The organism is Escherichia sp. WS1450, assembly GCF_046487395.1.
GTDB classification, from domain to species: Bacteria; Pseudomonadota; Gammaproteobacteria; order Enterobacterales; family Enterobacteriaceae; genus Escherichia; species Escherichia coli.
The window spans coordinates 57672-115342 of record NZ_JBJQJO010000011.1 but is presented as its reverse complement, the minus strand read 5'-3'; the positions used below and the strand labels follow the sequence as shown (position 1 = coordinate 115342).

General features: G+C 50.7%; 54 protein-coding genes (2 of these 54 cut by a window edge). 22 read left to right on the top strand and 32 right to left on the bottom strand.

The features are described from left to right. From ACJHYR_RS15195 to cof, 3 genes are all read right to left on the bottom strand, one after another. On the bottom strand, positions 1-232 hold the 5' end (the start) of the coding sequence (locus ACJHYR_RS15195) for a SmdA family multidrug ABC transporter permease/ATP-binding protein (RefSeq protein ID WP_001577870.1). The gene continues 1541 nt to the left of window position 1, outside the view; only the first 232 of its 1773 coding nucleotides appear in the window; the start codon lies at positions 230-232; its stop codon lies off the left edge, out of view. A 29-nt stretch (positions 233-261) separates the two neighbouring features. After that, positions 262-720: a DNA-binding transcriptional regulator DecR gene (decR, locus tag ACJHYR_RS15190; protein ID WP_000884589.1), complete on the bottom strand. Its 459-nt coding sequence runs from the start codon at positions 718-720 to the stop codon at positions 262-264. A 152-nt stretch (positions 721-872) separates the two neighbouring features. Beyond that, positions 873-1691: an HMP-PP phosphatase gene (gene cof, locus ACJHYR_RS15185; protein ID WP_001445675.1), complete on the bottom strand. Its 819-nt coding sequence runs from the start codon at positions 1689-1691 to the stop codon at positions 873-875. A gap of 99 nt (positions 1692-1790) precedes the next feature. Between cof and ACJHYR_RS15180 the strand changes: the two genes are divergently transcribed. Next, positions 1791-3491: an SgrR family transcriptional regulator gene (locus tag ACJHYR_RS15180; protein WP_410233116.1), complete on the top strand. Its 1701-nt coding sequence runs from the start codon at positions 1791-1793 to the stop codon at positions 3489-3491. A 64-nt stretch (positions 3492-3555) separates the two neighbouring features. Next, a complete protein-coding gene (gene queC / locus ACJHYR_RS15175; protein ID WP_001577868.1) occupies positions 3556-4251 on the top strand; it encodes a 7-cyano-7-deazaguanine synthase QueC in 696 nt (231 codons plus the stop codon). 51 nt (positions 4252-4302) lie between these two features. Here queC and fadM read toward each other — a convergent pair whose 3' ends face one another. From fadM to bolA, 9 genes are all read right to left on the bottom strand, one after another. Further along, the gene (gene fadM, locus ACJHYR_RS15170; protein WP_001194534.1) at positions 4303-4701 is read right to left on the bottom strand and encodes a long-chain acyl-CoA thioesterase FadM; all 399 of its coding nucleotides are present in this window, start codon (positions 4699-4701) and stop codon (positions 4303-4305) included. A 105-nt stretch (positions 4702-4806) separates the two neighbouring features. Beyond that, positions 4807-5178 carry a helix-hairpin-helix domain-containing protein gene (locus ACJHYR_RS15165; RefSeq protein ID WP_000680294.1) on the bottom strand — a complete coding sequence of 124 codons (372 nt, stop codon included), beginning with the start codon at positions 5176-5178 and terminating at the stop codon, positions 4807-4809. 150 nt (positions 5179-5328) lie between these two features. Further along, complete coding sequence (gene ppiD / locus ACJHYR_RS15160; protein ID WP_000969372.1) at positions 5329-7200, bottom strand: peptidylprolyl isomerase; 1872 nt, start codon at positions 7198-7200, stop codon at positions 5329-5331. A gap of 191 nt (positions 7201-7391) precedes the next feature. Further along, positions 7392-7682 carry a nucleoid-associated protein HU-beta gene (gene hupB / locus ACJHYR_RS15155; protein WP_254892905.1) on the bottom strand — a complete coding sequence of 97 codons (291 nt, stop codon included), beginning with the start codon at positions 7680-7682 and terminating at the stop codon, positions 7392-7394. A gap of 190 nt (positions 7683-7872) precedes the next feature. Continuing rightward, positions 7873-10227: an endopeptidase La gene (gene lon, locus ACJHYR_RS15150; protein WP_001295325.1), complete on the bottom strand. Its 2355-nt coding sequence runs from the start codon at positions 10225-10227 to the stop codon at positions 7873-7875. Positions 10228-10414: 187 nt separating this feature from the next. Then, the gene (gene clpX / locus ACJHYR_RS15145; protein WP_000130305.1) at positions 10415-11689 is read right to left on the bottom strand and encodes an ATP-dependent protease ATP-binding subunit ClpX; all 1275 of its coding nucleotides are present in this window, start codon (positions 11687-11689) and stop codon (positions 10415-10417) included. 125 nt (positions 11690-11814) lie between these two features. Further along, entirely contained in the window at positions 11815-12438 is a 624-nt protein-coding gene (gene clpP, locus ACJHYR_RS15140) for an ATP-dependent Clp endopeptidase proteolytic subunit ClpP (RefSeq protein ID WP_000122253.1), read from the bottom strand. 246 nt (positions 12439-12684) lie between these two features. Continuing rightward, a complete protein-coding gene (gene tig / locus ACJHYR_RS15135; RefSeq protein ID WP_001198386.1) occupies positions 12685-13983 on the bottom strand; it encodes a trigger factor in 1299 nt (432 codons plus the stop codon). Positions 13984-14326: 343 nt separating this feature from the next. Continuing rightward, positions 14327-14644, bottom strand: coding sequence for a transcriptional regulator BolA (gene bolA / locus ACJHYR_RS15130; RefSeq protein WP_000973448.1), 318 nt, complete (start codon positions 14642-14644; stop codon positions 14327-14329). Positions 14645-14948: 304 nt separating this feature from the next. Between bolA and ACJHYR_RS15125 the strand changes: the two genes are divergently transcribed. The 8 genes from ACJHYR_RS15125 (at position 14949) to ACJHYR_RS15090 (ending at position 23814) form a co-directional block, all read left to right on the top strand. Continuing rightward, the gene (locus ACJHYR_RS15125; RefSeq protein WP_000473501.1) at positions 14949-15527 is read left to right on the top strand and encodes a lipoprotein; all 579 of its coding nucleotides are present in this window, start codon (positions 14949-14951) and stop codon (positions 15525-15527) included. Between the two features lie 43 nt (positions 15528-15570). Next, entirely contained in the window at positions 15571-17046 is a 1476-nt protein-coding gene (gene ampG / locus ACJHYR_RS15120; RefSeq protein WP_000098423.1) for a muropeptide MFS transporter AmpG, read from the top strand. Between the two features lie 459 nt (positions 17047-17505). Beyond that, positions 17506-18453, top strand: a complete 948-nt coding sequence (gene cyoA, locus ACJHYR_RS15115; protein WP_001239436.1) for a cytochrome o ubiquinol oxidase subunit II — start codon at positions 17506-17508, stop codon at positions 18451-18453. A gap of 21 nt (positions 18454-18474) precedes the next feature. After that, positions 18475-20466: a cytochrome o ubiquinol oxidase subunit I gene (gene cyoB / locus ACJHYR_RS15110; protein ID WP_000467180.1), complete on the top strand. Its 1992-nt coding sequence runs from the start codon at positions 18475-18477 to the stop codon at positions 20464-20466. Continuing rightward, complete coding sequence (locus ACJHYR_RS15105; RefSeq protein WP_000179819.1) at positions 20456-21070, top strand: cytochrome o ubiquinol oxidase subunit III; 615 nt, start codon at positions 20456-20458, stop codon at positions 21068-21070. Before cyoB ends, ACJHYR_RS15105 begins: the two co-directional genes overlap by 11 nt. Beyond that, entirely contained in the window at positions 21070-21399 is a 330-nt protein-coding gene (locus tag ACJHYR_RS15100) for a cytochrome o ubiquinol oxidase subunit IV (protein WP_000019869.1), read from the top strand. Before ACJHYR_RS15105 ends, ACJHYR_RS15100 begins: the two co-directional genes overlap by 1 nt. A gap of 11 nt (positions 21400-21410) precedes the next feature. Next, positions 21411-22301 carry a heme o synthase gene (gene cyoE, locus ACJHYR_RS15095; RefSeq protein WP_000971326.1) on the top strand — a complete coding sequence of 297 codons (891 nt, stop codon included), beginning with the start codon at positions 21411-21413 and terminating at the stop codon, positions 22299-22301. Between the two features lie 148 nt (positions 22302-22449). Then, positions 22450-23814, top strand: a complete 1365-nt coding sequence (locus ACJHYR_RS15090) for an MFS transporter (protein ID WP_072837329.1) — start codon at positions 22450-22452, stop codon at positions 23812-23814. Between the two features lie 127 nt (positions 23815-23941). On the opposite strand, the gene yajQ is transcribed toward ACJHYR_RS15090, so the two are convergent. Then, positions 23942-24433 carry a nucleotide binding protein YajQ gene (yajQ, locus tag ACJHYR_RS15085; RefSeq protein ID WP_001138904.1) on the bottom strand — a complete coding sequence of 164 codons (492 nt, stop codon included), beginning with the start codon at positions 24431-24433 and terminating at the stop codon, positions 23942-23944. Positions 24434-24600: 167 nt separating this feature from the next. Here yajQ and panE point away from each other — a divergent pair, with 167 nt between their 5' ends. Further along, the gene (gene panE, locus ACJHYR_RS15080) at positions 24601-25512 is read left to right on the top strand and encodes a 2-dehydropantoate 2-reductase (protein ID WP_001589804.1); all 912 of its coding nucleotides are present in this window, start codon (positions 24601-24603) and stop codon (positions 25510-25512) included. Then, positions 25475-26065 (top strand): protein deglycase YajL, encoded by a 591-nt coding sequence (gene yajL, locus ACJHYR_RS15075; protein WP_001550730.1) that lies wholly within the window; start codon positions 25475-25477, stop codon positions 26063-26065. Before panE ends, yajL begins: the two co-directional genes overlap by 38 nt. 53 nt (positions 26066-26118) lie before the next feature. On the opposite strand, the gene ACJHYR_RS15070 is transcribed toward yajL, so the two are convergent. Next, positions 26119-27567, bottom strand: coding sequence for a tRNA 4-thiouridine(8) synthase ThiI (locus tag ACJHYR_RS15070; protein WP_000668662.1), 1449 nt, complete (start codon positions 27565-27567; stop codon positions 26119-26121). A 205-nt stretch (positions 27568-27772) separates the two neighbouring features. Between ACJHYR_RS15070 and xseB the strand changes: the two genes are divergently transcribed. The 5 genes from xseB (at position 27773) to ACJHYR_RS15045 (ending at position 33835) form a co-directional block, all read left to right on the top strand. Next, the gene (gene xseB / locus ACJHYR_RS15065; protein ID WP_001124935.1) at positions 27773-28015 is read left to right on the top strand and encodes an exodeoxyribonuclease VII small subunit; all 243 of its coding nucleotides are present in this window, start codon (positions 27773-27775) and stop codon (positions 28013-28015) included. Then, positions 28015-28914 carry a (2E,6E)-farnesyl diphosphate synthase gene (ispA, locus tag ACJHYR_RS15060; protein ID WP_000347217.1) on the top strand — a complete coding sequence of 300 codons (900 nt, stop codon included), beginning with the start codon at positions 28015-28017 and terminating at the stop codon, positions 28912-28914. Before xseB ends, ispA begins: the two co-directional genes overlap by 1 nt. Positions 28915-28938: 24 nt before the next feature. After that, positions 28939-30801 carry a 1-deoxy-D-xylulose-5-phosphate synthase gene (gene dxs / locus ACJHYR_RS15055; protein WP_000006815.1) on the top strand — a complete coding sequence of 621 codons (1863 nt, stop codon included), beginning with the start codon at positions 28939-28941 and terminating at the stop codon, positions 30799-30801. Positions 30802-31058: 257 nt separating this feature from the next. Then, entirely contained in the window at positions 31059-32033 is a 975-nt protein-coding gene (yajO, locus tag ACJHYR_RS15050; RefSeq protein ID WP_001199800.1) for a 1-deoxyxylulose-5-phosphate synthase YajO, read from the top strand. Positions 32034-32263: 230 nt separating this feature from the next. Further along, a complete protein-coding gene (locus ACJHYR_RS15045) occupies positions 32264-33835 on the top strand; it encodes a pentapeptide repeat-containing protein (protein WP_001586736.1) in 1572 nt (523 codons plus the stop codon). Between the two features lie 176 nt (positions 33836-34011). Here the strand turns inward: ACJHYR_RS15045 and pgpA are convergent, their stop codons facing one another. The 6 genes from pgpA to nrdR all read right to left on the bottom strand — a co-directional run bounded on the left by pgpA (position 34012) and on the right by nrdR (position 38114). Continuing rightward, positions 34012-34527: a phosphatidylglycerophosphatase A gene (gene pgpA / locus ACJHYR_RS15040; RefSeq protein ID WP_000154043.1), complete on the bottom strand. Its 516-nt coding sequence runs from the start codon at positions 34525-34527 to the stop codon at positions 34012-34014. Continuing rightward, complete coding sequence (gene thiL / locus ACJHYR_RS15035) at positions 34505-35482, bottom strand: thiamine-phosphate kinase (RefSeq protein WP_000742109.1); 978 nt, start codon at positions 35480-35482, stop codon at positions 34505-34507. The genes pgpA and thiL overlap by 23 nt, the downstream gene beginning before the upstream one ends. Positions 35483-35559: 77 nt before the next feature. Then, a complete protein-coding gene (nusB, locus tag ACJHYR_RS15030) occupies positions 35560-35979 on the bottom strand; it encodes a transcription antitermination factor NusB (protein ID WP_000801125.1) in 420 nt (139 codons plus the stop codon). A 19-nt stretch (positions 35980-35998) separates the two neighbouring features. Then, the gene (gene ribE / locus ACJHYR_RS15025; protein WP_001021161.1) at positions 35999-36469 is read right to left on the bottom strand and encodes a 6,7-dimethyl-8-ribityllumazine synthase; all 471 of its coding nucleotides are present in this window, start codon (positions 36467-36469) and stop codon (positions 35999-36001) included. A gap of 88 nt (positions 36470-36557) precedes the next feature. Then, positions 36558-37661, bottom strand: a complete 1104-nt coding sequence (gene ribD / locus ACJHYR_RS15020) for a bifunctional diaminohydroxyphosphoribosylaminopyrimidine deaminase/5-amino-6-(5-phosphoribosylamino)uracil reductase RibD (RefSeq protein ID WP_001150478.1) — start codon at positions 37659-37661, stop codon at positions 36558-36560. 3 nt (positions 37662-37664) lie between these two features. Further along, positions 37665-38114, bottom strand: a complete 450-nt coding sequence (nrdR, locus tag ACJHYR_RS15015; protein ID WP_000543535.1) for a transcriptional regulator NrdR — start codon at positions 38112-38114, stop codon at positions 37665-37667. Between the two features lie 150 nt (positions 38115-38264). Here nrdR and ACJHYR_RS15010 point away from each other — a divergent pair, with 150 nt between their 5' ends. Both ACJHYR_RS15010 and tsx read left to right on the top strand, forming a co-directional pair. After that, positions 38265-38804, top strand: coding sequence for a DUF3251 domain-containing protein (locus ACJHYR_RS15010; RefSeq protein ID WP_001314529.1), 540 nt, complete (start codon positions 38265-38267; stop codon positions 38802-38804). A gap of 298 nt (positions 38805-39102) precedes the next feature. Continuing rightward, positions 39103-39987, top strand: a complete 885-nt coding sequence (gene tsx / locus ACJHYR_RS15005) for a nucleoside-specific channel-forming protein Tsx (RefSeq protein WP_001295328.1) — start codon at positions 39103-39105, stop codon at positions 39985-39987. A 176-nt stretch (positions 39988-40163) separates the two neighbouring features. Here tsx and yajD read toward each other — a convergent pair whose 3' ends face one another. The 6 genes from yajD to queA all read right to left on the bottom strand — a co-directional run bounded on the left by yajD (position 40164) and on the right by queA (position 46105). Next, the gene (gene yajD, locus ACJHYR_RS15000; RefSeq protein ID WP_059327720.1) at positions 40164-40511 is read right to left on the bottom strand and encodes an HNH nuclease YajD; all 348 of its coding nucleotides are present in this window, start codon (positions 40509-40511) and stop codon (positions 40164-40166) included. 128 nt (positions 40512-40639) lie between these two features. Further along, the gene (gene secF, locus ACJHYR_RS14995) at positions 40640-41611 is read right to left on the bottom strand and encodes a protein translocase subunit SecF (protein WP_000046637.1); all 972 of its coding nucleotides are present in this window, start codon (positions 41609-41611) and stop codon (positions 40640-40642) included. A 10-nt stretch (positions 41612-41621) separates the two neighbouring features. After that, the gene (secD, locus tag ACJHYR_RS14990) at positions 41622-43469 is read right to left on the bottom strand and encodes a protein translocase subunit SecD (protein WP_000934818.1); all 1848 of its coding nucleotides are present in this window, start codon (positions 43467-43469) and stop codon (positions 41622-41624) included. A 27-nt stretch (positions 43470-43496) separates the two neighbouring features. Then, entirely contained in the window at positions 43497-43829 is a 333-nt protein-coding gene (gene yajC / locus ACJHYR_RS14985; protein ID WP_000007629.1) for a preprotein translocase subunit YajC, read from the bottom strand. Between the two features lie 22 nt (positions 43830-43851). After that, positions 43852-44979 (bottom strand): tRNA guanosine(34) transglycosylase Tgt, encoded by a 1128-nt coding sequence (gene tgt / locus ACJHYR_RS14980; RefSeq protein ID WP_000667319.1) that lies wholly within the window; start codon positions 44977-44979, stop codon positions 43852-43854. Between the two features lie 55 nt (positions 44980-45034). Beyond that, on the bottom strand, positions 45035-46105 hold the full coding sequence (gene queA / locus ACJHYR_RS14975) for a tRNA preQ1(34) S-adenosylmethionine ribosyltransferase-isomerase QueA (RefSeq protein WP_001586734.1): 1071 nt from the start codon (positions 46103-46105) through the stop codon (positions 45035-45037). A gap of 218 nt (positions 46106-46323) precedes the next feature. On the opposite strand from queA, the gene acpH reads away from it, so the two are divergent. Beyond that, a complete protein-coding gene (gene acpH, locus ACJHYR_RS14970) occupies positions 46324-46905 on the top strand; it encodes an ACP phosphodiesterase (RefSeq protein ID WP_001009885.1) in 582 nt (193 codons plus the stop codon). 20 nt (positions 46906-46925) lie between these two features. Here the strand turns inward: acpH and ACJHYR_RS14965 are convergent, their stop codons facing one another. From ACJHYR_RS14965 to phoB, 6 genes are all read right to left on the bottom strand, one after another. After that, complete coding sequence (locus ACJHYR_RS14965; RefSeq protein ID WP_001586733.1) at positions 46926-48383, bottom strand: hypothetical protein; 1458 nt, start codon at positions 48381-48383, stop codon at positions 46926-46928. Positions 48384-48570: 187 nt separating this feature from the next. After that, on the bottom strand, positions 48571-50388 hold the full coding sequence (gene malZ, locus ACJHYR_RS14960; protein ID WP_001586732.1) for a maltodextrin glucosidase: 1818 nt from the start codon (positions 50386-50388) through the stop codon (positions 48571-48573). Positions 50389-50543: 155 nt separating this feature from the next. Further along, positions 50544-51917 carry a proline-specific permease ProY gene (proY, locus tag ACJHYR_RS14955; protein WP_001521998.1) on the bottom strand — a complete coding sequence of 458 codons (1374 nt, stop codon included), beginning with the start codon at positions 51915-51917 and terminating at the stop codon, positions 50544-50546. 75 nt (positions 51918-51992) lie between these two features. Then, the gene (brnQ, locus tag ACJHYR_RS14950) at positions 51993-53312 is read right to left on the bottom strand and encodes a branched-chain amino acid transporter carrier protein BrnQ (protein ID WP_000149639.1); all 1320 of its coding nucleotides are present in this window, start codon (positions 53310-53312) and stop codon (positions 51993-51995) included. Positions 53313-53718: 406 nt separating this feature from the next. Further along, complete coding sequence (phoR, locus tag ACJHYR_RS14945) at positions 53719-55014, bottom strand: phosphate regulon sensor histidine kinase PhoR (protein WP_001586731.1); 1296 nt, start codon at positions 55012-55014, stop codon at positions 53719-53721. 57 nt (positions 55015-55071) lie between these two features. Next, positions 55072-55761: a phosphate response regulator transcription factor PhoB gene (gene phoB / locus ACJHYR_RS14940; protein WP_000113933.1), complete on the bottom strand. Its 690-nt coding sequence runs from the start codon at positions 55759-55761 to the stop codon at positions 55072-55074. Positions 55762-55950: 189 nt separating this feature from the next. On the opposite strand from phoB, the gene sbcD reads away from it, so the two are divergent. Together sbcD and sbcC are read left to right on the top strand one after the other, a co-directional pair. Then, positions 55951-57153, top strand: coding sequence for an exonuclease subunit SbcD (gene sbcD, locus ACJHYR_RS14935; RefSeq protein WP_001221326.1), 1203 nt, complete (start codon positions 55951-55953; stop codon positions 57151-57153). Continuing rightward, positions 57150-57671, top strand: the start of a protein-coding gene (sbcC, locus tag ACJHYR_RS14930; protein ID WP_072837330.1) for an exonuclease subunit SbcC. Its footprint extends 2622 nt past the window's final position; 522 of the gene's 3144 nt are visible here — the first part of the coding sequence; its start codon is at positions 57150-57152; its stop codon lies off the right edge, out of view. The genes sbcD and sbcC overlap by 4 nt, the downstream gene beginning before the upstream one ends.

Genomic DNA, 57671 nt, shown 5'->3' with positions numbered 1-57671 from the left:
GCCAGACGTAACGCAGGAGATAAACCACAACGGCAATCAGCACCATGGTGGCGATCCACACCAGGATCTGCCCGGTAGTAAAGTGTTGTTCTGTCACGCCATCGACAACAATACCAACCACTTTTGGCGGAACCAGTTGCAGCATCGCGATAATGACAAGCAAGGCGACAGCCCCGAGATAGCGACGCCATTCCCGACGGAAATACCAGCTTAATTGAGCAAATAATCGCACGCGTTGTGTCCTGACCTGATTCTGGATATTTATTCGATGGGTAAAGAAGTGGTGTATTTAATCTGTTCCATCGCGAAGCTGGAAGTGACGTCCGACAGCCCCGGCACGCTGTTTACCAGACGCTTATAAAACTCGTCGTAGCGTTTCATGTCGGCAACCTGGACGCGCATCAGATAATCGTATTCACCAGCCATGCGCCAGAACCCCAGCACTTCTGGCATTTCGGTAACCACCGTGACAAAGCGGCAATACCATTCGCTGCTGTGATGTTGCGTTTTTATCAGCACAAAGGCGGTCAGGCCGAGGCCTATTTTTTCCGGATCCAGCAGGGCGACTTTGCCGATAAGAATACCGTCGTCCTCCAGCCGTTTCAGACGCTTCCAGCAGGGGGTAGTTGTCAGATTAACGGCTTCAGCCAGTGCCTGCAAAGAGAGGGTGCAATCCTGCTGTAGTAAGGCCAGCAGCTTACGGTCAATTTTATCTAACATAGCCCTTCCACGGAGAATTTTTTTCTCTTTTAATTCTATTTTAAAGGTGAAATCGCGACAATTTATTCTGTGCGGTTTAAACACCACGGCACAAAATGACAAATTCAACGCAAAAAAAACCGGGCAATTGCCCGGTGCTGGAAGGGATCTCGTTATTCGGGGGAATAAGGTAGATGTGGATAGTCCAGCCAGTGCGTCAAATAGTGAGAGACAGCCTGATTTCGGCAATGTCCAATCACCGGTAAATGCGGGAGCTCCGCGCGCAATTGCGGCATCGCATTGCCCATAATAAATCCGCTACCGACGCTGCCTAACATTTCGCGATCGTTCATCGCATCACCAAAGGCCATGCAATCGCGCAACGATAAACCTAAATGTTGGGTCAGCACTGTCAATGCAGCGCCTTTATTGCAGCCCACCGGCAGCACTTCGAGGCAATCCGTGGCGGAAAAACACAAATGTGCACGCTCGCCTAATGCTTCGTATAGCTGGATCTGCAAGTGTGTAAGATCGTCGTGATCGCCACAGAAGCAGATCTTGGTGACGCTGCCGAGTGGCATTTTTTTGACATCGATTATCTGATAACGAAAACCGCTATAGACAAATGCCTGCAACAACGCAGGGATCTCTTTCCCGGTAAACCAACCATCGTCATTGAAGATATGCATGCTGGCTCGGGTATCCCATTGCTGATACAGCACCAGCTCCGCGACATCCGCAGGTAAATCATCACGATGTAAAAGTTCACCTTCCAGAGAATGTACGCGCGTTCCGTTGCCAGTAATCAAATATGCATCCAGCGATAGCGCCCCGAGAATATGCTGCATCTCCAGCGCATGACGCCCCGTGGCAAAAGTGAGGGTAATGTCGCGTTCACGCAGCCGCGCCAAAGTAGAGAGGGTTTTCTCACCTAAATGATGGTCAGGCATCAATAAAGTGCCATCCATATCAAATGCTGCCAGACGAGCCATTTCTTTCTCCACTCTGTGACACGGTTAATGGTGATTGAGTATCACCTGATATATACGGAAGTAATAGTGAATAGTTAAATAATATTGTTCCGGGTTTATATGCGACTGCTCAACCGTCTTAACCAGTATCAACGTCTGTGGCAACCTTCCGCCGGAAAGCCGCAAACCGTCACCGTCAGCGAACTGGCCGAACGCTGTTTTTGCAGCGAACGCCATGTTCGTACGCTGTTGCGTCAGGCACAGGAGGCGGGATGGCTGGAGTGGCAGGCGCAGTCAGGACGCGGAAAGCGCGGACAATTACGCTTTCTGGTCACGCCAGAATCGCTACGCAATGCGATGATGGAAAAGGCACTGGAAACCGGAAAGCAGCAAGATGTGCTGGAGCTGGCGCAACTGGCCCCAGGTGAGCTGCGCACTCTGTTACAGCCGTTTATGGGCGGACAATGGCAAAACGATACACCCACGTTGCGTATTCCCTACTATCGCCCGCTCGAACCGCTACAACCGGGCTTTTTGCCCGGCCGTGCCGAGCAGCATCTCGCCGGGCAGATATTTTCCGGCCTGACCCGCTTCGATAATAATACCCAGCGCCCGATTGGCGATTTAGCGCATCACTGGGAAACCTCTACTGACGGGTTACGCTGGGACTTTTATCTTCGTTCAACCCTACACTGGCATAACGGCGATGCAGTAAAAGCCTCACACTTACACCAGCGATTATTGATGCTGTTACAACTGCCAGCACTGGATCAATTATTTATTAGCGTGAAGCGTATTGAAGTCACCCATCCGCAGTGTCTGACCTTCTTTTTACATCGCCCTGATTACTGGCTTGCGCACCGGCTGGCGAGCTATTGCAGCCATCTGGCGCATCCGCAATTCCCACTGATCGGCACGGGTCCTTTTCGCTTAACACAATTCACAGCGGAGCTGGTGCGCCTGGAGAGTCATGATTATTACCATTTACGTCATCCGCTGCTTAAAGCGGTTGAGTACTGGATAACTCCGCCGCTTTTCGAAAAAGATTTGGGAACCAGTTGTCGGCATCCCGTGCAAATCACCATCGGCAAACCGGAGGAGCTGCAACGGGTCAGTCAGGTCAGTAGTGGCATCAGTTTAGGTTTTTGCTATTTAACGTTGCGCAAAAGTCCCCGACTGTCCCTCTGGCAGGCGCGAAAAGTGATCTCCATTATTCATCAATCCGGTTTATTACAAACGTTAGAAGTCGGAGAAAACCTGATCACCGCCAGTCATGCATTACTGCCAGGCTGGACTATTCCGCAATGGCAAGTACCGGATGAGGTCAAACTACCGAAAACCTTGACACTGGTTTATCACCTACCGATAGAACTTCATACCATGGCAGTACGTCTACAGGCGACACTGGCAGCGGAAGGCTGTGAACTCACAATTATTTTTCATAACGCAAAAAACTGGGACGACACGACCCTACTGGCACACGCAGACCTCATGATGGGCGACAGATTAATTGGCGAAGCACCGGAATATACTCTGGAGCAATGGCTGCGCTGCGATCCGCTGTGGCCACATGTTTTCGACGCTCCAGCATACGCACATCTACAATCGACACTGGATGCCGTGCAAATAATGCCTGATGAAGAAAACCGATTTTATGCCCTGAAAGCGGTTTTTAGCCAGTTAATGACAGATGCGACGCTGACGCCGCTGTTCAACTATCACTATCGCATTAGTGCCCCTCCCGGCGTGAACGGTGTGCGACTGACACCGCGCGGCTGGTTTGAATTTACCGAAGCCTGGCTTCCCGCGCCGTCGCAATGAATAGCTGGTCCGGGTTAATCGCAGGCGTTACCATAACGCTTTTATTGTTCAAGCAGGATTATCTATGAAACGTGCTGTCGTTGTGTTCAGTGGAGGCCAGGATTCCACCACCTGTCTGGTGCAGGCATTACAACAATATGATGAAGTCCATTGCGTAACGTTCGATTACGGTCAGCGGCATCGCGCAGAGATCGACGTGGCACGCGAGCTGGCCCTGAAACTGGGCGCTCGTGCACATAAAGTGCTGGATGTGACACTGCTCAACGAACTGGCGGTCAGTAGCCTGACGCGTGACAGCATTCCGGTGCCTGATTATGAACCTGAAGCCGATGGCATCCCGAATACGTTTGTCCCAGGGCGTAATATTTTGTTCCTGACACTGACGGCGATATATGCGTATCAGGTAAAAGCAGAAGCCGTCATTACCGGCGTCTGCGAAACGGATTTCTCCGGCTACCCGGATTGTCGTGATGAGTTTGTGAAAGCACTGAACCATGCCGTCAGTCTGGGTATGGCGAAAGATATTCGTTTTGAAACGCCGCTGATGTGGATTGATAAAGCGGAAACCTGGGCGCTGGCTGATTATTACGGCAAACTGGATTTAGTGCGTAACGAAACGCTGACCTGTTATAACGGCTTTAAAGGTGACGGTTGCGGTCATTGCGCAGCATGTAATTTACGCGCCAATGGTTTGAATCATTATCTGGCCGACAAACCGACGGTGATGGCAGCGATGAAGCAGAAAACCGGGTTGAAGTAATTATTCCGGGTGTCGCCGGATGCAGCTTGAGCATCCGGCACCACAAAACGTTTACTTAACCATCTGCTCGAGCTTTTCGCGCAATTCCCCTTCCAGAGCTAATGCTTTCTGCGTTTTAAGATCAATACAAACAAACGTAATAAGCGCATCCGCTACCACCTGCCCTTCCGGCTCCAGTGTAATGACCTGGCTTAAGATGCCGCTTTTACCGTTTAATTGCTGCAACTGACTGGTAATGGTTAACAGGTCGCTTAATACCGCCGGGCGACGATAGTTAATATTGATATTGACCACGACGAAGGCGATGTTATGGGCCGTCATCCACTGAAAACTGTCGCTATTTTCCAACCCATCCCAGCGGGCTTCTTCGAGAAACTCAAGGTAGCGAGCGTTGTTAACGTGCTGGTAAACATCGAGATGATATCCACGAACTTTGATTTGTGTTTGCATAGCGCAATAACCTTACGTTGTTGTTATAAGAACTGTTATAAGTGCAGAGGCCATAACTGGTATGACCTCTTCAGTCTGGCAAAAAATTGCCACTATGCAAATTAATTACAGGGTTAATACCGCCAGATTACGTTCCACCAGCGAATTGCCCATCCCCGGCACCTGCTTGAGATCCTCCACCGTTTTAAACGGACCGTACTCTTCGCGATAACTGACAATCGCCTGCGCTTTCTTCAGGCCAACGCCATTCATCGCGCGGGCTAACTCTTCCGCGCTGGCATTATTAATGCTGACCCGGGTGCCTTCTTCGTCACTGGCTTTCGCCGGTACTGCTGCTTTACTTTGTGCTGCAGGAGCTTCCGCTTTGGTTTCTACCGTTGTCGGTTTCGCCGCAGGAGCTGCCGCCAGCGCGCTATGAGACATTCCGGCACAAGCCAGAGACAGGGTAATGAGCAGTGCTTTAATTCCGTGTTTCATACTGTTTTCTCCTTGTTTGTTAACAGTGGAATCACCTTAACGGCAGTGAAAACAGTAAACAAATGGCAATGTTCAGAAATGGAAAAGGCCGCGAAAGCGACCTTTTCTTGTTACAGCTGCAAAGCATTTTTTTGCGAGGCGGCTTCAGGATTATTGCTGTTCCAGCGCATCGCCAATTTTGATTTTCGCCTCTTTACGCAGGTTACTCATCAGAGCTTCAAAGACGATTTGTGCGTTGTTCTGGGTGATACCCTGCACCATCGCTTTTTTCTGATCTTCCGGCATTGAACCTTGTTTCACTTCATCCAGCGCCAGCAGAACCACATTACCTTGCATATCGGTCGCCATACCGTAGCTCGGTTTGTCTTTCGCTGGCAGTGGTAGTGCAAACGCCGCCTGGCTAATCGGGTCACGACCGGAACGGCTTAAGGTTTTCGGCTCGCCAAATTTCAGACCGGCAGCCTGCATAGCTTCTGCACCTTTGCCGGCTTTCAAATCAACCAGCAGTTTCTCAGCATCCACTTTCGCCTGTTGTTCAGCTTTGTTGTGCTGAACCAGTGCCTTAACTTGTTCCTGAACATCTGCCAACGGTTTCACCGCTTCCGGTTTGTGCTCGCTGATGCGCAGCACGAATGCGCGGTCGCCATCGACGGTGATGATGTCAGAGTTGATGCCCGGCGCGCCGTTTTCACCTACCAGACCGCCGTTAAAGATAGCGTCGGCAACCGGCTTGAAGTTCAACTCTTCCGGCAGGTTATCTTTGCTGAACCAACCCGTCTGAGTGGCTTTAACGCCGGCTGCTTGCTCTGCACCGGCCAGAGACTCGGTGTCGTTGCTTGCCGCATCGCTCACTTTCTGCTGCAGCGCATAGTACGCATCGAGGGCTTTTTCGTGTTTCACTTTCGCCGCAATGTCGTCACGTACTTCGTCTAACGATTTCACTTTCGCTGGCTGAATGTCGTCCAGACGTACAATCAGGAAACCGACCGAAGATTTGATGACACCAGACAGTTGGCCTTTTTCTTTCAGGCCAGCATTTTTTAGTTCGTCCGGGATAGTGGCATCTTCTAACCAACCCATATCGCCGCCGTTACGGGCAGAGATAATATCGGCAGATTTTTCTTTGGCTAACGCAGCAAAATCACCGCCTTTATTCAGCTCATCAAGTACCGCTTTCGCTTCATCTTCAGTTTTGGTCTGGATGATGCTGTAGCGGGTACGCTGCGGCTGGGTGAATTGATCCTGATGCTGATCGTAGTAGCTCTGGATATCCGCATCGCTAACCGGTTGCTGCATCGTTGCGGCATCCAGCTTGATGTAACTCACGCGGAATTGTTCCGGCGTCATGAAATTGTTTTTGTTTTGTTCGTAGTAGCTGGCAATTTCCTGTTCGGTCACAGGCTGCTTCGCCGCCAGCGCGTTAACATCGATAGTCGCTTCACGCACCACGCGTTGTTGAGCTACCAGTGCCGCCAGCTCGTCGGTTTCACCTTTCAGCATAAAATCGGTACCGGCAACGCCGTTAATCAGCTGTTGGGTAGTGAGCTGGTTACGCAGCGCCTGGGCGTACTGATCGGCGGTCATCCCCATCTGGTTGAGGATACCGTTATAGCGGCTGTTATCAAATTTGCCGTCAACCTGGAAGGCTGGGGTCGCGAAAATCGCCTGTTTAACCTGCTCATCGCTGATACCCAGTTTCAGCTCACGAGCGTACTGATCCAGAAGCGCCTCGTCGATCAGACGATTCAGCACCTGTTGACGCAGGGTTTTCATATAGCCTTCGTTCGCTGCAAGCTCAGAGTATTGATCGCCCAGCTGTTGCTGCATGCGATTACGCTCGCTATTGAAGGCGTTCTCGAATTGCCCACGGCTGATTTCCTGGTCATTCACTTTTGCGGCGTAGTTATTGCCTCCGCCAATCAGGTAACCACTCACGCCGGTCAATATGAACGACACGATAATGATACCGAAAATAATCTTGAGCACGAGACTGTTTGCAGCCGTGCGTAAGCTGTCCATCATGGTGTAACAACACTCCGCTGTAGATGACTGTGTACCTCACGCAACGTATCGATGCGCGCAAAGGCCTATTGTGACAAGAAACGGGGGCAATTGTCAGCCCACAAGACGCAGAAAGTCACCGAATACAAATAAAAAAGGCACATCAGTAGATGCGCCCTTGAACTTCGTCACATCCCCACTGGGGACAACGCTTAGTTTACCGCGTCTTTCAGTGCTTTACCTGCACGGAAGCTCGGTACTTTAGCGGCAGCGATGGTGATCTCTTTACCGGTCTGCGGGTTGCGGCCAGTACGGGCAGCACGCTCTTTAACGGCAAAAGTACCAAAACCTACCAGTGCTACATCATCCCCTTCTTTCAGAGATTCAGTTACGGAAGCAATAATAGCATCTAACGCACGGCCAGCCGCAGCTTTAGAGATATCAGCCCCTGCAGCAATCTTGTCGATCAATTGAGATTTATTCACTCTTCTCTTCCTCTTTATAATTTATATCGCACTTGAATCCTTCAAGGTACGAACGCGCAGCAGTTATATCAGGCCAGCCATCCCCTTACAACACCCCTTAATAAGGGCAAGCCCGATCCGCCATCTAACTTAGCGAGACAAAAAAAGGCTGGCAAGCCCGAATTAGCCTGCCAGCCCTGTTTTTATTAGTGCATTTTGCGCGAGGTCACTATTTTGCAGTCACAACCTGCATGCCAGACGGTTCATTTTGCAGCGCCAGAGTCAGAACTTCCTCAATGCGCTTCACAGGATGAATGTCCAGATCGGCAATTACGTTGTCAGGAATCTCTTCCAGATCGCGTTTATTTTCGAACGGAATTAGCACTGTTTTAATCCCGCCGCGATGCGCTGCCAGTAGTTTTTCTTTCAAACCACCGATCGGCAGTACCTGACCACGCAGAGTGATCTCACCGGTCATTGCCACATCGGCACGAACCGGGTTACCGGTCAGGCAAGAAACCAGCGCGGTGCACATAGCAATACCGGCACTCGGACCATCTTTCGGCGTCGCACCTTCCGGTACGTGGACGTGGATGTCGCGTTTTTCGTAAAAATCAGGGTTGATCCCCAGTTTTTCCGCACGCGCACGAACCACCGTTAACGCTGCCTGAATGGACTCCTGCATCACTTCGCCAAGCGATCCGGTATAGGTCAGTTTGCCTTTACCCGGAACGCACGCGGTTTCAATGGTCAGCAAGTCACCGCCCACTTCCGTCCACGCCAGACCAGTTACCTGACCGACACGGTTTTCGTTATCAGCGCGTCCATAGTCGAAACGCTGAACACCGAGGTAGTCATGCAGGTTATCACCGTTAATTTCGATATGTTTTAATGACTTATCGAGCAGTAACTGCTTAACCGCTTTGCGACACAGTTTGGAGATTTCACGCTCCAGACCACGCACGCCCGCCTCACGGGTGTAATAACGAATAATGCCGATAATGGCGCTATCGTCGACGGTCAGCTCACCTTTTTTCAGTGCATTACGTTCAATCTGCTTCGGCAACAGGTGACGTTTGGCGATGTTCAGTTTTTCATCTTCGGTATAACCGGAGAGGCGAATCACTTCCATACGATCCAGCAGCGGTGCCGGAATGTTCATGGAGTTCGACGTCGCGACAAACATCACGTCGCTGAGATCGTAATCCACTTCCAGGTAGTGGTCGCTGAACGCTACGTTCTGCTCTGGATCCAGCACTTCAAGCAGTGCGGAGGCCGGATCGCCACGCATGTCAGAAGACATTTTGTCGATCTCATCGAGCAGGAACAGCGGGTTTTTCACGCCCACTTTCGCCATTTTCTGGATCAGTTTACCCGGCATAGAACCGATGTAAGTACGGCGGTGACCACGGATTTCCGCTTCATCACGCACGCCGCCCAGCGCCATACGGACATATTTACGCCCGGTGGCTTTGGCAATGGACTGACCAAGAGAGGTTTTACCTACCCCTGGCGGCCCTACCAGGCAGAGGATCGGTCCCTTGATTTTGTTGACACGGCTTTGAACCGCAAGATACTCAAGGATGCGATCTTTCACGCGCTCCAGACCATAATGGTCGGTATCAAGGATTTCCTGCGCCTGACGCAGGTCTTTTTTGACCTTGCTGCGCGCATTCCACGGCACCTGTACCATCCAGTCGATATAACCACGCACTACGGTCGCTTCTGCCGACATCGGAGACATCATTTTCAGCTTCTGCAACTCTGCTTCCGCTTTCTCTTTTGCCTCTTTCGGCATTTTCGCCGCGTCAATTTTGCGCTTCAGGGCTTCGTTTTCGTCCGGCGCGTCGTCCATTTCACCGAGTTCTTTCTGAATAGCTTTCATTTGCTCGTTCAGATAGTACTCACGCTGGGATTTCTCCATCTGCTTTTTAACGCGGTTGCGAATGCGTTTCTCAACCTGCAGCAGATCGATTTCCGATTCCATCATTGCCATCAGATATTCCAGACGTTCGTTAACGTCGGACATCTCCAGAACGGACTGTTTGTCAGCCAGTTTCAGCGGCATATGTGCAGCAATGGTATCCGCCAGACGCGCCGGGTCGTCGATGCTATTCAGCGACGTCAGCACTTCTGGTGGGATTTTTTTGTTCAGCTTGATGTAGCCTTCGAACTGGCTGATTGCAGTACGCACCAGCACTTCCTGTTCCCGCTCATCAATGGTCGGCGACTCCAGATACTCCGCCTTCGCAGAAAAGTGTTCGCCATTGTCAGAGAGCGCAGAAATACGCGCGCGCTGTAACCCCTCGACCAGCACTTTGACGGTGCCGTCTGGCAGTTTCAGCATCTGCAATATAGAGGCCACGGTCCCGACGGTGAAAAGATCGTTTACACCCGGCTCATCCGTTGAAGCTTCTTTCTGCGCGACCAGCATAATTTTTTTATCATGGTCCATCGCCGCTTCCAGACAACGGATAGATTTTTCCCGCCCGACAAATAAGGGGATGACCATGTGCGGATAAACCACCACATCGCGCAGCGGCAATACGGGGATTTCAATGCGTTCAGAACGCTCAGGATTCATAGAGCTCTCTCTTAGTTTAATTTCCGCCAGGTAATCAGATGACACGACTGTGCTTCACGCCATCTATTAACATGTACGTCAGTATATGGGGATGTTTCCCCCACATTCAACGCCGAGAATAGAGGAAAAATTAAAGGGGAGATAAAATCCCCCCTTTTTGGTTAACTAATTGTATGGGAATGGTTAATTATTCACCAGATGCCTGTTGCGCTTCCGGCTTGCCATAAATCAGCAACGGCTTGCTTTGACCATCAATTACCGATTCGTCGATAACCACTTTTTCGACGTCTTCCATGGACGGCAGATCGTACATGGTATCGAGCAGTGCGGCTTCTACGATGGAACGCAGGCCACGGGCACCGGTTTTACGCGCCATCGCTTTCTTAGCGATAGCATCCAGCGCCTCGTCACGGAATTCCAGATCCACGCCTTCCAAATTAAACAGCGCCTGATACTGCTTGGTCAGGGCGTTTTTCGGCTCTTTGAGGATCTGAATCAGAGCTTCTTCGCTCAGTTCATTCAACGTTGCGACAACCGGCAGACGACCAATGAACTCAGGGATCAGACCAAACTTGATCAGATCTTCCGGTTCAACCTGCGCCAGCAGCTCGCCTTCGCTTGCTTTGTCGGACTTCGCTTTTACCGTCGCGCCAAAACCAATGCCGGAGCCGGTTTCTACACGATGGGAAATGACTTTATCCAGACCAGCGAACGCACCACCACAAATAAACAGGATCTTAGAGGTATCTACCTGCAAGAACTCTTGCTGCGGGTGTTTACGCCCGCCCTGCGGTGGAACGGCGGCAACCGTACCTTCAATCAGTTTCAACAGTGCCTGCTGTACGCCTTCACCGGAAACGTCTCGGGTAATGGACGGGTTGTCTGACTTACGAGAAATCTTGTCGATTTCATCGATGTAGACAATCCCGCGCTGCGCTTTCTGTACGTCGTAATCGCACTTTTGCAACAGCTTCTGAATGATGTTTTCAACGTCTTCGCCCACATAACCGGCTTCGGTCAGCGTGGTTGCGTCGGCCATGGTGAACGGGACGTCCAGCAGGCGCGCCAGCGTTTCGGCCAGCAGCGTTTTACCGGAACCGGTCGGACCGATCAGCAGAATGTTACTTTTGCCCAACTCGACACCATTGCTGGTATCGCCGTTGCGCAGACGTTTGTAGTGGTTGTATACCGCGACCGCCAGCACTTTTTTCGCCTGTTCCTGGCCGATAACGTAATCGTCCAGGTGGTTACGAATTTCATGCGGCGTCGGTAGCGCACTGCGTTCACGATGCGGTGCAACTTCTTTAATCTCTTCGCGAATGATGTCGTTACATAAATCAACACATTCGTCGCAGATATACACGGATGGACCGGCAATCAGCTTGCGCACTTCATGCTGGCTTTTGCCGCAAAAAGAGCAATACAGCAATTTGCCTGAGCCATCTTTGCGTTTATCTGTCATGGGTCAAAACCTCTTCTTTGTTCTTTGTGCCGCACACGACGACGCAAATGCCATTCTCAGGCGCAAGCCGCTTACAGCGTTGTGCCGCCCTGGATAAGTATAGCGGCACAGTTGCGCCTCTGGCATCAATTACGATGGGTCAGAATCGAATCGACCAGACCGTATTCCACCGCTTCAGGGGCGGAAAGGAAGCGATCGCGCTCGGTATCACGTTCAATCTGTTCTAATGATTGACCCGTATGAAGCGCCATAAGTTCATTCATGCGCCCTTTAACTTTCAGAATTTCACGGGCATGAATTTCGATATCGGTCGCCTGGCCCTGGTAGCCGCCCAACGGCTGGTGAATCATCACGCGCGAATTCGGCAGGCAGAAACGTTTACCCTTTGCCCCTGCAGTCAGCAAGAAAGCGCCCATCGAGGCCGCCTGGCCCATACAGATAGTGCTGACATCAGGCTTGATAAACTGCATGGTGTCATAGATAGACATCCCGGCAGTAATCACCCCGCCTGGAGAGTTAATGTACAGATAGATATCTTTTTCTGGGTTTTCTGCTTCCAGGAACAGCATCTGCGCCACAATCAGGTTAGCCATGTGGTCTTCAACCTGGCCAGTCAGAAAAATGACGCGTTCCTTAAGTAGACGAGAATAGATATCAAAAGAGCGCTCACCACGTGAGGTCTGTTCAATGACCATCGGCACCAGCGCCATATGGGGTGCAAAGTTATCTCGTTCGCCGCTGTATGACATTTCCGTCTCCTGGATAAAATTGAAAAAACCTGCTGTACCGATTGTAACCTTATGGACGGATTATCAGCTAGTCCCTGTGTTATGGGTACGGCATCACCATATTTCAAGCATAACAATCTTTTGTTGTTACGCTAACACCGAAAGAGGCTTTTCGCACGGTTCCATGCAAAATTCATGACAAAAAAAAAGCCCGCCACCTGGCGGTGACGGGCCTTTGTGCGAATTTAGCGCGTTATGCTGCGTAAATTACGCCTGCTGGTTCATCAGCTCGTTGAAAGTGGTTTCTTTTTCAGTCACTTTCGCTTTCGCCAGTACAGCCTCAACAGCCTGTTCTTCCAGAGCAACATTGCGCATGTTGTCCATCAGTTCTTTGTTTTTGCTGTAGAACTCGATAACTTCTTTCGGATCTTCGTACGCAGAAGCCATCTCTTCGATCAGGCCTTTCACGCGCTCTTCGTCAGCTTTCAGCTCGTTGGTGCGGATAACTTCGCCCAGCAGCAGGCCAACAACTACGCGACGTTTAGCCTGTTCTTCGAACAGTTCGCGCGGCAGTTCCAGAGCTTGTTTTTCGTTGCCACCGAAACGCTGTGCAGCCTGACGACGCAGAACGTCGATTTCACTGTCGATCAGCGCAGCCGGTACGTCGATGTCGTTAGCTTTTACCAGACCTTCGATCGCCTGAGACTTAACGCGGTTACGGATGGCGCTCTTCAGCTCGCGCTCCATGTTTTTACGCACTTCAGCGCGCAGACCTTCTACGGAACCATCTTCAACGCCGAAACGTTTGATGAATTCTGCAGTCAGTTCCGGCAGTTCACGCTCTTCAACTTTCTTCAGGTTGATAGCGAATTTCGCTGCTTTACCTTTCAGGTTTTCTGCGTGGTATTCTTCCGGGAAGGTCACGTCGATGGTGAACTCTTCGCCAGCTTTGTGGCCTTTGATACCGTCTTCAAAGCCCGGGATCATACGACCCTGGCCCATCGCCAGTACGAAATCAGACGCTTTACCGCCTTCAAACTCTTCGCCGTCTACAGAACCGGTGAAGTCGATGGTTACGCGGTCTTCTGCTTCAACAGCGCCGTCTTTTTCTTTCCAGGTCGCCTGCTGTTTACGCAGAGTATCCAGCATGCCGTCAACGTCAGCGTCGGTCACTTCAACGATCGGTTTTTCAACTTCGATCGCTTCCAGACCCTGCAGTTCAACTTCCGGATAAACTTCAAACTCTACAGAGTAGGTGAAGTCTTCACCCAGCTTGTATTCGCCCGGAACATAAGTCGGTGCGCCAGCCGGATTGATTTTTTCTTTAATGATGGCGTCAATGAAGTTACGGCTCATCAGGTCACCCAGAACGTCCTGGCGTACAGACGCGCCATAACGCTGAGCAACGATATTCATTGGCACTTTGCCTTTGCGGAAGCCGTCAATACGTACTTTTTTCGCAACGTTGACCAGCTCGCTTTTAACAGCGGTCTCGATGCTGTCAGCAGCGATAGTAATCGTTACACGGCGGCCAAGGCCTTGAGTGGTTTCAACTGAAACTTGCATCTTGTTACCTCAAAAAATCACAGTGCTCGGTCAACTCTTACCCCGCAAGCACAGGTTGTTGGCTTCGCGGAACCGGGATGTTCTTATAATCAATCACATTCCCTGTTACCAGAATCATCCCGAAAGCATTCAAATAGGACGCGGCATTATAGCGGCATCACTTTTATGAGTCGAGAACGGTTATTGCGCGCTGTCGCGTATTTTTTCACAATTCCCGGGCAATTTTCGTCTGAATGCTGGGCAAAAAGCGCAAAATCCAGACAAAACAAAACGGCCCGCAGGCCGTTTTTCATAAAATCTTTAGCAACATACTGGAAAAGCGCCGACAGTTGCAAATGCGTTTTTACGCGATGCTTCCTGCTCCACGACAGGGAGGAGAGGCAAAGACGGTGTCCTGCAACCCTTCCCACTCCTTAATAGTGTAAGTATGCAGAGCCAGCGCATGAACGGTAGTAGAGAGTTCCTCCGCTAAAGTACTGTAAATCATTCGATGACGATTCAGAAAACGTTCACCCGTAAAACGATCGCTGACCAGCACAACTTTAAAATGGCTTTCAGAGCCGGCTGGGACATTGTGACGATAGCTTTCATCCACTACTTCGAGGAATACGGGTTGGAACGCCGCCCTTAATTTTTCTTCTATCCGCTCACGTATCATCATGAAATATCTCCTCCGACAACGCTGAGATGTCATCCATCCCTTTAAATACTAGCCGCTTTTACCGTTTCCATTGCAGCTTAACAACAAATATTTAGGTTTCGTCCTGGTTTTTCTGTCAAGCGTATGAAGTTTACTGATTTAAAGATTGAAACACAGGCCTCGCATCAGCGTTTCTTTTACCAGGGGCGATTATTTCGTCAACATGATGAATTTACATGCCTTACCCACTTCCCCTCGCCGTTGGCAATGTTATGATGGCGGGAATTTTTACCAAACACGCTTAAGAGTCTCTGAGAGCCCGAACATGTTCAAAAAAATCCTCTTCCCGTTAGTTGCTCTGTTTATGCTTGCAGGATGCGCAAAACCGCCAACAACTATTGAAGTTTCCCCGACGATGACACTGCCACAGCAGGATCCAAGCCTGATGGGCGTCACCGTAAGCATTAATGGTGCCGATCAGCGTACCGATCAGGCGCTGGCAAAAGTCACCCGCGATAATCAAATCGTTACCCTGACCGCCTCCCGCGATCTGCGTTTCCTGCTGCAAGAAGTGCTGGAAAAACAGATGACCGCGCGTGGTTACATGGTTGGTCCGAATGGCCCGGTTAATCTGCAAATCATCGTTAGCCAACTGTATGCTGACGTGTCCCAGGGCAACGTGCGCTACAACATCGCTACTAAAGCGGATATTGCCATCATCGCTACCGCGCAGAATGGCAACAAAATGACCAAGAACTATCGTGCCAGCTACAACGTTGAAGGTGCGTTCCAGGCCTCCAACAAAAATATCGCCGATGCGGTTAACAGTGTGCTGACCGATACCATCGCTGATATGTCTCAGGACACCAGCATCCACGAATTCATCAAGCAGAACGCGCGTTAATTTCTGCCCTCTGGCCCGGTGCAAGCCGGGCCTGTAGACGCCCATGTCCAGTCAATATTTACGTATTTTTCAACAGCCGCGTTCAGCCATATTGCTGATCCTGGGTTTTGCTTCCGGGCTACCGCTCGCCCTGACATCCGGCACCTTACAGGCCTGGATGACGGTCGAGAATATCGATCTTAAAACCATTGGTTTCTTCTCTCTGGTAGGCCAGGCTTACGTTTTTAAATTCCTCTGGTCACCGCTGATGGACCGCTACACGCCCCCATTTTTCGGGCGGCGGCGCGGTTGGCTGCTCGCCACGCAAATCCTGTTATTAGTCGCCATTGCGGCGATGGGTTTTCTCGAACCAGGCACCCAGCTCCGCTGGATGGCGGCACTGGCCGTGGTGATCGCTTTTTGCTCTGCCTCCCAGGATATTGTCTTCGATGCGTGGAAAACCGATGTGCTCCCGGCAGAAGAACGTGGTGCGGGCGCGGCAATCAGCGTGCTGGGTTACCGTTTAGGGATGCTGGTTTCCGGCGGCTTAGCCCTGTGGCTGGCAGATAAATGGCTGGGCTGGCAGGGCATGTACTGGTTGATGGCGGCGCTGTTGATCCCCTGTATTATCGCGACGTTACTTGCACCAGAACCAACCGACACCATTCCAGTGCCCAAAACGCTGGAACAAGCGGTTGTTGCACCTCTGCGCGATTTCTTTGGTCGCAATAATGCCTGGCTTATTTTGCTTCTTATCGTGCTGTATAAGCTGGGCGACGCATTCGCCATGAGCCTGACAACCACGTTTTTGATTCGTGGCGTCGGGTTTGATGCGGGTGAAGTAGGCGTGGTTAACAAAACGCTTGGCTTACTGGCGACCATTGTTGGCGCATTGTACGGTGGGATTTTGATGCAGCGCCTGTCACTGTTCCGGGCACTGCTGATTTTCGGCATTTTACAAGGTGCGTCTAACGCCGGTTACTGGCTGCTGTCGATTACTGATAAGCATCTCTACAGCATGGGCGCAGCCGTCTTTTTCGAAAACCTCTGTGGCGGGATGGGTACATCAGCCTTTGTCGCGCTGTTAATGACGCTGTGTAATAAGTCATTTTCCGCTACTCAATTTGCCCTGCTCTCAGCGCTTTCTGCTGTAGGGCGAGTTTATGTCGGCCCCGTGGCGGGTTGGTTTGTTGAAGCACACGGCTGGTCGACATTCTATCTGTTCTCCGTCGCCGCTGCCGTACCAGGGCTTATTTTGCTGCTGATTTGTCGCCAGACGCTTGAATATACACGAGTAAATGATAACTTTATCTCCCGTACCGAATATCCGGCAGGTTATGCCTTTGCCATGTGGACACTGGCGGCGGGCGTCAGCCTGTTGGCCGTGTGGTTACTGCTGTTGACGATGGACGCGCTGGATTTGACGCACTTCTCTTTCCTGCCTGCTCTGCTGGAAGTCGGGGTTTTAGTCGCCCTTTCTGGCGTCGTGCTTGGTGGTTTACTGGATTATCTGGCGCTACGAAAAACGCATCTGACGTAATCTGTAAATATTATTTAGCCGTAGTAATCACTCGCCGTAATTATTACGGCTAAATAAACATCAGCATCGCTTATTAATATTTGTTCTTTTGTGCGGCTTAGCGTCTGGAAATTATTGACGCCATTTATGAATTCTATTTTTCTTACACGATTCAGCTAATGAGTCTTTATTTTCTCACTACCCAGTTGTCACCTTAATGATAATTATTTGTTAAATAATTGTTTTATTTCGCATTGGTTATACCAATTGCCCGCCCAGACTCCTTCTGCACTCCCCTTTTGTTATAACGCCCTTTTGCAACAGCTTCTTAAAATCAACCTGATATGTTTTGCAACATATGTGACCTGGAAGCCAAATCCAAGTAACAGGAATTTAATCATGTTTACAGTAATGTAACCTTCCCGTAAAATGCCCACACACTTTAAACGCCACCAGATCCCGTGGAATTGAGGTCGTTAAATGAGACTCAGGAAATACAATAAAAGTTTGGGATGGTTGTCATTATTTGCAGGCACTGTATTGCTCAGTGGCTGTAATTCTGCGCTGTTAGATCCCAAAGGACAGATTGGTCTGGAGCAACGTTCACTGATACTGACGGCATTTGGCCTGATGTTGATTGTCGTTATTCCCGCAATCTTGATGGCTGTTGGTTTCGCCTGGAAGTACCGTGCGAGCAATAAAGATGCTAAGTACAGCCCGAACTGGTCACATTCCAATAAAGTGGAAGCTGTGGTCTGGACGGTACCTATCTTAATCATCATCTTCCTTGCGGTACTGACCTGGAAAACCACTCACGCTCTTGAGCCTAGCAAGCCGCTGGCACACGACGAGAAGCCCATTACCATCGAAGTGGTTTCCATGGACTGGAAATGGTTCTTCATCTACCCGGAACAGGGCATTGCTACCGTGAATGAAATCGCTTTCCCGGCGAACACTCCGGTGTACTTCAAAGTGACCTCCAACTCCGTGATGAACTCCTTCTTCATTCCGCGTCTGGGTAGCCAGATTTATGCCATGGCCGGTATGCAGACTCGCCTGCATCTGATCGCCAACGAACCCGGTACTTATGACGGTATCTCCGCCAGCTACAGCGGCCCGGGCTTCTCAGGCATGAAGTTCAAAGCTATTGCAACACCGGATCGCGCCGCATTCGACCAGTGGGTCGCAAAAGCGAAACAGTCGCCGAACACCATGTCTGACATGGCAGCGTTCGAAAAACTGGCCGCGCCTAGCGAATACAACCAGGTGGAATATTTCTCCAACGTGAAACCAGACTTGTTTGCTGATGTGATTAACAAGTTTATGGCTCACGGTAAGAGCATGGACATGACCCAGCCAGAAGGTGAGCACAGTGCACACGAAGGTATGGAAGGCATGGACATGAGCCACGCGGAATCCGCCCATTAAAGGGGTTGAGGAAGAATAAAGATGTTCGGAAAATTATCACTTGATGCAGTCCCGTTCCATGAACCTATCGTCATGGTTACGATCGCTGGCATTATTTTGGGAGGTCTGGCGCTCGTTGGCCTGATCACTTACTTCGGTAAGTGGACCTACCTGTGGAAAGAGTGGCTGACCTCCGTCGACCATAAACGCCTCGGTATCATGTATATCATCGTGGCGATTGTGATGTTGCTGCGTGGTTTTGCTGACGCCATTATGATGCGTAGCCAGCAGGCTCTTGCCTCGGCGGGCGAAGCGGGCTTCCTGCCACCTCACCACTACGATCAGATCTTCACCGCGCACGGCGTGATTATGATCTTCTTCGTGGCGATGCCTTTCGTTATCGGTCTGATGAACCTGGTGGTTCCGCTGCAGATCGGCGCGCGTGACGTTGCGTTCCCGTTCCTCAACAACCTAAGCTTCTGGTTTACCGTTGTTGGTGTGATTCTGGTTAACGTTTCTCTCGGCGTGGGCGAATTTGCGCAGACCGGCTGGCTGGCCTATCCACCGCTATCGGGAATAGAGTACAGTCCGGGAGTCGGTGTCGATTACTGGATATGGAGTCTCCAGCTATCCGGTATAGGTACGACGCTAACCGGTATCAACTTCTTCGTTACCATTCTGAAGATGCGCGCACCGGGCATGACCATGTTCAAGATGCCAGTATTTACCTGGGCATCACTGTGCGCGAACGTTCTGATTATTGCTTCCTTCCCAATTCTGACGGTTACCGTCGCGTTGTTGACCCTGGATCGCTATCTGGGCACCCATTTCTTTACCAACGATATGGGTGGCAACATGATGATGTACATCAACCTGATTTGGGCCTGGGGCCACCCGGAAGTTTACATCCTGATCCTGCCTGTATTCGGTGTGTTCTCCGAAATTGCGGCAACCTTCTCGCGTAAACGTCTGTTTGGTTATACCTCGCTGGTATGGGCAACCGTCTGTATCACCGTGCTGTCGTTCATCGTCTGGCTGCACCACTTCTTTACGATGGGTGCGGGCGCGAACGTAAACGCCTTCTTTGGTATCACCACCATGATTATCGCCATCCCGACCGGGGTGAAGATCTTCAACTGGCTGTTCACCATGTATCAGGGCCGCATCGTGTTCCATTCTGCGATGCTGTGGACCATCGGTTTTATCGTCACCTTCTCGGTAGGCGGTATGACTGGCGTGCTGCTGGCAGTACCGGGCGCGGACTTCGTTCTGCATAACAGCCTGTTCCTGATTGCGCACTTCCATAACGTGATCATCGGCGGCGTGGTCTTCGGCTGCTTCGCAGGGATGACCTACTGGTGGCCTAAAGCGTTCGGTTTCAAACTGAACGAAACCTGGGGTAAACGCGCGTTCTGGTTCTGGATCATCGGCTTCTTCGTTGCCTTTATGCCGCTGTATGCGCTGGGCTTCATGGGCATGACCCGTCGTTTGAGCCAGCAGATTGACCCGCAGTTCCACACCATGCTGATGATTGCAGCCAGCGGTGCAGTACTGATTGCGCTGGGTATTCTCTGCCTCGTTATTCAGATGTACGTTTCTATTCGTGACCGCGACCAGAACCGTGACCTGACTGGCGACCCGTGGGGTGGCCGTACGCTGGAGTGGGCAACCTCTTCCCCGCCTCCGTTCTATAACTTTGCCGTTGTGCCGCACGTTCACGAGCGTGATGCATTCTGGGAAATGAAAGAGAAAGGCGAAGCGTACAAAAAGCCTGACCACTATGAAGAAATTCATATGCCGAAAAACAGCGGTGCAGGTATCGTCATTGCAGCTTTCTCCACCATCTTCGGTTTCGCCATGATCTGGCATATCTGGTGGCTGGCGATTGTTGGCTTCGCAGGCATGATCATCACCTGGATCGTGAAAAGCTTCGACGAGGACGTGGATTACTACGTGCCGGTGGCAGAAATCGAAAAACTGGAAAACCAGCATTTCGATGAGATTACTAAGGCAGGGCTGAAAAATGGCAACTGATACTTTGACGCACGCGACTGCCCACGCGCACGAACACGGGCACCACGATGCAGGCGGAACCAAAATCTTCGGATTTTGGATCTACCTGATGAGCGACTGCATTCTGTTCTCTATCTTGTTTGCTACCTATGCCGTTCTGGTTAACGGCACCGCAGGCGGCCCGACAGGTAAGGACATTTTCGAACTGCCGTTCGTTCTGGTTGAAACTTTCTTGCTGTTGTTCAGCTCCATCACCTACGGCATGGCGGCTATCGCCATGTACAAAAACAACAAAAGCCAGGTTATCTCCTGGCTGGCGTTGACCTGGTTGTTTGGTGCCGGATTTATCGGGATGGAAATCTATGAATTCCATCACCTGATTGTTAACGGCATGGGTCCGGATCGCAGCGGCTTCCTGTCAGCGTTCTTTGCGTTGGTCGGCACGCACGGTCTGCACGTCACTTCCGGTCTTATCTGGATGGCGGTGTTGATGGTGCAAATCGCCCGTCGCGGCCTGACCAGCACTAACCGTACCCGCATCATGTGCCTGAGCCTGTTCTGGCACTTCCTGGATGTGGTTTGGATCTGTGTGTTCACTGTTGTTTATCTGATGGGGGCGATGTAATGAGTCATTCTACCGATCACAGCGGCGCGTCCCATGGCAGCGTAAAAACCTACATGACAGGCTTTATCCTGTCGATCATTCTGACGGTGATTCCGTTCTGGATGGTGATGACAGGGGCTGCCTCTCCGGCCGTAATTCTGGGAACAATCCTGGCAATGGCAGTGGTACAGGTTCTGGTGCATCTGGTGTGCTTCCTGCACATGAATACCAAATCAGATGAAGGCTGGAACATGACGGCGTTTGTCTTCACCGTGCTAATCATCGCTATCCTGGTTGTAGGCTCCATCTGGATTATGTGGAACCTCAACTACAACATGATGATGCACTAAGAGCGGCGGTTATGATGTTTAAGCAATACCTGCAAGTAACGAAACCAGGCATCATCTTTGGCAACCTGATCTCGGTGATTGGGGGATTCCTGCTGGCCTCAAAGGGCCGCATTGATTATCCCCTGTTTATCTACACGCTGGTTGGGGTGTCACTGGTTGTGGCGTCGGGTTGTGTGTTTAACAACTACATCGACAGGGATATCGACAGAAAGATGGAAAGGACGAAGAATCGGGTGCTGGTTAAAGGCCTGATCTCTCCTGCTGTCTCGCTGGTGTACGCCACCTTGCTGGGTATTGCTGGCTTTATGCTGCTGTGGTTTGGCGCGAATCCGCTGGCCTGCTGGCTGGGGGTGATGGGCTTTGTGGTTTATGTCGGCGTTTATAGCCTGTACATGAAACGCCACTCAGTCTACGGCACATTGATTGGTTCGCTCTCCGGCGCTGCGCCGCCGGTGATCGGCTACTGTGCAGTAACCGGCGAGTTCGATAGCGGCGCAGCGATCCTGCTGGCTATCTTCAGTCTGTGGCAGATGCCTCACTCCTATGCCATCGCCATTTTCCGCTTTAAGGATTACCAGGCGGCAAACATTCCGGTACTGCCAGTGGTAAAAGGCATTTCGGTGGCGAAGAATCACATCACGCTGTATATCATCGCCTTTGCCGTTGCCACGCTGATGCTCTCTCTTGGCGGTTACGCTGGGTATAAATATCTGGTGGTCGCCGCGGCGGTTAGCGTCTGGTGGTTAGGTATGGCCCTGCGCGGTTATAAAGTTGCTGATGACAGAATCTGGGCGCGCAAGCTGTTCGGCTTCTCTATCATCGCCATCACTGCCCTCTCGGTGATGATGTCCGTTGATTTTATGGTGCCGGACTCGCATACGCTGCTGGCTGCTGTGTGGTAACAAAACCTCTCTATTAAAAAGGTGCTACGGCACCTTTTTTCTTAGCATTAGAATCATATCCCTCTCGAAATATTTACTAAAAAATCCGCATGTTTACCCCATTCGTTTGCCGCTTTACACTAGTCGCGAATTTAAAACAGAGGTGGTAATGAACGATTATAAAATGACGCCAGGTGAGCGACGCGCGACCTGGGGTTTAGGGACCGTATTCTCGTTGCGCATGCTGGGCATGTTCATGGTTCTGCCGGTTCTGACCACGTACGGCATGGCTCTGCAAGGTGCCAGCGAAGCATTAATCGGTATTGCCATTGGTATTTATGGTCTGACTCAGGCCGTTTTTCAGATTCCGTTTGGCCTGCTTTCCGACCGCATTGGTCGCAAACCATTAATTGTCGGTGGGCTGGCAGTGTTTGCCGCCGGTAGCGTTATCGCTGCGCTCTCTGACTCCATCTGGGGAATTATTCTGGGCCGGGCGCTACAAGGCTCCGGTGCGATTGCCGCTGCCGTTATGGCGCTGCTTTCCGATCTCACGCGCGAACAAAACCGCACCAAAGCAATGGCGTTTATCGGCGTGAGCTTTGGCATTACCTTTGCCATTGCGATGGTGCTTGGCCCGATCATCACTCACAAACTTGGGCTGCACGCGCTGTTTTGGATGATCGCTATTCTGGCAACAACCGGCATTGCGTTGACCATTTGGGTTGTGCCCAACAGTAGCACTCACGTACTTAATCGTGAGTCCGGAATGGTGAAAGGCAGTTTCAGTAAAGTGCTGGCGGAACCGCGGCTGCTGAAACTCAACTTTGGCATTATGTGTCTGCATATTTTGCTGATGTCGACGTTTGTTGCCTTGCCAGGGCAACTGCCTGATGCGGGGTTCCCGGCGGCTGAACACTGGAAGGTCTACCTGGCAACGATGTTAATCGCCTTTGGCTCGGTCGTGCCTTTCATTATCTACGCTGAAGTTAAGCGCAAAATGAAGCAAGTCTTTGTCTTCTGCGTTGGGTTGATCGTGGTTGCGGAAATTGTGTTGTGGAACGCACAAACGCAGTTCTGGCAACTGGTAGTCGGCGTGCAGCTTTTCTTTGTAGCGTTTAATTTGATGGAAGCCCTTCTGCCTTCACTTATCAGTAAAGAGTCGCCAGCAGGTTACAAAGGTACGGCGATGGGTGTTTACTCCACCAGCCAGTTTCTTGGCGTGGCGATTGGCGGTTCGCTGGGCGGCTGGATTGACGGCATGTTTGACGGTCAGGGAGTATTTCTCGCTGGCGCAATGCTGGCCGCAGTGTGGCTGGCAGTCGCCAGTACCATGAAAGAACCGCCGTATGTCAGCAGCTTGCGCATTGAAATCCCGGCGGACATTGCCGCAAACGAGGCGTTAAAAGTGCGTTTGCTGGAAACCGCGGGCGTCAAAGAAGTGTTGATTGCAGAAGAAGAACATTCAGCTTATGTGAAAATCGACAGCAAAGTGACGAATCGCTTTGAGGTTGAACAGGCAATTCGTCAGGCATAAAAAACGAGGCGAATTGCCTGCTGCGCTACGCTTACCAGGCCTACAAAGTTCTTGAGTTACAAATCGTTGTAGGCCGAATTAGCTGTTCATGCTGCATTCGGCATGAACAAAACGCACATTGTCGCGATTAATCGCGGAAGTTTTTGAACTGGAACGGCTGACCCAGATCGCCACCACGTACCATCGCCATGACAGCCTGCAAATCATCACGAGATTTACCCGTTACGCGGATCTCATCACCCTGAATTTGCGCCTGCACTTTCAGTTTGCTGTCTTTGATCATTTTGACGATTTTCTTCTGAGTCGCGCTCTCAATGCCCTGTTTCAGTTTCGCTTCCACAAACCAGGTTTTACCGCTATGAACGATATTTTCCGGTACATCCAGTGAACTGCCTTCAATGCCGCGCTTCAGCAGCTTGGCACGCAGAATATCCAGCAACTGATTGACCTGGAAATCGGACTCGCTCAACACTTTGATGGTTTTGCTGGCGTCGTTCAGCTCAAATGAGGCTTCAACATTACGGAAGTCAAAACGGGACTCCACTTCGCGGCTCGCGTTATCGACCGCGTTACGTGCTTCCTGAAGATCAACTTCAGAGACAATATCGAAAGATGGCATCTTTTCCTCTCCCTTCATTTTTGATGCGAAGCATAATACCTGCAAAGTTAAATAACCAACAGTCCTGCACCAGGACGTATCCCTTAATTGTGCATAGTCGCAACAGCATGCACAATTAAGGGATAGCCTTATTGAACACCCGGAGTGGTTGCGGGTGAGGAGGAACAATGAAAATTACCGTATTGGGATGCGGTGCCTTAGGGCAATTATGGCTTACAGCACTTTGTAAACAGGGTCACGAGGTTCAGGGCTGGCTGCGCGTACCACAACCTTATTGTAGTGTGAATCTGGTTGAGACAGATGGTTCGATATTTAACGAATCGCTGACCGCCAACGATCCCGATTTTCTCGCCACCTGCGATCTGCTCCTGGTGACGCTGAAAGCATGGCAGGTTTCCGATGCCGTCAAAAGCCTCGCGTCCACACTGCCTGTAACTACGCCAATACTGTTAATTCACAACGGCATGGGCACCATCGAAGAGTTGCAAAACATTCAGCAGCCATTACTGATGGGCACCACCACCCATGCCGCCCGCCGCGACGGCAATGTCATTATTCATGTGGCAAACGGAATCACGCATATTGGTCCGGCACGGCAACAGGACGGCGATTACAGTTATCTGGCGGATATTTTGCAAACCGTGTTACCTGACGTCGCGTGGCATAACAATATTCGCGCCGAGCTGTGGCGCAAGCTGGCAGTCAACTGTGTGATTAATCCACTGACCGCCATCTGGAATTGCCCGAATGGTGAATTACGTCATCATCCGCAAGAAATTATGCAGATATGCGAAGAAGTCGCGGCAGTAATCGAACGCGAAGGGCATCATACTTCAGCAGAAGATTTGCGTGATTACGTGATGCAGGTGATTGATGCCACAGCGGAAAATATCTCGTCGATGTTGCAGGATATCCGCGCGCTGCGCCACACCGAAATCGACTATATCAATGGTTTTCTCTTACGCCGCGCCCGCGCGCATGGGATTGCCGTACCGGAAAACACCCGCCTGTTTGAAATGGTAAAAAGAAAGGAGAGTGAATATGAGCGCATCGGCACTGGTTTGCCTCGCCCCTGGTAGTGAAGAGACTGAAGCCGTCACCACTATCGATCTGCTGGTTCGCGGCGGTATCAAAGTCACCACTGCCAGCGTCGCCAGCGATGGTAACCTGGCGATTACCTGCTCGCGCGGCGTGAAGCTGCTGGCGGATGCGCCGCTGGTCGAAGTAGCTGATGGCGAATATGACGTGATCGTGCTGCCTGGAGGCATTAAAGGCGCAGAGTGTTTTCGCGATAGCACCCTGCTGGTTGAAACCATTAAACAGTTCCACCGTTCCGGGCGTATCGTCGCGGCTATTTGCGCCGCACCAGCCACCGTGCTGGTCCCGCACGATATCTTCCCGATTGGCAATATGACCGGCTTCCCGACGCTGAAAGACAAAATACCCGCCGAACAATGGCAGGACAAGCGCGTCGTCTGGGATGCACGGGTAAAATTGCTGACCAGTCAGGGGCCGGGTACAGCTATCGACTTTGGTCTGAAAATTATCGACCTGCTGGTTGGGCGTGAAAAAGCCCATGAAGTGGCATCACAACTGGTGATGGCGGCAGGGATTTATAATTATTACGAGTAGTGTCGGATGCGGCAAACGTCGCATCTGACCAGATGCGACGTAAAAAACACAAATTACGGGCGATATACCTTCACATTGTTAAAGCCCTGCTCGCGCAGATAGAGCGCCTGCAGGCGGCTCATCACCCCGCGCTCACACCACAGCAGCCAGGTTTTGTTCTGGTCGAGATCGCCAAATTTGGTGCTCAGTTTATAGAACGGCAGAGAAACCACATCAATCCCTTCGACTTTCAGCGGCTTATCTTCCTGTTCATCGATAGAACGGATATCGAGGATCACGTCGTTCGGGCCGAAGCCATTGACGGTTTCCACTTCCACCACTTCCTGCTCGGTCTGCTGGGCGATTTCGCGGATATCAACGTTATTCGCTTCCTCAACCACTTTATCGAGAATGCTGAAGTCGAACTTCTCTTCTTCCGCTTCAATCTTCGATTTAACCGCTTTCACCGTCGGGCTTTTGGAGATCACACCGCAATATTCGGGCATCGTGCGGGCAAAGTCTTCAGTGCCAATCTGGCGAGCCAGGTTGATGATGTGCTCTTTGTCGTAAGAAATCAGCGGACGCAGGATCAGCGTGTCGGAGACGTTATCAATCAGGCGCAGGTTAGTCAGCGTCTGGCTGGACACCTGGCCCAGTGCTTCGCCAGTGACCAGCGCCTGTACACCGTAACGTTCAGCCACTTTAGACGCGGCACGCACCATCATACGTTTGAGGATAACACCCATCTGACCGTCGTCGATTTTCTCGAGAATTTCCCCGACGACAGGTTCGAAATTAATAGCGACAAAACGCACGCGGTGGGAGCTGCCAAAGCGGTTCCACAGATAATGCGCTACCTGACGCACGCCAATTTCATGCGCCGCGCCGCCGAGGTTAAAGAAGCAGTAATGCACGCGGCAGCCGCGACGCATCAACATATAACTGGAAACGCCGGAGTCGAAACCACCGGAAATGAGCGACAGCACATCTTCCTGGGTGCCGATCGGGAAACCGCCAATACCTTCGTAGCGGCCTTTAATCAGCAGGAGACGATCGTCTTCAACTTCCAGATGGACAGTCACATCCGGATTGGTCAGCTTCACGCGCGCGGATTCAATATGCTGATTTAAACCGCCGCCGACGTAACGTTCCACATCAATCGAGCTAAAATCATGTTTGCCACGGCGCTTCACGCGCACGCAGAAGGTTTTGCCTTCCAGCTGATCGCGATACTGAACCAACGCTTTCTCGAAAATATCGTGCATGTCGGTAAACGGCACGTCTTCGACTTCGAGAATATGGTGGATACCCGGAATACGGGTCAGGGCGTCGCGAATAGCCAGACGCTGGTTTTCATCTTTTGCGCGAACTTCGATGTTATCCCAGTGGCGGACGACAGCGAGCGTCTCATCATAGTGCTTTAAAACGTTACGAATGTTCCCGGTAAGGATTTTTATAAAGCGCAAGCGCACAGATTGGCTTTTGATGGTGATTTCCGGGAACAATTTAATGATAAACTTCATGGCGGCAATGGTTCGTTGGCAAGCCTTAAGCGACTTGTATAGGGAAAAATACAGCAGCCCACACCTGCGGCTGCATCCAGGCGCGGAAGTATACCACTAACATCGCTTTGCTGCGCACATCACCTTACCATTGCGCGTTATTTGCTATTTGCCCTGAGTCCGTTACCATGACGGGGCGAAAAATATTGAGAGTCAGACATTCATTATGCCGAAGAAAAATGAGGCGCCCGCCAGCTTTGAAAAGGCGCTGAGCGAGCTGGAACAGATTGTAACCCGTCTGGAAAGTGGCGACCTGCCGCTGGAAGAGGCGCTGAACGAGTTCGAACGCGGCGTGCAGCTGGCACGTCAGGGGCAGGCCAAATTACAACAAGCCGAACAGCGCGTACAAATTCTGCTGTCTGACAATGAAGACGCCTCTCTAACCCCTTTTACACCGGACAATGAGTAATGGACTTTCCGCAGCAACTCGAAGCCTGCGTTAAGCAGGCCAACCAGGCGCTGAGCCGTTTTATCGCCCCACTGCCCTTTCAGAACACTCCCGTGGTCGAAACCATGCAGTATGGCGCATTATTAGGTGGTAAGCGCCTGCGACCTTTCCTGGTTTATGCCACCGGTCATATGTTCGGCGTTAGCACAAACACGCTGGACGCACCCGCTGCCGCCGTAGAGTGTATCCACGCTTACTCATTAATTCATGATGATTTACCGGCGATGGATGATGACGATCTGCGTCGCGGTTTGCCGACCTGCCATGTGAAGTTTGGCGAAGCAAACGCGATTCTCGCTGGTGACGCTTTACAAACGCTGGCGTTCTCGATTTTAAGCGATGCCGATATGCCGGAAGTGTCGGACCGCGACAGAATTTCGATGATTTCAGAACTGGCGAGCGCCAGTGGTATTGCCGGAATGTGCGGTGGTCAGGCATTAGATTTAGACGCGGAAGGCAAACACGTACCTCTGGACGCGCTTGAGCGTATTCATCGTCATAAAACCGGCGCATTGATTCGCGCCGCCGTTCGCCTTGGTGCATTAAGCGCCGGAGATAAAGGACGTCGTGCTCTGCCAGTACTCGACAAGTATGCAGAGAGCATCGGCCTTGCCTTCCAGGTTCAGGATGACATCCTGGATGTGGTGGGAGATACTGCAACGTTGGGAAAACGCCAGGGTGCCGACCAGCAACTTGGTAAAAGTACCTACCCTGCACTTCTGGGTCTTGAGCAAGCCCGGAAGAAAGCCCGGGATCTGATCGACGATGCCCGCCAGTCGCTGAAACAACTGGCTGAACAATCACTCGATACCTCGGCACTGGAAGCGCTAGCGGACTACATCATCCAGCGTAATAAATAAACAATAAGTATTAATAGGCCCCTGATGAGTTTTGATATTGCCAAATACCCGACCCTGGCACTGGTCGACTCCACCCAGGAGTTACGACTGTTGCCGAAAGAGAGTTTACCGAAACTCTGCGACGAACTGCGCCGCTATTTACTCGACAGCGTGAGCCGTTCCAGCGGGCACTTCGCCTCCGGGCTGGGCACGGTCGAACTGACCGTGGCGCTGCACTATGTCTACAACACCCCGTTTGACCAATTGATTTGGGATGTGGGGCATCAGGCTTATCCGCATAAAATTTTGACCGGACGCCGCGACAAAATCGGCACCATCCGTCAGAAAGGCGGCCTGCACCCGTTCCCGTGGCGCGGCGAAAGCGAATATGACGTATTAAGCGTCGGGCATTCATCAACCTCCATCAGTGCCGGAATTGGTATTGCGGTCGCTGCCGAAAAAGAAGGCAAAAATCGCCGCACCGTTTGTGTGATTGGCGACGGTGCGATTACCGCTGGCATGGCGTTTGAAGCGATGAATCATGCGGGCGATATCCGTCCTGATATGCTGGTGGTTCTCAACGACAATGAAATGTCGATTTCCGAAAATGTTGGCGCGCTCAACAACCATCTGGCGCAGCTGCTTTCCGGTAAGCTTTACTCTTCACTGCGCGAAGGCGGGAAAAAAGTTTTCTCTGGCGTGCCCCCCATTAAAGAGCTGCTCAAACGTACCGAAGAACATATTAAAGGCATGGTAGTGCCTGGCACATTGTTTGAAGAGCTGGGCTTTAACTACATCGGCCCGGTTGACGGTCACGATGTGCTGGGGCTTATCACCACGCTTAAGAACATGCGCGACCTGAAAGGCCCGCAGTTCCTGCATATCATGACCAAAAAAGGTCGTGGTTATGAACCGGCAGAAAAAGACCCAATCACTTTCCACGCCGTGCCTAAATTTGATCCCTCCAGCGGTTGTCTGCCGAAAAGTAGCGGCGGTTTACCAAGCTATTCAAAAATCTTTGGCGACTGGTTGTGCGAAACGGCAGCGAAAGATAACAAGCTGATGGCGATTACTCCGGCGATGCGTGAAGGTTCCGGCATGGTCGAGTTTTCACGTAAATTCCCGGATCGCTACTTCGATGTGGCAATTGCCGAGCAACACGCAGTGACCTTTGCTGCGGGTCTGGCGATTGGTGGGTACAAACCCATTGTCGCGATCTACTCCACCTTCCTGCAGCGCGCCTATGATCAGGTGCTGCATGACGTGGCGATTCAAAAGCTTCCGGTCCTGTTCGCCATCGACCGCGCGGGCATTGTTGGTGCTGATGGTCAAACCCACCAGGGCGCTTTTGATCTCTCTTACCTGCGCTGTATTCCGGAAATGGTCATTATGACCCCGAGCGATGAAAACGAATGTCGCCAGATGCTCTATACCGGCTATCACTATAACGATGGCCCGTCAGCGGTACGCTACCCGCGTGGCAACGCGGTTGGCGTGGAACTGACGCCGCTGGAAAAACTGCCAATTGGCAAAGGCATTGTGAAGCGTCGTGGCGAGAAACTGGCGATCCTTAACTTTGGTACGCTGATGCCAGAAGCGGCGAAAGTCGCTGAATCGCTGAACGCTACGCTGGTCGATATGCGTTTTGTGAAACCGCTTGATGAAGCGTTAATTCTGGAAATGGCCGCCAGCCATGAAGCGCTGGTCACCGTAGAAGAAAACGCCATTATGGGCGGCGCAGGCAGCGGAGTGAACGAAGTGCTGATGGCCCATCGTAAACCAGTACCCGTGCTGAACATTGGCCTGCCTGACTTCTTTATTCCACAAGGAACGCAGGAAGAAATGCGCGCCGAACTCGGCCTCGATGCCGCCGGTATGGAAGCCAAAATCAAGGCCTGGCTGGCATAATCCCTACTCTACTCCTGCTATGCTTAACAAATTATTCATAGACTCTAAATAATTCGAGTTGCAGGAAGGCGGCAAACGAGTGAAGCCCCAGGAGCTTACATAAGTAAGTGACTGGGGTGAACGACAAATCCGCATGGAGCGGATTTGAACGCTGCTTGCAGCGGCCCTGTTAAGGGTGAGGCCCATGGATGGGCCGAATAACTCGCAGCCGCAGCACATGCAACTTGAAGTATGACGAGTATGGCAGGAGTGGCAGCATGCAATACAACCCCTTAGGAAAAACCGACCTTCGCGTTTCCCGACTTTGCCTCGGCTGTATGACCTTTGGCGAGCCAGATCGCGGTAATCACGCATGGACACTGCCGGAAGAGAGCAGCCGTCCCATCATTAAACGCGCACTGGAAGGCGGCATAAATTTCTTTGATACCGCCAATAGCTATTCCGATGGCAGCAGCGAAGAGATCGTCGGTCGCGCACTGCGGGATTTCGCCCGTCGTGAAGACGTGGTCGTTGCCACCAAAGTGTTCCATCGCGTTGGTGATTTGCCGGAAGGATTATCCCGTGCGCAAATTTTGCGCTCTATCGACGACAGCCTGCGACGTCTCGGCATGGATTATGTCGATATCCTGCAAATTCATCGCTGGGATTACAACACTCCGATCGAAGAGACGCTGGAAGCCCTGAACGACGTGGTAAAAGCCGGGAAAGCGCGTTATATCGGCGCGTCATCCATGCACGCTTCGCAGTTTGCTCAGGCACTGGAACTACAAAAACAGCACGGCTGGGCGCAGTTTGTCAGTATGCAGGATCACTACAATCTGATTTATCGAGAAGAAGAGCGCGAGATGCTGCCACTGTGTTACCAGGAGGGCGTAGCGGTGATTCCATGGAGCCCGCTGGCGCGGGGTCGTCTGACACGTCCGTGGGGAGAAACTACCGCACGACTGGTGTCTGATGAGGTGGGGAAAAATCTCTATAAAGAAAGCGATGAAAATGACGCGCAGATCGCAGAGCGGTTAACGGGCGTCAGTGAAGAACTGGGTGCAACACGAGCACAAGTTGCGCTGGCCTGGTTGTTGAGTAAACCGGGCATTGCCGCACCGATTATCGGAACTTCGCGGGAAGAACAGCTTGATGAGCTGCTGAACGCGGTGGATATCACCTTGAAGCCGGAACAGATTGCTGAACTGGAAACGCCGTATAAACCGCATCCGGTAGTAGGATTTAAGTAAATTTCGCTTTTCAGCCATTTTATCTGCTGAATTCCCCATCGTCTGCGATGATGGGGACAACGTACCTCCCATCATCTTCTGTAACCATAATCCACCTCTGCAAGAGAAATTCTTCGTGAATGAGTTTGCAGCTATTCATCATCTTCATCCCTTTGAGCGATTTTTGATAGTTTCTCCAGGTAATACTCCCTAAAACTGTCTTATTTAGTCAACGTAAGAGGATTACAATCATGATGAAAACTATCACCAAACAACCGATCCTGTTTACTGATGTACCGGTTGCAGATTTAAGAAACTCAATGAAGCACGATTTAAATCAAAATCTTATCGAAAGGCTATGGAACAAAATTCGTGATTTTTTTCTGGACAGTGATAAACAAAAGGCATTTAAATCGATTCATAAATACATCAATACATTGTCAGTTCTAAATTATAATTCAGCGTTAACTCCAGATCCCAATTTTAATATAGATGCATCGTCAGATTTAGACTCATATTTAAACCTGAAATTTGATAACCTCTCGCCCAAACAAAAGCAGACCACGCTTTGTTGTTTCTGGAATAAAATTGCATCCTCATTGCCAGAGCCATACAACAGCACCATCAAACATAACATTATTTTTTATAAAGTCGGAGAAAATCTGATGATGCGTGGAACTATCTCTATTGTTAACGAGGTAGTAAAGACTTATTCACTCCCAATAGAAAAGGATGACAATGGATATTACGATTTCAGCGGTCTATATCTAGCACACAGCAATATTTCCGGTAAAGATCCCAATAAAGATCCCGATAAAGATTTCGGTATAGATATGGGAAACTGTAACTGCTCAAATGTCAACTTCGAACATACTTATTTTGATGGCGTCAAGTTTACAAATGCGAATTGTACAAATGCTAATTTTAACAATTGTAGATTTAAGAAATGCGACCTAACAAATATGAATTGCACTGGCGCAATTCTTGATAATGCGATGATATATGGTAAAGAAAAAGAACCTGAGATGCAATATCCAGAAGCAGATCAAATAATACAAAGGATAACTTATCAGAAATCACATGGGAATGAAACGAAAGGGATGATTCTAACTAACTGCTCCTGTGTTAAAACCACTTTCAATTGGGCAGATTTATCAGAAAGTGATTGCCAAAATGTGGACTTTAGCGAGGCTAATCTTTCAAACACTATTCTTCCTGACATCGTCAGGATGAAAGACACGAAACTTTACCGTACCGACCTTTTTAATCCGATATTAAAAGCAGAAGCAGAATCAACAGAAGAAAAAGATATTAGCCCATTAGCAAAAATTATTCTTGACTATATTGAATCAGATAAAAACCCTGAGTCATTAAAATTTGATGAAAAATCAACAACCACTAAAATAATACAAGATATCGATAATTTTATTTTCTATAATCAGCATTTAAAGAGCATATTCAATCAAGCAATGAATCTTGAAGAAAAAATAAGCAGAAAAAAATACAATGAGATTTTTAACTATAAACAAGAACAAGCCAGGCAATATTTCATCGGCCAGTATAAAATAACAAAAAATGATTATTTAAAGAAAATACCTTTAACTGCACAATTAATTGCAAAATACAAAATGGATGATCAATTGGACCAACTTTTGGTTACCCGTGAAATTCAAGATGAAATAAAACAAAAGATTCAAGACAAAATAGATGAACTTTCTAAAAATTTATTCAACACTATAAACCAAACCATTAAGGATAATTTTGATGATATTTTTCGGCAACAGTCAGAATATATGAGTAATTATTATGAGTTCGTCGACTGACGATATTTCAGTGTCATTGAATTATGAGTGACAAAGTTACACCTTGAAATATCTCCGCATAATATATTCGGTGATGTCGGATTTTACTTTAACAGAGTGCCCCAAAATTGGGGCACTGTTCATTTATAAATCAAACCGGGTGGTCTGGAATCGACTACACCACCCGGTCAATGGCATCAAAGAATACCCAGCGGCCAATGATGACCGATAAAATACAGGATGCCAGCGGAGATCACCCCGGCGACAATATCATCTATCATGATCCCCATGCCGCCATGTACATTGCGGTCAAACCAGCGGATCGGCCACGGTTTCCACATATCCAGGATACGGAAAATCACAAACCCGGCGGCAACCCACTGCCAGTCATTGGTCGGCAGCGCCATGAGCGTGATCCACATACCAATAAATTCGTCCCAGACAATGCTGCCGTGATCGTGCACGCCCATGTCTTTCGCCGTTTGATGACAAAGATAGACGCCGATACAGATCCCCAGCATCACCACCAGCGAGTAGAGCTGCCAGGGCAAAAAGGTCATCAGATACCAGAAAGGGATCGCCGCCAGCGATCCCATCGTGCCAGGAACGATTGGGCTTAATCCACTTCCGAATCCAACAGCAAGCAGATGCCACGGATTACTCATCTTCAGGCGACTTTTCGCGACATCTTTATGGCGTGGCAAAATGGTCATATCCTTTCCAGTCTAACGTGACAGGTTCGCCGTCACGAATAAAACAAAGCCCTTCGATATCGGCGGTCATTTGCCCGATACAGGTAAACGGTACGCCCAGATGACCGAGAGCCACATCCAGCGCGCCACGGTTCAGTTCCGGCACCGTGAAACACAACTCGTAATCTTCACCGCCAGAGAGCGCCCAGCGCAACGCCTGTTCTGGCTCAACATGGCGAGAAAGCGCATCAGAAAACGGCAGCAATGCCAGATCAATACGTGCGCCGCAGTCGCTGGCTTTAACGATATGCCCGAGATCGGAAATCAGACCGTCAGAGAGATCGATAGCTGAATTTGCCAGGTCACGCAAAGCCTGCCCCTGTAAAATACGCGGCGACGGACGGAGATGACGTTTGATCAAGTAGTCCGCATCTTTAGCATCGGCAACCTGCAAACGGTTTTGCAAAATCGCCAGCCCGGCGGCGCTATCGCCCGGTGTACCGGTCACATAGATCCAGTCACCCGGTTTCGCCCCAGAGCGCGTTAAGGCTCGTCCCATCGGAACAAAGCCGTGGATACCCAACGTCATTGATAATGGCCCACGCGTGGTATCGCCGCCAATAAGTTGCATATCGTAATAATTGAGAAGATCAAACAAACTGTCGCTGAAGGACTCAAGCCACGCTTCGTCGACGTCCGGTAAGGTTAATGCCAGCGTCAGCCAGGCCGGATCGGCCCCCATCGCAGCCAGATCGCTTAGGTTCACCGCCAGTGCTTTATACGCCAGATCAGCAGGATCGATATCAGGGAGGAAGTGGTTGCCCGCCACCAGCGTATCAGTGCTGATCGCCAGGGTCTGTTTCTCGGGGATATTGAGAAGTGCGCAATCGTCGCCAATGCCCAGTTCGACATCAAGACGAGAACTTCTTACACGGTCAAAATAACGGGCAATCAGGGAGAACTCGCCACATGCCATACGTTATGCCTCAGCAGGTAAAAAAGAAAAGGCCGGCGATCGCGGAACGGTCTTCCGTGAATCTACCGGCCTGGATATCACTTTTTGTTAGGGCGAATCACAGGTGCTGCTTTATCGAGTACGCCGTTGACGAACTTATGGCTGTCTTCTGCGCCGAACGATTTCGCCAGTTCGATCGCTTCGTTAATGGCCACTTTGTATGGCACATCGCTACGTTTAGACAGCTCATACAGCGCAATGCGCAGTACTGCTTTTTCTACCTGGCCCAGTTCTTCCAGCAGGCGGGACAGGTATGGCTTCATCAGTCCGTCGAGGTATGCGGTGTTAGTCGCCACCCCGGCCAGCAGCTCACGGAAGTACAGGACGTCAACGTCTTTTACATCCTGTTCAGCCAGGAACTGGTATTCAACATCAGCGATGTCGTTCTGGGACAACTGCCAGGAGTAGAGCGCCTGGACGGCACACTCACGAGCGCGGCGACGAGCAGCAGGTTTCACGGATTTCCCCTTACTAATTTCAGGCCTTGATGGCTTTCAATACATTAATCATTTCAAGCGCGGTCAGTGCAGCTTCTGCACCTTTGTTGCCAGCTTTGGTGCCAGCACGTTCGATCGCTTGTTCAATGCTTTCAGTGGTCAGAACACCAAAAGCAACCGGAATTTCGCTGTCCTGGGCAACATGCGCCAGGCCGTTGCTTGCACCACCAGCGACATATTCAAAGTGGGCAGTGCCACCACGAATAACCGTACCCAGCGCAATCACCGCGTCGTATTTACCGGTTTTAGCCAGTGCACCCGCCGCCAGCGGCAGCTCATAGGCACCAGGCACCCAAACAACGGTAATGTTTTCATCTTTTACCTGACCGATACGTTTCAGTGCGTCAATTGCACCTTCCAGCAGGCTGTCATTGATAAAGTTGTTGAAACGCGCGATGGTGATGGCGACGCGAGCGTCCGGGGTAGCAACGTTAGCTTCAATAATGTTCATTTTCTTCCTTCGGGTTCGAGTATGGCCCCGCAGGGGGGCGGATTTTAGCATAATATTTCGTGCGCTGCTTCCCTTTCGAGCCGGGAGATCATGCACCCACTAAATGCAGGCAAACATCCGGGCCTACATGACGTATCTCTTTGAATTTAAATTGGGGGGCGTCGGCTAATTTCTCAAGTCCTGGCAGCGTGCATAATCCACGGGCGTCGTTGCCTAATAGTTTAGGTGCGATATAGACAATCAGCTCATCAACTAAACCCGCCTGTAGCAATGCGCCAGCGAGCGTTGGCCCCGCTTCCACCCAGATGCTGTTAATTTGCTGTTTACCCAGTTGCATCATCAGTACAACCAGATCCAGATGACCTTTATGCTCTGGAATCAGCAAGGTACGCACCGTTTCCGGCCACTCACGAGAATCTTCCTGCGTACGCGCGAACCAGGTTTCGCCGGGCTGCTGCACAATGCGATGTTCCGGCGTCACGCGATTTTGGCTATCAATCACAATACGTACCGGCTGGCGGAGATTGTGTTGCGGGTAGAGCCCCTGAGTTTGTTCATCCAGTTCAGACCAACGCACCGTTAAGGCCGGATCATCCGCCAGCACCGTGGCACTGCTGGTTAAAATGGCATGACTTTGTGCGCGCAGTCGTTGTACATCGAGTCGCGCCTGAGGCGAAGTGATCCACTGGCTTTCGCCACTCTCCATCGCCGTGCGACCATCAAGCGATGCGCCAAGTTTTAACTGAATATAAGGAAAGCCGGTGCGCATCCGCTTGAGAAAGCCTTTATTCAATTGCTCGGCTTCACTCATCATCAGGCCGTGGCTGACGTCAATACCAGCCTGTTGCAGGCGATATAGCCCTCGCCCAGCTACCTGCGGGTTAGGATCTTGCATCGAGGCAACCACGCGCGCCACGCCCGCAGCAATTAATGCATCACAACACGGTGGCGTACGACCATGATGGCTACAGGGTTCGAGTGTGACATACGCCGTTGCGCCTTTGGCTTTTTCGCCAGCCATGCGCAACGCGTGTACCTCGGCATGCGGTTCACCCGCTCGTTGGTGGTAACCTTCACCGACAATTTCGCCATCTTTGACAATGACGCACCCGACATTCGGGTTGGGATGCGTGGTAAAACGTCCTCGTTGCGCCAGCTTTAGCGCCCGCGCCATGTAATACTCGTCCTGCACGGCTTAGTCCTCCAGGCGCGCGATCTCTTCGCCAAATTCTTTGATATCTTCGAAACTGCGGTAGACAGAGGCAAAACGGATATAGGCGACTTTATCGAGCTTTTTCAATTGCTCCATCACCAGATTGCCAATCATCTTGCTCGGCACTTCGCGCTCACCGGTGGCGCGTAGCTGCGATTTAATATGATTGATTGCCATTTCGACGTCATCGGAACTCACCGGACGTTTTTCCAGCGCCCGCAGCATTCCGCTACGCAATTTCTCTTCATTAAACGGTTCACGCACGTCGTTGCTTTTTACAACACGCGGCATAACCAGCTCCGCCACTTCAAAGGTGGTGAAACGTTCATTACACACCAGACACTGCCGACGGCGGCGTACAGATGAGCCCTCGCCCACGAGACGAGAGTCAATTACCTTAGTGTCCACGGCGAAACAGAATGGGCAATGCATACGGCGTCCTGACCAGGTGGTTAACAGAAATCTATTTTACCCTGAACTGACGATACAACAAAGGCGCAACGCTTTTGAGATAAAGGATCGATGCTTTCGCTGCTTTTACCCTCTACCATTAGGCTAATTGCGACGAGAAAGGGACGACCTATGAATACTAACGTTTTTCGACTGCTCCTGCTGGGAAGCCTGTTCAGCCTTAGCGCCTGTGTGCAGCAAAGCGAAGTGCGACAGATGAAACACAGCGTCAGCACGCTGAACCAGGAGATGACGCAACTCAATAAAGAAACAGTCAAAATCACTCAGCAAAACAGGCTGAATGCAAAATCCAGCAGTGGGGTTTACCTTCTGCCTGGAGCGAAAACACCAGCAAGACTGGAAAGCCAGATCGGTACTTTACGTATGTCGCTGGTGAATATTACGCCTGATACAGATGGCACCACCCTGACGCTACGTATTCAGGGCGAGTCGAATGATCCCTTGCCCGCATTCAGCGGAACTGTTGAATATGGGCAAATTCAGGGAACAATAGACAACTTTCAGGAAATCAATGTGCAGAATCAATTGATTAACGCCCCTGCCAGCGTCCTCGCCCCCAGCGATGTTGATATTCCGTTACAGTTAAAGGGTATTTCTGTGGATCAGTTAGGCTTTGTACGTATCCACGACATTCAACCTGTTATGCAGTAAACGTATTGCGGGGCGATTTTGTGCGTCCCGCAACATCTTTTCCCGTCATTTTGTTACTCTGCTTACATCACCCAGATTGATAGTAAAAGTTTGCAACAAGGGTGAAAGTCAGTACAATCCCCGCCCGAATGTGTGTAAACGTGAACGCAATCGATTACGTAAATGATAGAACTGTGAAACGAAACATATTTTTGTGAGCAATGATTTTTATAATAGGCTCCTCTGTATACGAAATATTTAGAAACGCAATTTGCGCCTTTTTCACTCCCGCAAGGGATTTTCAAACAGTGGCATACATATGAAAAAAACATTACTGGCAGCCGGTGCGGTACTGGCGCTCTCTTCGTCTTTTACTGTCAACGCAGCTGAAAACGACAAACCGCAGTATCTTTCCGACTGGTGGCACCAGAGCGTTAACGTTGTCGGAAGCTATCACACCCGTTTCGGACCGCAGATCCGCAACGATACCTACCTTGAGTACGAAGCATTCGCTAAAAAAGACTGGTTCGACTTCTATGGTTATGCGGATGCGCCGGTATTCTTCGGCGGTAACTCCGATGCAAAAGGTATCTGGAACCACGGTTCTCCGCTGTTTATGGAAATCGAACCACGTTTCTCCATCGACAAGCTGACCAATACTGACCTTAGCTTTGGTCCGTTCAAAGAGTGGTACTTCGCGAACAACTACATTTACGACATGGGTCGTAATAAAGATGGTCGCCAGAGCACCTGGTACATGGGTCTGGGTACCGATATCGATACTGGCCTGCCGATGAGCCTGTCCATGAACGTCTATGCGAAATACCAGTGGCAGAACTATGGCGCAGCGAATGAAAACGAGTGGGACGGTTACCGTTTCAAAATTAAATACTTTGTGCCGATTACCGATCTGTGGGGCGGTCAGCTGAGCTACATCGGCTTTACCAACTTCGACTGGGGTTCCGATTTAGGGGATGACAGCGGTAATGCAATCAACGGTATTAAGACCCGTACCAATAACTCCATCGCTTCCAGCCATATTCTGGCTCTGAACTACGATCACTGGCACTACTCTGTCGTAGCTCGTTACTGGCACGACGGTGGTCAGTGGAACGACGATGCAGAACTGAACTTCGGCAACGGCAACTTCAACGTTCGCTCTACCGGCTGGGGTGGTTACCTGGTAGTAGGTTACAACTTCTGATGAATGAAATGCCGGATCTTGTATCCGGCATTTCAGTTTGTTAACAACGTGCGCTTTGTTCATGCCGGATGCGGCGTAAACGCCTTATCCGGCCTACAAAAGCACGTAAATTCAATACATTGCTGAGATTACGTTGGCCTGATAAGCGTAGCGCATCAGGCAATTTTGCGTTTTTATCACTTCTTCTTGTTCATCATCGCTTTCAGGTCAGCGAATGGGTTGTACTTCGCTTCACCGACATCTTTCTGCGCATCTTCCCCTGCGATAACGGTCGTACCATACTGATCTGCTTCGGTATATTTTGAATGCTCGTGATCGTGGCAATAAAGACACAATAACTCCCAGTTACTGCCGTCTTCCGGGTTATTGGTATGGTCGTGATCAATGTGGTGAACGGTAAATTCACGCAGGTTGGAATAAACAAACTCGCGAGAACAGCGACCGCAGACCCACGGATAGATTTTTAATGCTTTTTCGCGATAGCCGCTTTCTAACCGCGCATAGTTTTTTGGGATGATAGCCATGAAAAGTTACCTGGATGAAATGTAGGGTTACGCGCAGTTTCCCAAGATGCGGGGATTTTCGCAATCTCCATACATCAAAAAAAATCCCGATCTTCTGACCGGGATTTTCAACATCAACGGGAACTTGATTACGGCAGAATTGACGGCTGATCCGCCCCTTCTTTTTCCACTTTCTGCTGCAGCATGTGTTCGCGCTTCATACCCAGTTTCAGAGCCAGCGCCGATGCTACGTAGATGGAAGATGCAGTACCGATGGAAACACCAATCAGCATGGTCAGCGAGAAGCCTTCCAGTACCGGACCACCGAAGAGGTACAGCATCAGGATAACCATCAAGGTAGTACCGGATGTGATCAAGGTACGGTGCAGCGTCTGGGTCAAGGACACGTTAAAGATTTCGTAAGGCGTACCGCGACGGATCTTGCGGAAGTTTTCACGAATTCGGTCCGATACCACGATACTGTCGTTAAGCGAGTAACCAATAACCGACATCAACGATGCCACAATGGTCAGGTCAATCTCGATATGGAATAACGACAAAATACCCAGCGTAATGATAACGTCGTGCGCCAGCGCAATAACAACCCCTGCCGCCAGTCGCCACTCAAAGCGGAAACCTACGTACACGAGGATAGACAGCAGCGCCGCCATCAACGCCATCGCACCGGTTTGCGCAAGGTCTGCCCCCACGCTCGGACCGACGAACTCAATACGCTTCACTGCCGCATTCTGATTGGTGGATTCGTTAATCACCTTCAGAACCTGGCTGCCCAGCACCTGACCGCCGGTTTCGCCTTCAGCAGGCGGCATACGGACCATGATGTCGTGGCTGCTACCAAAGTTTTGCAGCATCGGCTCTTCAAAACCGGCTTTTTGCAATGCATCACGCATTACGTCAATTTCAGCCGGTTTTTCGAGCGTAATTTCGATAACCGTACCACCGGTGAAATCCAGCCCCCAGTTAAAGCCGCGCACGCCCATAATAACGATAGCGGCGATTAACAGCAGACCAGAGATGCCAAAAGCCCAGTAGTCCCAGCGCATAAAGTCATAGACTTTACGGCCGTGGTTTAGTTGTTCAACAGTATATTCCTGTGCCACATCGCACTCCTCAGATTGACAGCTTCTTGACGCGCTTGCCGCCATATAGCAGGTTTACGATGGCACGCGTACCGACAATCGCGGTAAACATCGACGTCGCCACACCGATACCGGTAGTAATCGCGAACCCTTTAATTGCCCCGGTACCCACTGCGTACAGGATGATGACTTTAATCAGCGTGGTGATGTTCGCATCGAAGATGGAACTGAATGCGCCACGATAACCTTCATCAATTGCCTGTTGAACAGTACGTCCGTTGCTCAACTCTTCTTTAATACGTTCGTTGATAAGTACGTTCGCATCGACCGCTACCGCAAGGGTTAAGACGATACCCGCGATACCTGGCATACTCAGCGTTGCGCCTGGCAACAGCGACATAATGCCGACAATCAAGATCAAGTTGGCAATCAGAGCACTGGTCGCAATCAGACCAAACTTCTTATAGAAGATGATCATGAACAGAATAGAAACCAGCAGACCGGCAAGGCAAGCCTCCAGCCCCTGCTCAATGTTCTGCATACCCAGGGTCGGGCCAATGGTACGTTCTTCAACAATCTGAATCGGCGCGATCAACGCACCGGCACGCAGCAGCAGTGACAGCTGACGGGCTTCGTTCGGGTTGTTGATGCCGGTGATACGGAAGCTGTTACCCAGACGAGACTGGATGTTGGCGATGTTAATCACCTCTTCCTGTTTCACCAGAACCGCACGACCATTTGCATCTTTCTTACCGCTGTCTTTGTACTCCACAAACAGGGTCGCCATCGGTTTGCCGATGTTGTCCTTGGTGAAGTTAGACATAATGTTACCACCAGCGCTATCGAGCGAGATGTTAACCTGCGGCTGGTTGTATTCGTCCTGGCTGGAAGTGGAGTCAGTGATATGGTCACCGGTCAGAATTACGCGTTTGTACAGCACAACCGGCTGACCTTCGCGGGTCTGTTTCACTTCAGAGTCGCCCGGTACGCGGCCGGAAGCCGCTGCGGCCTGATCAACGTTGGTGTTTACCAGACGGAATTCCAGCGTTGCCGTCGCACCCAGAATCTCTTTCGCACGCGCGGTGTCCTGAATACCTGGCAGTTCAACAACGATACGGTCAGCACCCTGACGCTGAACCACCGGCTCCGCCACGCCAAGTTGGTTTACACGGTTACGCAGGATATTGATGTTCTGCTGCACCGCATATTCACGCGCTTCACTCAGGCGAGCATCGCTCATTACCGCACGCAGCTGGTTGTTACCCTGGCTGCTAATCACCAGGTCCGGATGACGCTTGCTCAGATACGCAATGGCTTCATCACGAGCTTTAGCATCGCGGAAAGTGATGCTCAGGCCGTAGTTATTTTCTTTACGAACGGTGGTATACGGGATGCCCTTTTCGCGCAGGTCGCTGCGCAGGCTATCGATATTTTGTTCCTGGAGTTTGCCAAGCGCGGTGTCCATATCCACTTCCATCAGGAAGTGAACGCCGCCACGCAGGTCAAGGCCGAGCTTCATCGGCTCAGCGTGAATAGCTGCCAGCCAGCGCGGCGTTGCCGGGGCAAGGTTAAGCGCCACGACGTATTTGTCACCCATAACGCCCATTAATGCTTCACGAGCGCGCAGTTGGGTGTCAGTGGAGTCGAAGCGCGCAAGAATAGCGCCCTCTTCCAGTGCCACAGACTTAGCAGTTATTTTTTCTTCTTGTAACGTTTTCTGGACCTGGATCAGCGTTTGCTCACTGGCGGCGACTCCGCGCGCACCAGTGATCTGAACAGCCGGATCCTCACCAAACAGGTTGGGAAGCGCATACAGCAGACCGATGACAATCACCACGATCAGCATGACGTACTTCCACAAAGGATAACGGTTTAACACGGCAATTCCCTTAGGGAAAAATTTTAATTACAGCGCCTTCATGGTGCCTTTCGGCAGGACGGCAGCTACGAAGTCACGTTTAATAACTACTTCAGTGGTGTCATTCAGCGCGATAGCAATGTAGCCGTTTTCCGCTACTTTGGTTACGCGACCAACCAGGCCACCGTTCGTCAGAACTTCATCACCTTTGGCAATGGAGTCCATCAGCTTTTTGTGTTCTTTGGTGCGCTTCTGCTGTGGACGCAGGATCATGAAATAGAAAATCAGACCGAATACCACCAGCATCAAAATCAAAGACATCGGGCTACCTTGCGCCGGTGCACCCGTTGCCGCTACCGCATCAGAAATAAAAAAGCTCATTAAATTTCCCTCATTATTAATATTAATCAACGTTCAAAGGTGGTACTTCTCGCCCCTGACGCTGGTAAAAATCAGTTACGAAGCTCTCTAATTTACCCTCTTCAATAGCCTTGCGTAAACCCGCCATCAAACGCTGGTAGTAACGAAGGTTATGAATAGTGTTGAGTCGCGCGCCTAATATTTCGTTGCAACGGTCGAGATGATGCAAGTAAGCGCGTGAATAATTGCGACAGGTGTAGCAATCACACTCAGGATCGAGTGGGCCAGTATCGCTCTTATACTTCGCATTGCGGATTTTCACCACGCCATCGGTCACGAACAAATGACCATTTCGGGCGTTGCGGGTTGGCATTACGCAGTCAAACATATCGATACCGCGACGCACGCCTTCAACCAGGTCTTCTGGTTTACCAACGCCCATCAGGTAACGCGGTTTGTCTGCCGGAATTTGCGGGCATACATGCTCCAGAATGCGGTGCATATCTGCTTTCGGCTCACCCACAGCCAGACCGCCGACAGCGTAGCCATCAAAACCGATATCTACCAGACCTTTAACAGAAATATCACGTAAATCTTCGTAAACACTGCCCTGAATGATACCAAACAGCGCATTTTTGTTTCCGAGACTGTCAAAACGCTCACGGCTACGCTTCGCCCAACGCAGAGACATCTCCATGGAGCGTTTTGCGTAATCCCAGTCAGCAGGATACGGCGTACACTCATCAAAGATCATGACGATATCCGAACCAAGATCGTACTGAATCTCCATCGACTTTTCCGGGTCGAGGAAAATCGGGTCGCCGTTGATCGGGTTACGGAAGTGAACGCCCTGTTCGGTGATTTTACGAATATCACCAAGGCTGAAGACCTGGAAGCCGCCGGAGTCGGTAAGGATTGGTCCTTTCCACTGCATAAAATCGTGCAGATCGCCGTGCAGTTTCATGATTTCCTGGCCCGGGCGCAGCCACAGGTGGAAGGTGTTACCGAGAATAATTTGTGCGCCAGTGGCTTCAACTTCTTCCGGCGTCATCCCTTTTACGGTGCCGTAGGTGCCAACAGGCATAAAACAAGGCGTTTCCACTACGCCACGATCAAAGACCAGGCGGCCACGGCGTGCGCGACCGTCGGTGGTGTCCAGTTCAAATTTCATTTTTTCTCCACTACGTCAGAAAAACAGTCCAACGTTTTAAACCAGCGCCGCGGAATTACTCCCCGACGCGCTCATTAATTGCCTGCGGATTGTACGTGATAAACATCGCATCACCGTAACTAAAAAAGCGATATTTCTCTTCTACCGCTGCTTTATAGGCGTTCATGGTGTGTTGATAACCGGCAAAGGCCGAAACCAACATAATCAGCGTCGACTCTGGCAAGTGGAAGTTCGTCACCAGCGCATCGACCACTTTGTACTGAAAGCCCGGATAGATAAAGATTTGGGTGTCGTCAAAGAACGGTTCGATGAGATCGTTTTTCGCCGCCTGAGCCGCGCTTTCCAGTGAACGTACTGAGGTGGTGCCAACCGCAATCACCCGGTTACCGCGCGCTTTCGCCGCCAGTACCGCGTCTACCACATCCTGCGGTACTTCAGCGTATTCCGAGTGCATGATGTGATCTTCAATGGTGTCGACGCGCACCGGCTGGAAGGTGCCCGCACCAACGTGCAGGGTGACGAACGCCATCTCCACGCCTTTGGTGCGTAATTTTTCCAGCAAAGGTTCGTCAAAATGCAGACCAGCGGTCGGGGCTGCAACCGCGCCCGGTTTTTCGCTATAAACGGTTTGATAAAGTTCGCGGTCAGCGTCTTCGTCCGGACGGTCGATATACGGCGGCAGCGGCATATGGCCGATGCTGTTGAGGATATCCAGTACCGAACGATCATCATTAAATTCAACTTCAAACAGTGCGCCGTGGCGCGCGGTCATTGTTGCGTTGATACTTTCGTCATCGCCCAGTAACAGTTCTGCGCCAGGTTTTGGCGCTTTCGAGGCGCGAATATGCGCAAGAATGCGTTTGTCGTCGAGCATCCGCTCAACCAGCACTTCAATCTTGCCGCCGCTGGCTTTACGCCCAAACAGGCGCGCCGGGATCACGCGAGTATTATTAAAAACCAGAAGATCGCCGGGGTTGAGCTTATCGAGTAAATCGGTGAAAGTACCGTGCGTCAGCGCGCCCGTCGGCCCGTCCAGCGACAGTAAACGACAGCTACTGCGTTCAGGCATGGGATAGTGGGCAATCAGGGATTCGGGCAATTCAAAGGAGAAATCGGTAACGCGCATGACACTGACTCAGACTAAAATAAGAGGCGGATAGTCTAGTGCCGGGGCGCTCTCCCTGCAACCTTTACCCTCCTTGATGGATGACATAATCTATACACAAAATCATTCAAGATGCATCGAGATGGCAACTGAATGAGTCCCCAGGAGCTTACATTAAGTAAGTGACTGGGGTGAGTGAAGGCAGCCAACGAAGAGGCAGTTTGAAGGATGAAGTGTATATGAATTTTTTAGCTCACCTGCATCTAGCTCACCTGGCGGAAAGCTCGCTTTCTGGCAATTTACTGGCTGATTTCGTACGCGGAAATCCTGAAGAAAGTTTTCCGCCCGACGTCGTGGCTGGCATTCATATGCATCGGCGCATTGATGTACTAACCGACAATCTGCCGGAAGTCCGCGAAGCACGGGAATGGTTTCGTAGTGAAACCCGCCGCGTTGCGCCTATTACCCTGGATGTCATGTGGGATCACTTTCTTTCCCGCCACTGGTCGCAGCTGTCGCCGGACTTTCCGCTACAGGAATTTGTCTGTTATGCCCGCGAACAAGTGATGACGATTTTGCCGGACTCACCGCCGCGCTTTATCAATCTGAACAACTACTTATGGTCAGAGCAGTGGCTGGTGCGCTATCGCGATATGGATTTCATCCAGAACGTGTTAAACGGCATGGCAAGCCGTCGGCCACGTCTGGATGCCCTGCGTGACTCCTGGTACGATTTAGACGCCCATTACGATGCCCTGGAAACCCGCTTCTGGCAGTTTTATCCGCGGATGATGGCGCAGGCGTCACGCAAGGCGCTCTGAAACTTCAAGCTCCGGCGTCACTATTTTTTAGCATTCGCATCCAGCGGAGCGGCATAACAACTGTAAGAAAAACATTCGCTGGAATGATTGGCGATATCTTTAAAGTTGCTTTCAGCAACCCCCTCGAACATGAGTACCGTTCTGGACAACTCTCCGTTGTCATTTATATGTGGAAAATCAAATTGTGTACTGAATCGCCATACATCTGTCTTTTCTGGCTCGCTGTTCACAGAGATACGTCGATGGAAGACTCCTCCTGAAAACGTGCGCCAGAACAATTGTTGATCAAAATCTTGTAATATCGCAGACTTAGATGCTATTTGACGTAGTAAACCTGCATACCGTGGACTGCCATTACGAGCAACATTATGCAAACCCTGACTAAAAGCATCAAACAAACAATAGATGTGATCACTAGTGAAAAAAGGTCTTAATTTTTTTTGTTCTTCATCGCTGTAATCCAGGAGCATCTCATTGATTTCTTCCGGTGAGAATTTTAAGACAAAATTATCCTCAGGATTTGTTTCTTTCTTGTTTTTTTCACTATTCTTCTCCTCAATGGTCTTCACATTTTGTTTCGCAATTTTTTCCGCATTTTCTTCCTCAGTTTTTTTCGCAATTTTTTCCGCAATTTTTTCCCGAGTTTTTGATTTTAGACTAACACCATCGATGTCAACCGGTGTTGTTTTCAGATCTCTCTGCGCGTCTTTCAAATTTGTCTTATAGAGATCGGGCACTTTATCGGCAGATAAGTATCCGAATGAAGAAATCTGGTGTGTACGCATGGGGGGCTGTTCACAAAGCATCGAGGCTATATCGTCTTTAAACTCTTTTACATTAAAGTTATCGGCATTAACCTTCCCTGTTATAAACCCCGCATCGGCAATTTTCTTCTCTAATTGTTTTGTACGTTTAGAATAATAAGCGTTGTTATCATAAAACTTTTCAAGAAGGGCCCACTCCTCAAGCTGCCTTATGTGATTTTTCAACTGTTGATGATCTATTTTATATTCATGTGTACTAGAATCATTTTGGTTGCAAGAGTTACAGATTTTTAAGCATAATTTTCCATCAGATTTATCATCTATGGTATCAGTGAAAATATAGGACACTTCAATACTCTGCCCGTTCTTATCAGTCATCTCATATGACCATTGCCCCGTTCGTTTCGCATTCTTAATGAGTTCGATGGACTCTACAGGACAACCATGAAGAATGGGCAGAATTTTATCAGGATGCTTAATGAGTAAAATTATTATATTTACAATATTTGAAAAGAAATCTTTGCTATTTTTTATTTCATCGATTTTTTCCGCTGAAATGTTTACTAAGTTTTCATTTCCGGAAATGAAAAGCAATTTGCCATGGGGGCTTTTTTTAAATTGTTCTTCTGTTTTAGAAAAAACATCCTCTTTAAAAGGTGGCAACTCAGTACCAGTAATAAACGGTTTTAATAAATTCGAATTTGAAATTGTCATATCTTTGCTCCACTACAGGGTTATCCTGGAGCATGTTGTACATAACATCATGGGCAAAGAATACCAAAAATCGCTCATATCGATCGGGACAAATATTTAACAAATTCAGCCCTGACATTGAGCAGCTTTTTTGCGCTGCGTAGTGTCAGGGCTGGTGACTAACGACGTAACAAATAAAACAGATGCTTTAGTTCATCCACACCGTAGCCGAAATGGCAGGCAAAGCCAGAATCCCGTCTGTCAGTTGCCCATGGCCTTCTTTGCGTTGCCATTGCACGACATTAAGAAACGGTGACGCGGGTAGCACCACTTCACAGGCCTCGCCACGGTTGATTGCCACCAGTATACGCTGCTGATTCAGCACGCGGACAAATACCACCACGTTATCTTCCGCATACAGCACCTGACAGCCGCCACGACGCAGCGCCTGACTTTTCTTACGCAGCGCAATCATTCGCTGGTACAACGCGAATAACGCCGTATCCTGCTTTTCCACCTGCCAGGGGAACGGCTTACGGCAAAACGGATCGTTTTTACCATCCAGTCCCACTTCATCACCGTAATAAATGCACGGTACACCAGGCCAGGTGAACAACCAGACCACCGCCAGCGGCAGGCGCGCAATATCCCGACCGAGCAGCGTTTTAAATCGCGCAGTATCGTGGCTATCGAGCTGATTAAACATACGCAGTTGCTGTTGATGAGAAAGTCCGGCGCGGTAATTATCCATCCAGGCCATACAGGTTTGGGCGTCAATTTGCTGCGGATCATAAGAGATGTCGGTATTGGCAAGAAATCCCCACAACGGGAATGTGAAGCCGCGATAGTTCATGGCGGCATCTTCCACATCGGCCTGTAACCATTGCCGTGCATCGCCAAAATGCTCTCCAACTATATACGCTTCCGGCTGGGTTTCTTTCGCCGCTTCGGTGATCCCGGCAACGTGCTGCAAATTATTGCGCGCCCCACCCGCTTCCCCCAGCATATGCACCACATCCAGCCGCCAGCCGTCCATATTCCACGGCGCTTTCAGCCAGTGGCGGACGATACTGTCTTCCCCACGATAAATTTCATTCACCAGACTTTCCGACTGATAATCCAGTTTCAGCAAGCTGGCATAGCCCAGCCAGTCGAGCGCCGTGCCATCGTCACTAAACGAGTACCAGTTGCGCCAGGGCGATTCGGGGTTGTGACAAGCACCACCCGTCCCGCGATTGTGTCTGTCAAACCAGGCATGGGAATCGCCACTGTGGTTAAACACGCCGTCCAGCACCAGCCGCATTCCCAGCTGCTGCGTATTGTGTCGCAAACGCAACAACGCCCCATCACCGCCAAACTGCGGATCGACATGGCGATAATCCTCGGTATCGTATTTATGTACGCTGGGAGCTTTAAACACCGGATTGAGATACAGCGCCGTCACGCCGAGCTTTTTCAGATATGGCAGTTTTTCGCTTATCCCGTCCAAATCGCCGCCATAGAACGTTGATCCGCCCGCCTGCGCCGTGACCGGTTCATCCCAGTCACGCAATATGATCTCTTGTCCGGCTGCGTGATGGTAATAGACATGATCCTGTTCAGCTTCACGAGGAAGACTACGGGCGAAACGATCAGGGAAGATCTGATAAAAAATCTGATCCGCAGCCCATTGTGGGCCGATATCCGGGACATCGACGGCAAACTGCTCCAGTCGTGCCGGCGGCATTCGGCTGAAGCCCTGCGGTGTAAACCAACGCTGGCGATCGTGCCACAGCAATTTGAAACTATAACGCCGCCGAGGTAGTCCGCTGGAGAGATCGATCGCCGCCCGCCATGCGGTAACGCCAGGCTGCGGCTGACTGCGCTGCTTATGCATCGGTACTGACGTTTCTTCGTTGTCGTGTTCTGTGCGCAGCATAATGCGCTGCGGTGGGTCTTCGCCCGTCAGCCACAGCGTAATGAGCAGTTGATCTTTGCTTTGTTTAACAAATGGGGGCACCGGCAGGTGCCATGCATTTAACATCATAATTCCCCTGTGATGAAAATCTGATCACCTTGCCATAGCCTAATGCAGGATCACTCATCATCTGAAGGATATTTGGGGGAGGAGGACGGGGGCGGATAACTTTCGGAATAGCCGGATCAGGATTTCCTCCTGAACCGGCTTACAGAACGCAAGTATTACTGGTTTTCAGCCAGCTGACGATCGTGGCGGCGTTTAAACATCCAGCCAATCAACAGCACAACAATCCACGCGAAACCGACATACAGCGAGATACGCGTATCCGGGTGATAACCAATCAACCCGATAATAAAGAGCAGGAAAATCAGCCCGCCGATGGTCGTTGCTACCCCACCCGGCACTTTAAATTTCAGCGCCTTAACTTCTTCTGGCGGCAAACGGCGACGGAAGGCAATTTGCGACAGCAGGATCATAATCCACACCCACACCGTGGCGAAGGTTGCCAGCGAAGCGATCACCAGGAAGACGTTTTCCGGCATGATGTAGTTCAGATACACAGCAAACAGCAGCGCGGTAGTCATCACCAGCACCGTAACCCACGGAATACCACGACGCGAGGTTTTGCTGAAAATTTTTGGCGCGCTGCCCTGCTCTGCCATACCGTGGAGCATACGGCCTACGCCAAATACGTCACTGTTAATTGCCGACAGCGAAGCGGTCAGCACAACAAAGTTAAGAATGCTGGCGGCAAAGGTAATGCCCATATGCTGGAACGTCAGTACGAACGGGCTACCGGCAGTGCCAACCTGATTCCACGGGTAGATAGACATAATGACGAACAGCGTACCAACATAGAACACCAGAATACGCATCGGCACGGAGTTAATCGCACGCGGAATCGATTTCTCAGGATCTTTCGCTTCACCGGCAGTAATCCCGATAATTTCGATCCCACCGTAAGCAAACATCACCATTTGCAACGACATCACCATCCCAAGCCAGCCGTTACTGAAGAAGCCGCCGTTGCTCCACAGGTTATGAATACCGGTCGGTTGCCCGCCGTTGCCAATCCCCCAGATGATGATGCCGAAACCGGCAACAATCATGATGATGATAGTGGCGACTTTAAAGAACGAGAACCAGAACTCCAGCTCACCGAATACCTTCACGCTCATCAGGTTTACGGCGCAAATGATCAGCACCACGCTCAGTACCCAAATCCAGTGCGGCACCGTCGGGAACCAGACACCCATATAGATACCAAAAGCGGTCACATCGGCGATGGCGACAATAAGGATTTCAAAGCAGTAGGTCCAGCCGGTAATGTAACCTGCCAGCGGTCCGAGGTTTTCCTGCGCATAACGCGAGAAAGAGCTGGCGGCCGGGTTATGTACCGACATTTCCCCCAGCGCGCGCATAATGATATACGCCGCGACACCACCGATAATATAGGCCAACAACACGCTCGGACCGGCCATTTTGATGGCGTCTGCCGAACCGTAAAACAACCCGGTGCCAATTGCTGAACCCAGTGCCATAAAGCGTATGTGGCGGGTACTTAGCCCACGCTTTAGCTTGTTCTTACTTTCCATCAATTCCTAACCCATCAACACAATAAAAAACCACGGGGCATCGCAGCCCCGTGGTTAAAACAAATGTTCAGTGATTTAGTGAGCGCTGGAGGTCACCTGACGACCTGCCGCGCGATCCCAGATAATGGCCAGAACCACCATCACCACTGTTGGCATTAACCACGCCAGACCTTGTTCGGCCAGCGGTAAACGCTGCGCCCAGGACGGTAAGATATCGCTGAATGCAGATGCTTTGATCCCGTCGAGAATACCAAAAAGCAGGCTGATAAACATCGGCGGAGCAATCACGCGGGACGAATTATGCCACCATGAGCGTGTAAAACTTAATACAACCAGTGCGATACACGGCGGATAAATGGCGGTCAGCACCGGTACAGAGATCTGAATCAGCTGACTCAAGCCGAGGTTAGACACCACCATCGAGAAGCCGCCGAGGATAAACACCAGCGTACGATAAGAGAGCGGTACGTACTGGGCAAAGAATTCTGCACAAGCACAGGTCAGGCCAACTGCCGTTACCAGGCAGGCGATGAAGATTAACGCCGCCAGCAGGAAGCTACCGCCGCCGCCAAAGGTGTGCTGAACGTAAGCATGCAGAATAGCAGCGCCGTTTGCAGACTGATCGACCAACGACGCGCTGTCTGAACCCAGACGGAACAGTGCCAGGTACAGCAGAGTAAGACCAACCCCCGCCATCAGGCCAGCCCAGACGGTATAACGGGTCAGCAGACGCGCTTCAGTAACGCCACGAGAACGCGCCGCGTTAACAATAACGATACCAAATACCATCGCGCCCAGCGTATCCATGGTCAGATAGCCGTTGACGAAGCCGTTAGAAAACGCAGCGTTTTGATAAGCCTCAGTCGCCGTGCTGATAGAACCCGCCGGCCAGACAATCGCGGCAACAGACAGGATGACCAGCGCGATAATTTTCAGCGGCGCAAGGAAGTTGCCCACGGTATCCAGCAGTTTGCCCGGATAGAGCGAAACCAGAATAACGATAGCGAAATAAACCAGGCTGTAGATAAACAGCGGCAGTGCGGAATCACCCGTCAGCGGCGCAATCCCCACTTCAAAAGAAACGGTAGCTGTACGCGGCGTAGCGAACAGCGGCCCCACCGCCAGGTAACACACCGTTGCCAGCAGTACGCCAGCAACTTTACCGATTGGCGTGCTGAGGCTGTCAACACCGCCGCCAACTTTTGCCAGCGCCACCACCGTTAATACCGGCAGGCCAACGGCAGTAATGAGGAAGCCGAATGCCGCAGTCCAGACGTGTTCGCCTGCCTGTAAGCCGACCATTGGAGGGAAAATAATGTTACCTGCGCCGACGAACAACGCAAATGTCATAAAGCCCAGAGCGATGATATCGCGCGATCTTAATTGATGGGTCATAAATCATACTGCCTGTGGATGTGGTGTTGTAACGTTAAATTTTTGTGCCAATCCCTGGGGATGATACAGCGGTATATTTAAACAATATTAGCGGGAAATACTCCCAACCAGGCGCGGCGAAGAATAGTTTTTCGATTTACCGCGTTAATGCAGTCAGTATGACAGCACCTGAAGCGCAATTTAAACGCTTATAACGTTTTAAAGCAAGAAGGGATCTAAAAACCAGAGGTATATAGCGATAAGAAATCACCAACCAGTATAAAACACTATTTCCGTGAAAAATACATGGCTAATCATGCGAACAAAAAATCACCAACCGCTGTAAAATCTAACGCCCGTATTTTGACTGCAAAGAAAATAAGCCAGCATTGGCTGGCTTATGGCAATAAAAGATGACAAAGGCGGATTAATCGCTGTTTTTGGCAATTAAACGTTCCGGGATAACAAAGCTGAAACGTGTTCCTTTTCCTACTGTACTCTCAATATTCAGGCGACTTTCGTGATGATTCACCGCATGTTTCACGATCGCTAACCCTAATCCGCTACCGCCGGTTTGCCGGGAACGCGCTTTATCAACGCGATAAAAACGCTCGGTCAGGCGCGGAATATGCTCCAGTGCAATGCCCGGTCCGTTATCTTCAACGCTAAATTCGGCACCGTGCGGCACTCGCTGCCAGCGTACGGTGATATGCGTGCCTTCCGGCGTATGATTTACGGCGTTATAGACCAGGTTCGAAATCGCACTGCGTAGCTGATCTTCGTTGCCAGACACCTTGAGGCCGTTATCTATCTCAAAGGTAAACGTCTGTTTTTTCTGACTCAGAGTCTGAGCCTCGCGCTCAACGACGCGCAGCATCATCGGCACATCAACCTTTTCATTGAGCAACTGCGTCGGTGCGGCTTCTATTTTCGACAGCGTCAGCAATTGCTTCACCAACCCTTCCATCCGCTGGGTCTGCTCGCGCATGGTGTGCAACGCTTTTTCACGTACCGCGCCTTCCAGCGGTTGCTCATCCATCATCTCCAGGTAACCCTGTAACACGGTCAATGGCGTACGTAACTCATGGCTCACGTTGGCAAAAAAGTTACGCCGCGCCCCTTCCAGTTGATGCATTTGCGTGACATCACGCGCCACCATCAGCAACTGTTTGTGGGTATAAGGCATGACGCGAATTTCCAGATGCCGCCCGGTGTTGAGCACCAGATTAAGCGGGCGAGAAAAATCACGCGTTTTCAGATATTGCGTAAACTCCGGGTAACGCAGCAGGTTAAGGATGTTCTGCCCGTTATCTTCCGGCCAGCGCAAACCAAGAATCTGTTGCGCCAGACCGTTACACCAGAAAATACCGCCCTCTTCCGTGGTCAGCACCACTGCGTCGGGTAGCGACTCCGCGCCGCTACGAAAGCGTTTAATCAGATTGCCCAGTTCACGGCGGCGTTTTTTATTTCGCAGCTGCATCTGGTGTAAGCCGTATAGCAGCGGTTCCCAGCTACCACGTCCCGGTGGCGGGGTCATACTACGATCCACCCACAGCCACCATGAAAGGCGCAATAAATTCCAGAAATGCCAGATAAGCAGTCCTGTTACCGATGCCAGCAAAAACCAGGGCAGGTAACCAAAAAATGCACCCAGGATGAAAGCCGGGAGGCAGCAAAGTAGCAGCTCCAGCACCAGCCTTTTCCACGACAGCCGTTCCAGCACGTAAGATACTCCAGTTAAGAAATCATAAGCCCTGCTCTGCGTCCGATGAGCAAGGCGTTAAAAGCGGGTTGAAAAACGATATCCTGTACCGCGCACGGTCTGCACCATGCGGTCATGCCCGCCGGGCTCCAGTGCTTTACGCAGGCGACGAATGTGGACATCGACCGTACGATCTTCCACATACACGTTGGTTCCCCAGACGTGGTTTAACAGCTGCTCGCGGCTGTACACGCGCTCAGGATGCGTCATAAAAAAGTGCAGCAGTTTAAATTCTGTCGGCCCCATCTCCAGTGGCTCTTCGCCCGCCATCACCCGGTGAGATGTCGGGTCGAGGCTTAGCCCCTGCATCTCGATCACCTCTTCCACCGCCATTGGCGAAATACGGCGCATTACCGCTTTGATTCGCGCCACCAGCTCCTTCGGCGAAAACGGCTTGGTGATATAGTCATCCGCGCCGGTTTCAAGGCCGCGCACGCGATCTTCTTCTTCCCCTCTGGCGGTCAACATCACCACTGGAATATCCCGGGTCATCGACTCGCGCTTGAGGTGTTTGATGAACTGGATACCGGAGCCGCCAGGTAACATCCAGTCAAGGAGAATTAAATCCGGCCAGGGTTCATTCAGTTGATTCACAGCACTGTCATAATCTTCCGCTTCGACCGGCTGAAAGCCATTTTGTTCGAGCACGAAGCAGACCATTTCGCGAATTGGAGCTTCATCTTCTACGACCAGAATACGTCTCGCCATGATTTGCCCTGTTGTAATAAATAGGTTGCGATCATTAATGCGACGTCATTATGCGTCAGATTTATGACAGATTTATGAAAAGCTCGTCGCACATATCTTCAGGTTATTGATTTCCGTGGCGCAGAAAAAAGCAAATGGCACATCTGTTTGGGTATAATCGCGCCCATGCTTTTTCGCCAGGGAACCGTTATGCGCATCCTTCACACCTCAGACTGGCATCTCGGCCAGAACTTCTACAGTAAAAGCCGCGAAGCTGAACATCAGGCTTTTCTTGACTGGCTGCTGGAGACAGCACAAACCCATCAGGTGGATGCGATTATTGTTGCCGGTGATGTTTTCGATACCGGCTCGCCCCCCAGTTACGCCCGCACGTTATACAACCGTTTTGTTGTCAATTTACAGCAAACTGGCTGTCATCTGGTGGTACTGGCAGGAAACCATGACTCGGTCGCCACGCTGAATGAATCGCGCGATATCATGGCGTTCCTCAATACGACCGTGGTCGCCAGCGCCGGACATGCGCCGCAAATCTTGCCTCGTCGCGACGGGACGCCAGGCGCAGTGCTGTGCCCCATTCCGTTTTTACGCCCACGTGACATTATTACCAGCCAGGCGGGGCTTAACGGTATTGAAAAACAGCAGCATTTGCTGGCGGCTATTACTGATTATTATCAACAACACTATGCCGATGCCTGCAAACTGCGCGGCGATCAGCCTCTGCCCATCATCGCAACGGGACACTTAACGACCGTGGGTGCCAGTAAAAGTGACGCCGTGCGTGACATTTATATTGGCACGCTGGACGCGTTTCCGGCACAAAACTTTCCACCAGCCGACTACATCGCGCTCGGGCATATTCACCGCGCGCAGATTATTGGCGGCATGGAACATGTTCGCTATTGCGGTTCCCCCATACCACTGAGTTTTGATGAATGCGGTAAGAGTAAATATGTCCATCTGGTGACATTTTCAAACGGCAAATTAGAGAGCGTGGAAAACCTGAACGTACCGGTAACGCAACCCATGGCGGTGCTGAAAGGCGATCTGGCGTCGATTACCGAACAGCTGGAACAGTGGCGCGATGTATCACAGGAGCCACCTGTCTGGCTGGATATCGAAATCACTACTGATGAGTATCTGCATGATATTCAGCGCAAAATCCAGGCATTAACCGAATCATTACCTGTCGAAGTATTGCTGGTACGCCGGAGTCGTGAACAGCGCGAGCGAGTGTTAGCCAGCCAACAGCGTGAAACCCTCAGCGAACTCAGCGTCGAAGAGGTGTTCAATCGCCGTCTGGCACTGGAAGAACTGGATGAATCGCAGCAGCAACGTCTGCAGCATCTTTTCGCCACGACATTGCATACCCTCGCAGGAGAACACGAAGTATGAAAATTCTCAGCCTGCGCCTGAAAAACCTGAACTCATTAAAAGGCGAATGGAAGATTGATTTCACCCGCGAGCCGTTCGCCAGCAACGGGCTGTTTGCCATTACCGGCCCAACCGGTGCGGGGAAAACCACCCTGCTGGACGCCATTTGTCTGGCGCTGTATCACGAAACTCCGCGCCTCTCTAACGTTTCACAATCGCAAAATGATCTCATGACCCGCGATACCGCCGAATGTCTGGCGGAAGTGGAGTTTGAAGTCAAAGGTGAAGCGTACCGTGCGTTCTGGAGCCAGAATCGGGCGCGTAACCAGCCGGACGGTAATTTGCAGGTGCCACGCGTAGAGCTGGCGCGCTGCGCCGATGGCAAAATTCTCGCCGACAAAGTGAAAGATAAGCTGGAGCTGACGGCGACGTTAACCGGACTGGATTACGGGCGCTTCACCCGTTCGATGCTGCTTTCGCAGGGGCAATTTGCTGCCTTCCTGAATGCCAAACCAAAAGAACGCGCGGAATTGCTCGAG

Coding starts and splice junctions, on each gene's coding strand:
- decR (WP_000884589.1), bottom strand. CDS start 720: ATGTTAGATAAAATTGACCGTAAGCTGCTGGCCTTACTACAGCAGGAT.
- cof (WP_001445675.1), bottom strand. CDS start 1,691: ATGGCTCGTCTGGCAGCATTTGATATGGATGGCACTTTATTGATGCCT.
- ACJHYR_RS15180 (WP_410233116.1), top strand. CDS start 1,791: ATGCGACTGCTCAACCGTCTTAACCAGTATCAACGTCTGTGGCAACCT.
- queC (WP_001577868.1), top strand. CDS start 3,556: ATGAAACGTGCTGTCGTTGTGTTCAGTGGAGGCCAGGATTCCACCACC.
- fadM (WP_001194534.1), bottom strand. CDS start 4,701: ATGCAAACACAAATCAAAGTTCGTGGATATCATCTCGATGTTTACCAG.
- ACJHYR_RS15165 (WP_000680294.1), bottom strand. CDS start 5,178: ATGAAACACGGAATTAAAGCACTGCTCATTACCCTGTCTCTGGCTTGT.
- ppiD (WP_000969372.1), bottom strand. CDS start 7,200: ATGATGGACAGCTTACGCACGGCTGCAAACAGTCTCGTGCTCAAGATT.
- lon (WP_001295325.1), bottom strand. CDS start 10,227: ATGAATCCTGAGCGTTCTGAACGCATTGAAATCCCCGTATTGCCGCTG.
- clpX (WP_000130305.1), bottom strand. CDS start 11,689: ATGACAGATAAACGCAAAGATGGCTCAGGCAAATTGCTGTATTGCTCT.
- clpP (WP_000122253.1), bottom strand. CDS start 12,438: ATGTCATACAGCGGCGAACGAGATAACTTTGCACCCCATATGGCGCTG.
- tig (WP_001198386.1), bottom strand. CDS start 13,983: ATGCAAGTTTCAGTTGAAACCACTCAAGGCCTTGGCCGCCGTGTAACG.
- bolA (WP_000973448.1), bottom strand. CDS start 14,644: ATGATGATACGTGAGCGGATAGAAGAAAAATTAAGGGCGGCGTTCCAA.
- ACJHYR_RS15125 (WP_000473501.1), top strand. CDS start 14,949: ATGTTCAAAAAAATCCTCTTCCCGTTAGTTGCTCTGTTTATGCTTGCA.
- ampG (WP_000098423.1), top strand. CDS start 15,571: ATGTCCAGTCAATATTTACGTATTTTTCAACAGCCGCGTTCAGCCATA.
- cyoA (WP_001239436.1), top strand. CDS start 17,506: ATGAGACTCAGGAAATACAATAAAAGTTTGGGATGGTTGTCATTATTT.
- cyoB (WP_000467180.1), top strand. CDS start 18,475: ATGTTCGGAAAATTATCACTTGATGCAGTCCCGTTCCATGAACCTATC.
- ACJHYR_RS15105 (WP_000179819.1), top strand. CDS start 20,456: ATGGCAACTGATACTTTGACGCACGCGACTGCCCACGCGCACGAACAC.
- ACJHYR_RS15100 (WP_000019869.1), top strand. CDS start 21,070: ATGAGTCATTCTACCGATCACAGCGGCGCGTCCCATGGCAGCGTAAAA.
- cyoE (WP_000971326.1), top strand. CDS start 21,411: ATGATGTTTAAGCAATACCTGCAAGTAACGAAACCAGGCATCATCTTT.
- ACJHYR_RS15090 (WP_072837329.1), top strand. CDS start 22,450: ATGAACGATTATAAAATGACGCCAGGTGAGCGACGCGCGACCTGGGGT.
- yajQ (WP_001138904.1), bottom strand. CDS start 24,433: ATGCCATCTTTCGATATTGTCTCTGAAGTTGATCTTCAGGAAGCACGT.
- panE (WP_001589804.1), top strand. CDS start 24,601: ATGAAAATTACCGTATTGGGATGCGGTGCCTTAGGGCAATTATGGCTT.
- yajL (WP_001550730.1), top strand. CDS start 25,475: ATGAGCGCATCGGCACTGGTTTGCCTCGCCCCTGGTAGTGAAGAGACT.
- ACJHYR_RS15070 (WP_000668662.1), bottom strand. CDS start 27,567: ATGAAGTTTATCATTAAATTGTTCCCGGAAATCACCATCAAAAGCCAA.
- xseB (WP_001124935.1), top strand. CDS start 27,773: ATGCCGAAGAAAAATGAGGCGCCCGCCAGCTTTGAAAAGGCGCTGAGC.
- ispA (WP_000347217.1), top strand. CDS start 28,015: ATGGACTTTCCGCAGCAACTCGAAGCCTGCGTTAAGCAGGCCAACCAG.
- dxs (WP_000006815.1), top strand. CDS start 28,939: ATGAGTTTTGATATTGCCAAATACCCGACCCTGGCACTGGTCGACTCC.
- yajO (WP_001199800.1), top strand. CDS start 31,059: ATGCAATACAACCCCTTAGGAAAAACCGACCTTCGCGTTTCCCGACTT.
- ACJHYR_RS15045 (WP_001586736.1), top strand. CDS start 32,264: ATGATGAAAACTATCACCAAACAACCGATCCTGTTTACTGATGTACCG.
- pgpA (WP_000154043.1), bottom strand. CDS start 34,527: ATGACCATTTTGCCACGCCATAAAGATGTCGCGAAAAGTCGCCTGAAG.
- thiL (WP_000742109.1), bottom strand. CDS start 35,482: ATGGCATGTGGCGAGTTCTCCCTGATTGCCCGTTATTTTGACCGTGTA.
- ribE (WP_001021161.1), bottom strand. CDS start 36,469: ATGAACATTATTGAAGCTAACGTTGCTACCCCGGACGCTCGCGTCGCC.
- nrdR (WP_000543535.1), bottom strand. CDS start 38,114: ATGCATTGCCCATTCTGTTTCGCCGTGGACACTAAGGTAATTGACTCT.
- ACJHYR_RS15010 (WP_001314529.1), top strand. CDS start 38,265: ATGAATACTAACGTTTTTCGACTGCTCCTGCTGGGAAGCCTGTTCAGC.
- tsx (WP_001295328.1), top strand. CDS start 39,103: ATGAAAAAAACATTACTGGCAGCCGGTGCGGTACTGGCGCTCTCTTCG.
- yajD (WP_059327720.1), bottom strand. CDS start 40,511: ATGGCTATCATCCCAAAAAACTATGCGCGGTTAGAAAGCGGCTATCGC.
- yajC (WP_000007629.1), bottom strand. CDS start 43,829: ATGAGCTTTTTTATTTCTGATGCGGTAGCGGCAACGGGTGCACCGGCG.
- tgt (WP_000667319.1), bottom strand. CDS start 44,979: ATGAAATTTGAACTGGACACCACCGACGGTCGCGCACGCCGTGGCCGC.
- queA (WP_001586734.1), bottom strand. CDS start 46,105: ATGCGCGTTACCGATTTCTCCTTTGAATTGCCCGAATCCCTGATTGCC.
- acpH (WP_001009885.1), top strand. CDS start 46,324: ATGAATTTTTTAGCTCACCTGCATCTAGCTCACCTGGCGGAAAGCTCG.
- ACJHYR_RS14965 (WP_001586733.1), bottom strand. CDS start 48,383: ATGACAATTTCAAATTCGAATTTATTAAAACCGTTTATTACTGGTACT.
- malZ (WP_001586732.1), bottom strand. CDS start 50,388: ATGATGTTAAATGCATGGCACCTGCCGGTGCCCCCATTTGTTAAACAA.
- proY (WP_001521998.1), bottom strand. CDS start 51,917: ATGGAAAGTAAGAACAAGCTAAAGCGTGGGCTAAGTACCCGCCACATA.
- brnQ (WP_000149639.1), bottom strand. CDS start 53,312: ATGACCCATCAATTAAGATCGCGCGATATCATCGCTCTGGGCTTTATG.
- phoB (WP_000113933.1), bottom strand. CDS start 55,761: ATGGCGAGACGTATTCTGGTCGTAGAAGATGAAGCTCCAATTCGCGAA.
- sbcD (WP_001221326.1), top strand. CDS start 55,951: ATGCGCATCCTTCACACCTCAGACTGGCATCTCGGCCAGAACTTCTAC.